General features: G+C 61.5%; 54 protein-coding genes (2 of these 54 cut by a window edge). 21 read left to right on the top strand and 33 right to left on the bottom strand.

Annotated elements, in window-relative coordinates:
• The 3 genes from ACKJSM_RS13305 to ACKJSM_RS13295 form a co-directional block, all read right to left on the bottom strand.
• On the bottom strand, positions 1-360 hold the 5' end (the start) of the coding sequence (locus ACKJSM_RS13305; RefSeq protein ID WP_410237789.1) for a ligase-associated DNA damage response exonuclease. The gene continues 675 nt to the left of window position 1, outside the view; the window shows 360 of its 1,035 coding nt (coding positions 1-360); its start codon is at positions 358-360; the stop codon falls past the left edge of the window.
• A 140-nt stretch (positions 361-500) separates the two neighbouring features.
• Positions 501-2,951 (bottom strand): penicillin acylase family protein, encoded by a 2,451-nt coding sequence (locus ACKJSM_RS13300; RefSeq protein ID WP_410237788.1) that lies wholly within the window; start codon positions 2,949-2,951, stop codon positions 501-503.
• Positions 2,952-3,165: 214 nt separating this feature from the next.
• The gene (locus ACKJSM_RS13295; RefSeq protein WP_410237786.1) at positions 3,166-3,810 is read right to left on the bottom strand and encodes a glutathione binding-like protein; all 645 of its coding nucleotides are present in this window, start codon (positions 3,808-3,810) and stop codon (positions 3,166-3,168) included.
• Positions 3,811-3,957: 147 nt separating this feature from the next.
• Here ACKJSM_RS13295 and ACKJSM_RS13290 point away from each other — a divergent pair, with 147 nt between their 5' ends.
• On the top strand, positions 3,958-4,515 hold the full coding sequence (locus ACKJSM_RS13290) for a cysteine hydrolase family protein (protein ID WP_410237784.1): 558 nt from the start codon (positions 3,958-3,960) through the stop codon (positions 4,513-4,515).
• Between the two features lie 148 nt (positions 4,516-4,663).
• Here ACKJSM_RS13290 and ACKJSM_RS13285 read toward each other — a convergent pair whose 3' ends face one another.
• The 4 genes from ACKJSM_RS13285 to ACKJSM_RS13270 are packed head-to-tail and all read right to left on the bottom strand — an operon-like array spanning position 4,664 to position 6,371.
• The gene (locus tag ACKJSM_RS13285) at positions 4,664-4,870 is read right to left on the bottom strand and encodes an SEC-C metal-binding domain-containing protein (protein WP_007955014.1); all 207 of its coding nucleotides are present in this window, start codon (positions 4,868-4,870) and stop codon (positions 4,664-4,666) included.
• A 5-nt stretch (positions 4,871-4,875) separates the two neighbouring features.
• The gene (locus ACKJSM_RS13280; protein WP_410237782.1) at positions 4,876-5,361 is read right to left on the bottom strand and encodes an LEA type 2 family protein; all 486 of its coding nucleotides are present in this window, start codon (positions 5,359-5,361) and stop codon (positions 4,876-4,878) included.
• 25 nt (positions 5,362-5,386) lie between these two features.
• Positions 5,387-5,869, bottom strand: a complete 483-nt coding sequence (locus ACKJSM_RS13275; RefSeq protein ID WP_236178414.1) for a YchJ family protein — start codon at positions 5,867-5,869, stop codon at positions 5,387-5,389.
• A gap of 4 nt (positions 5,870-5,873) precedes the next feature.
• Complete coding sequence (locus tag ACKJSM_RS13270; RefSeq protein ID WP_011332778.1) at positions 5,874-6,371, bottom strand: DUF6231 family protein; 498 nt, start codon at positions 6,369-6,371, stop codon at positions 5,874-5,876.
• Positions 6,372-6,570: 199 nt separating this feature from the next.
• Between ACKJSM_RS13270 and ACKJSM_RS13265 the strand changes: the two genes are divergently transcribed.
• From ACKJSM_RS13265 to ACKJSM_RS13250, 4 genes are all read left to right on the top strand, one after another.
• Complete coding sequence (locus ACKJSM_RS13265; RefSeq protein WP_236178415.1) at positions 6,571-7,266, top strand: OmpA family protein; 696 nt, start codon at positions 6,571-6,573, stop codon at positions 7,264-7,266.
• An 89-nt stretch (positions 7,267-7,355) separates the two neighbouring features.
• Positions 7,356-8,078: an OmpA family protein gene (locus ACKJSM_RS13260; protein ID WP_410237780.1), complete on the top strand. Its 723-nt coding sequence runs from the start codon at positions 7,356-7,358 to the stop codon at positions 8,076-8,078.
• A gap of 162 nt (positions 8,079-8,240) precedes the next feature.
• Positions 8,241-8,519, top strand: a complete 279-nt coding sequence (locus ACKJSM_RS13255; RefSeq protein ID WP_410237778.1) for a DUF1145 domain-containing protein — start codon at positions 8,241-8,243, stop codon at positions 8,517-8,519.
• Entirely contained in the window at positions 8,512-9,270 is a 759-nt protein-coding gene (locus ACKJSM_RS13250; protein ID WP_410237776.1) for a collagen-like protein, read from the top strand. The genes ACKJSM_RS13255 and ACKJSM_RS13250 overlap by 8 nt, the downstream gene beginning before the upstream one ends.
• A gap of 71 nt (positions 9,271-9,341) precedes the next feature.
• Here the strand turns inward: ACKJSM_RS13250 and ACKJSM_RS13245 are convergent, their stop codons facing one another.
• A complete protein-coding gene (locus tag ACKJSM_RS13245; RefSeq protein WP_410237775.1) occupies positions 9,342-9,806 on the bottom strand; it encodes a CopD family protein in 465 nt (154 codons plus the stop codon).
• A gap of 99 nt (positions 9,807-9,905) precedes the next feature.
• Here ACKJSM_RS13245 and dinG point away from each other — a divergent pair, with 99 nt between their 5' ends.
• The 5 genes from dinG (at position 9,906) to pdxH (ending at position 17,768) form a co-directional block, all read left to right on the top strand.
• The gene (gene dinG / locus ACKJSM_RS13240; protein WP_236181083.1) at positions 9,906-12,050 is read left to right on the top strand and encodes an ATP-dependent DNA helicase DinG; all 2,145 of its coding nucleotides are present in this window, start codon (positions 9,906-9,908) and stop codon (positions 12,048-12,050) included.
• A 95-nt stretch (positions 12,051-12,145) separates the two neighbouring features.
• A complete protein-coding gene (locus ACKJSM_RS13235) occupies positions 12,146-14,626 on the top strand; it encodes a beta-galactosidase (protein WP_410237774.1) in 2,481 nt (826 codons plus the stop codon).
• Between the two features lie 107 nt (positions 14,627-14,733).
• Positions 14,734-15,879, top strand: coding sequence for a serine hydrolase domain-containing protein (locus ACKJSM_RS13230; RefSeq protein WP_410237772.1), 1,146 nt, complete (start codon positions 14,734-14,736; stop codon positions 15,877-15,879).
• A gap of 113 nt (positions 15,880-15,992) precedes the next feature.
• On the top strand, positions 15,993-17,096 hold the full coding sequence (locus ACKJSM_RS13225) for an OmpA family protein (RefSeq protein WP_410237770.1): 1,104 nt from the start codon (positions 15,993-15,995) through the stop codon (positions 17,094-17,096).
• 24 nt (positions 17,097-17,120) lie between these two features.
• A complete protein-coding gene (gene pdxH / locus ACKJSM_RS13220) occupies positions 17,121-17,768 on the top strand; it encodes a pyridoxamine 5'-phosphate oxidase (RefSeq protein ID WP_236181079.1) in 648 nt (215 codons plus the stop codon).
• 5 nt (positions 17,769-17,773) lie between these two features.
• Here the strand turns inward: pdxH and ACKJSM_RS13215 are convergent, their stop codons facing one another.
• A complete protein-coding gene (locus ACKJSM_RS13215) occupies positions 17,774-18,010 on the bottom strand; it encodes a hypothetical protein (protein WP_236181078.1) in 237 nt (78 codons plus the stop codon).
• Positions 18,011-18,176: 166 nt separating this feature from the next.
• On the opposite strand from ACKJSM_RS13215, the gene ACKJSM_RS13210 reads away from it, so the two are divergent.
• Positions 18,177-18,641, top strand: coding sequence for a glycine zipper 2TM domain-containing protein (locus ACKJSM_RS13210; protein ID WP_007969461.1), 465 nt, complete (start codon positions 18,177-18,179; stop codon positions 18,639-18,641).
• 63 nt (positions 18,642-18,704) lie between these two features.
• On the opposite strand, the gene ACKJSM_RS13205 is transcribed toward ACKJSM_RS13210, so the two are convergent.
• The 3 genes from ACKJSM_RS13205 to nhaA form a co-directional block, all read right to left on the bottom strand.
• Positions 18,705-18,959, bottom strand: a complete 255-nt coding sequence (locus ACKJSM_RS13205) for a colicin E3-like toxin immunity protein (RefSeq protein WP_410237768.1) — start codon at positions 18,957-18,959, stop codon at positions 18,705-18,707.
• Between the two features lie 7 nt (positions 18,960-18,966).
• Complete coding sequence (locus ACKJSM_RS13200; protein WP_410237766.1) at positions 18,967-20,187, bottom strand: S-type pyocin domain-containing protein; 1,221 nt, start codon at positions 20,185-20,187, stop codon at positions 18,967-18,969.
• Positions 20,188-20,306: 119 nt separating this feature from the next.
• A complete protein-coding gene (nhaA, locus tag ACKJSM_RS13195) occupies positions 20,307-21,491 on the bottom strand; it encodes a Na+/H+ antiporter NhaA (RefSeq protein WP_236181076.1) in 1,185 nt (394 codons plus the stop codon).
• Positions 21,492-21,738: 247 nt separating this feature from the next.
• Here nhaA and ACKJSM_RS13190 point away from each other — a divergent pair, with 247 nt between their 5' ends.
• Entirely contained in the window at positions 21,739-22,833 is a 1,095-nt protein-coding gene (locus ACKJSM_RS13190; protein ID WP_410237764.1) for a PLP-dependent cysteine synthase family protein, read from the top strand.
• Between the two features lie 66 nt (positions 22,834-22,899).
• Here the strand turns inward: ACKJSM_RS13190 and ACKJSM_RS13185 are convergent, their stop codons facing one another.
• The 3 genes from ACKJSM_RS13185 to ACKJSM_RS13175 form a co-directional block, all read right to left on the bottom strand.
• Complete coding sequence (locus ACKJSM_RS13185) at positions 22,900-24,513, bottom strand: NAD(P)/FAD-dependent oxidoreductase (RefSeq protein ID WP_236181074.1); 1,614 nt, start codon at positions 24,511-24,513, stop codon at positions 22,900-22,902.
• A 95-nt stretch (positions 24,514-24,608) separates the two neighbouring features.
• Complete coding sequence (locus ACKJSM_RS13180; protein ID WP_236181073.1) at positions 24,609-25,262, bottom strand: COG3650 family protein; 654 nt, start codon at positions 25,260-25,262, stop codon at positions 24,609-24,611.
• A gap of 59 nt (positions 25,263-25,321) precedes the next feature.
• On the bottom strand, positions 25,322-25,921 hold the full coding sequence (locus ACKJSM_RS13175) for a short chain dehydrogenase (protein ID WP_410237762.1): 600 nt from the start codon (positions 25,919-25,921) through the stop codon (positions 25,322-25,324).
• Between the two features lie 103 nt (positions 25,922-26,024).
• On the opposite strand from ACKJSM_RS13175, the gene ACKJSM_RS13170 reads away from it, so the two are divergent.
• A complete protein-coding gene (locus ACKJSM_RS13170) occupies positions 26,025-26,933 on the top strand; it encodes a LysR family transcriptional regulator (RefSeq protein WP_410237760.1) in 909 nt (302 codons plus the stop codon).
• On the opposite strand, the gene ACKJSM_RS13165 is transcribed toward ACKJSM_RS13170, so the two are convergent.
• The 9 genes from ACKJSM_RS13165 to ACKJSM_RS13125 all read right to left on the bottom strand — a co-directional run bounded on the left by ACKJSM_RS13165 (position 26,882) and on the right by ACKJSM_RS13125 (position 34,527).
• On the bottom strand, positions 26,882-27,397 hold the full coding sequence (locus ACKJSM_RS13165) for a DoxX family protein (protein ID WP_410237758.1): 516 nt from the start codon (positions 27,395-27,397) through the stop codon (positions 26,882-26,884). The genes ACKJSM_RS13170 and ACKJSM_RS13165 overlap by 52 nt on opposite strands.
• The gene (locus ACKJSM_RS13160; protein ID WP_410237756.1) at positions 27,394-28,152 is read right to left on the bottom strand and encodes a DUF2063 domain-containing protein; all 759 of its coding nucleotides are present in this window, start codon (positions 28,150-28,152) and stop codon (positions 27,394-27,396) included. The genes ACKJSM_RS13165 and ACKJSM_RS13160 overlap by 4 nt, the downstream gene beginning before the upstream one ends.
• Positions 28,149-29,036, bottom strand: coding sequence for a DUF692 domain-containing protein (locus tag ACKJSM_RS13155; protein ID WP_410237754.1), 888 nt, complete (start codon positions 29,034-29,036; stop codon positions 28,149-28,151). The genes ACKJSM_RS13160 and ACKJSM_RS13155 overlap by 4 nt, the downstream gene beginning before the upstream one ends.
• Positions 29,037-29,061: 25 nt before the next feature.
• A complete protein-coding gene (locus tag ACKJSM_RS13150; protein WP_011332799.1) occupies positions 29,062-29,367 on the bottom strand; it encodes a DUF2282 domain-containing protein in 306 nt (101 codons plus the stop codon).
• A gap of 158 nt (positions 29,368-29,525) precedes the next feature.
• Positions 29,526-30,227: an ABC transporter ATP-binding protein gene (locus ACKJSM_RS13145; protein WP_003222380.1), complete on the bottom strand. Its 702-nt coding sequence runs from the start codon at positions 30,225-30,227 to the stop codon at positions 29,526-29,528.
• Entirely contained in the window at positions 30,228-30,995 is a 768-nt protein-coding gene (livG, locus tag ACKJSM_RS13140) for a high-affinity branched-chain amino acid ABC transporter ATP-binding protein LivG (RefSeq protein ID WP_236181064.1), read from the bottom strand.
• Positions 30,992-32,248, bottom strand: coding sequence for a high-affinity branched-chain amino acid ABC transporter permease LivM (locus ACKJSM_RS13135; RefSeq protein ID WP_410237752.1), 1,257 nt, complete (start codon positions 32,246-32,248; stop codon positions 30,992-30,994). Before ACKJSM_RS13135 ends, livG begins: the two co-directional genes overlap by 4 nt.
• Positions 32,245-33,168 carry a high-affinity branched-chain amino acid ABC transporter permease LivH gene (gene livH / locus ACKJSM_RS13130; protein WP_007959165.1) on the bottom strand — a complete coding sequence of 308 codons (924 nt, stop codon included), beginning with the start codon at positions 33,166-33,168 and terminating at the stop codon, positions 32,245-32,247. Before livH ends, ACKJSM_RS13135 begins: the two co-directional genes overlap by 4 nt.
• Before the next feature lie 231 nt (positions 33,169-33,399).
• Positions 33,400-34,527: a branched-chain amino acid ABC transporter substrate-binding protein gene (locus ACKJSM_RS13125; RefSeq protein ID WP_236181062.1), complete on the bottom strand. Its 1,128-nt coding sequence runs from the start codon at positions 34,525-34,527 to the stop codon at positions 33,400-33,402.
• A 353-nt stretch (positions 34,528-34,880) separates the two neighbouring features.
• Here ACKJSM_RS13125 and ACKJSM_RS13120 point away from each other — a divergent pair, with 353 nt between their 5' ends.
• On the top strand, positions 34,881-35,186 hold the full coding sequence (locus ACKJSM_RS13120) for a DUF2288 domain-containing protein (protein ID WP_236181055.1): 306 nt from the start codon (positions 34,881-34,883) through the stop codon (positions 35,184-35,186).
• A gap of 249 nt (positions 35,187-35,435) precedes the next feature.
• Here the strand turns inward: ACKJSM_RS13120 and ACKJSM_RS13115 are convergent, their stop codons facing one another.
• The gene (locus tag ACKJSM_RS13115) at positions 35,436-37,637 is read right to left on the bottom strand and encodes a hypothetical protein (protein ID WP_074691419.1); all 2,202 of its coding nucleotides are present in this window, start codon (positions 37,635-37,637) and stop codon (positions 35,436-35,438) included.
• A gap of 197 nt (positions 37,638-37,834) precedes the next feature.
• On the opposite strand from ACKJSM_RS13115, the gene ACKJSM_RS13110 reads away from it, so the two are divergent.
• Positions 37,835-38,731, top strand: coding sequence for an NAD(P)-dependent oxidoreductase (locus ACKJSM_RS13110; RefSeq protein WP_410237750.1), 897 nt, complete (start codon positions 37,835-37,837; stop codon positions 38,729-38,731).
• Here the strand turns inward: ACKJSM_RS13110 and ACKJSM_RS13105 are convergent.
• Entirely contained in the window at positions 38,622-40,904 is a 2,283-nt protein-coding gene (locus ACKJSM_RS13105; protein WP_410237749.1) for a putative bifunctional diguanylate cyclase/phosphodiesterase, read from the bottom strand. The genes ACKJSM_RS13110 and ACKJSM_RS13105 overlap by 110 nt on opposite strands.
• Positions 40,905-41,067: 163 nt before the next feature.
• Entirely contained in the window at positions 41,068-41,421 is a 354-nt protein-coding gene (locus ACKJSM_RS13100) for a YkgJ family cysteine cluster protein (protein ID WP_410237747.1), read from the bottom strand.
• A 302-nt stretch (positions 41,422-41,723) separates the two neighbouring features.
• On the opposite strand from ACKJSM_RS13100, the gene ACKJSM_RS13095 reads away from it, so the two are divergent.
• Positions 41,724-43,073, top strand: coding sequence for a spinster family MFS transporter (locus tag ACKJSM_RS13095; protein ID WP_410237745.1), 1,350 nt, complete (start codon positions 41,724-41,726; stop codon positions 43,071-43,073).
• Between the two features lie 120 nt (positions 43,074-43,193).
• On the opposite strand, the gene rapA is transcribed toward ACKJSM_RS13095, so the two are convergent.
• Positions 43,194-46,040 (bottom strand): RNA polymerase-associated protein RapA, encoded by a 2,847-nt coding sequence (gene rapA, locus ACKJSM_RS13090; RefSeq protein WP_410237743.1) that lies wholly within the window; start codon positions 46,038-46,040, stop codon positions 43,194-43,196.
• A 243-nt stretch (positions 46,041-46,283) separates the two neighbouring features.
• Between rapA and ACKJSM_RS13085 the strand changes: the two genes are divergently transcribed.
• The gene (locus tag ACKJSM_RS13085; protein ID WP_236181044.1) at positions 46,284-46,625 is read left to right on the top strand and encodes an aspartate-semialdehyde dehydrogenase; all 342 of its coding nucleotides are present in this window, start codon (positions 46,284-46,286) and stop codon (positions 46,623-46,625) included.
• Here ACKJSM_RS13085 and ACKJSM_RS13080 read toward each other — a convergent pair.
• The 3 genes from ACKJSM_RS13080 to ACKJSM_RS13070 form a co-directional block, all read right to left on the bottom strand.
• Positions 46,595-47,806 (bottom strand): aminotransferase class V-fold PLP-dependent enzyme, encoded by a 1,212-nt coding sequence (locus ACKJSM_RS13080; RefSeq protein ID WP_410237741.1) that lies wholly within the window; start codon positions 47,804-47,806, stop codon positions 46,595-46,597. The genes ACKJSM_RS13085 and ACKJSM_RS13080 overlap by 31 nt on opposite strands.
• Positions 47,803-48,273: a RidA family protein gene (locus ACKJSM_RS13075; protein WP_410237739.1), complete on the bottom strand. Its 471-nt coding sequence runs from the start codon at positions 48,271-48,273 to the stop codon at positions 47,803-47,805. The genes ACKJSM_RS13080 and ACKJSM_RS13075 overlap by 4 nt, the downstream gene beginning before the upstream one ends.
• An 88-nt stretch (positions 48,274-48,361) precedes the next feature.
• Positions 48,362-49,228, bottom strand: a complete 867-nt coding sequence (locus ACKJSM_RS13070) for a LysR substrate-binding domain-containing protein (RefSeq protein ID WP_410237737.1) — start codon at positions 49,226-49,228, stop codon at positions 48,362-48,364.
• Between the two features lie 185 nt (positions 49,229-49,413).
• Here ACKJSM_RS13070 and ACKJSM_RS13065 point away from each other — a divergent pair, with 185 nt between their 5' ends.
• Both ACKJSM_RS13065 and ccoM read left to right on the top strand, forming a co-directional pair.
• Positions 49,414-49,575, top strand: a complete 162-nt coding sequence (locus ACKJSM_RS13065; RefSeq protein WP_216740947.1) for a hypothetical protein — start codon at positions 49,414-49,416, stop codon at positions 49,573-49,575.
• Positions 49,576-49,720: 145 nt separating this feature from the next.
• Positions 49,721-49,837: a cytochrome c oxidase subunit CcoM gene (gene ccoM, locus ACKJSM_RS13060; RefSeq protein WP_007959205.1), complete on the top strand. Its 117-nt coding sequence runs from the start codon at positions 49,721-49,723 to the stop codon at positions 49,835-49,837.
• Positions 49,838-50,404: 567 nt separating this feature from the next.
• Here the strand turns inward: ccoM and ACKJSM_RS13055 are convergent.
• Together ACKJSM_RS13055 and ACKJSM_RS13050 are read right to left on the bottom strand one after the other, a co-directional pair.
• Positions 50,405-51,880 (bottom strand): inorganic phosphate transporter, encoded by a 1,476-nt coding sequence (locus tag ACKJSM_RS13055; protein WP_236181036.1) that lies wholly within the window; start codon positions 51,878-51,880, stop codon positions 50,405-50,407.
• A 375-nt stretch (positions 51,881-52,255) separates the two neighbouring features.
• Positions 52,256-52,456, bottom strand: a complete 201-nt coding sequence (locus ACKJSM_RS13050; RefSeq protein ID WP_236181088.1) for a hypothetical protein — start codon at positions 52,454-52,456, stop codon at positions 52,256-52,258.
• A gap of 641 nt (positions 52,457-53,097) precedes the next feature.
• Here ACKJSM_RS13050 and pcaR point away from each other — a divergent pair.
• Positions 53,098-53,940, top strand: a complete 843-nt coding sequence (pcaR, locus tag ACKJSM_RS13045) for a pca regulon transcriptional regulator PcaR (protein ID WP_007917109.1) — start codon at positions 53,098-53,100, stop codon at positions 53,938-53,940.
• Between the two features lie 295 nt (positions 53,941-54,235).
• Positions 54,236-54,809: the beginning of an MFS transporter gene (locus ACKJSM_RS13040; RefSeq protein ID WP_236181034.1), read on the top strand. The gene runs 773 nt beyond the window's last position; 574 of the gene's 1,347 nt are visible here — the first part of the coding sequence; it begins with the start codon at positions 54,236-54,238; its stop codon lies beyond the right edge, outside the window.

Here is a 54,809-nt window from a genome sequence, read left to right as displayed (position 1 = left end):
CGCGCAGGTGCCATCGGGTTCGATCTTGTAGTCGCCGGAGGCGACCCAGACTTCGCCGCCGTACTCCAGCCGCACTTGGGCCGAGCCGAGCACATGACCGGCGGGATGAAAGCTCAGGGTGACGCCGTGGTGGGTCAGGCGCTGGCCGTAGTCGAGGGTTTGCAGGTTGATGTCCTGGCCCAGGCGCGCACGCAGAATCCCTTCGCCGGCGCTGGCGGCCAGGTAATGCTGATTGCCGCCACGGGCATGGTCGCCGTGGGCATGGGTGATCACCGAGCGCTCGACGGGCCGCCACGGGTCAATGTAGAAGTCCCCGGCAGGGCAGTAGAGGCCTTCGGGGCGGGCGATAACAAGGTCCATGGCGTTACCGGAATGGAGGGACTTGTTAGCTATGAGGTTGGCGCGAAGTCAGAAGTTCTATTGATTTTCTGAACTGTCGCATGATCGTTCCCACGCGGACGGTTCGACGCCTCGACGTGGGAACGATCAACTGGGGGGGATTACTTGCCGGGGGTAAGGGTCAGCCGCGTCTTGCCATACACCCGATCAAAGTTCTGCGGCTGCATCGGCAAGCCGATGTACTGGCCCTTGAGCCACGGATCGATGCTGTTCAGGTAGTTCGGGCTCACCGGATTCCCGGATTGCCCTGTACCGTTCTGGCCCATCAGCGGCTCGCTCTGACCGAAGTCGACGATGAAACGCATCGACGGCGCACGCGTGGTGCTGAAATCCTGGCCCCAGGCAAACGCCGCCGTATTCAGAGTGGTGTGGTCGCCGCCCGCCACGAACGGGCCGCGAACGGTCTGACCGCTGGCATTCTTCCACTCGTAGCGGTGCAGCTTGCCCCACTGCCAGGCCCGGCGGTCGCCGCCCAGTTGACTGTCGCCGGCACTGATCGCAGCCGCCAGGCTGCGGGCGAGGATCGCCGGTTTGTCTTCTTTTTGCGGGGTACGGGCGTCGTCCCAGAACGGACTGTCTTCGCGGCCCAGCAGGTGATCGGCCTGGGCGGCGTAGGACAGATCGCCATTGGCGATAAACGCTTTCCACGCCGGGCTGCTTTGCGGGCCGAGCTCGTCGAGGAAGATCTGCTTCATGCTTTCCTGCAGGAACAGCTCGTAGATCGCCGCGTCGGCGGACGTCGGGCTGAGCTTGCCGTCGAAGGCCATCAAGCGGGTGTAGGCTTCGCGTGCCTTGGCCCGTTCGGCGTCCGGCAGGGCTTCAATCGCCTGTTTCAGCGGCTGCGCCATGCCCGGGGCTTCGAACATTTTCTTCAGTTTGGCGGCGAAGGTGGTGGTCTGGTCGTACTGCATGGCGATCACGCTGCGACCGTCGTGCTTGCCGCTGCCGGCCAGTTCGGCCAGGCGCTCGCCACGTTCCGGCGCTGCCCAGGAATTGGACAGTTGCATGCCGTAGCCATGGGGAATGACTCGCTGGTTGGCGGTGCCGAGCCAGCCCTGGGCCGGATCCTGATCGTAGGGGTGCAGCATCGGGTCGGCGTAACCGTCCCAGTCGTAGCGACCTTCCCAGCCCGGCGACGGCAGCAAACCTTCACCTTCACGGCGGTTGGGGAAGCGACCGGTGACTTGCCAGCCAATGTTGCTGGCGTCGGCGAACACCAGGTTCAGCGCAATGGCGCGTATTTCCCGGCTGGCGTCCGAGGCGCGTTCCATGTTCTGGGCGCGGCTCAGATCGAAAAACGCATCGAGGGATTTGTCGTCGGTGAAGCTCGGCGTCTGCAAGGCCAGGCCGAAACCCATGCCCTGAGCGGCGGCCTGCGTACTGTTGAGCAGCGCGCCATGGCGGGTTTCATACACCGCTTCGCGAATCGGCCGCTGGCCTTTGATGAAGTAGGTCTCGTTGCGCACGCCCAGTGGCTGCCATTTGCCGTTGACCTCGTAGGACAACGTGCTGCCCTGACGACGGAGTTTTTCCAGGAACAGGTCCTGGTTGTCGCCGAGCACGCTGGTCAGGCTCCACGCCACCTTGCCGTTGAAACCGCCGAGCACCATCGGCAGACCGGCCACGGTCACGCCGGCAGCCTGGTATTTGGGTGCGCGAACCTGCACGAAACTCCACAGCGACGGCGCGGCCAGCGGGCCATGGCTGTCGCTGGCCAGCAGGCTCTTGCCGCTGCGGCTGCGTTGCGGGGCGATGGCCCAGTTGTTCGACGACTGAGTGCCCAGCAGGTTGATGGCGGCCAGTTGTTCGCTGGCATTGCTCAGTTCCGTCAGCCCCGGAATCTGCCCGTTGAGCTTGATGCCCTGCAGCTTGTCGGCCTCGGCCACCGGCAGGTTTTCGTCGGGGGCGGAAGGGGTCAGCCAGGCGAGCTTGTCGGTGGTGACAGTCTGCGCCAGCACCAGCGAGGCGATTTCTTCCGGCAGGTTGGCCGACTGGCTGAAGTTCAGCAGGCAGAAGATCAGCGCCGAATCTTCCGGTTTCCAGTATTCAGGCTTGTAGCCGCTGGAAGCCAGATCCCCCGGCAGTTTGTCGGCGTAGCGGAACAGGTAGGCGTTGACGCCCCGGGCATAGACTTCGAAGAAGCGCTTGAGCCGTGGCGACGAAGCCTTGTACAGCTCACCGGCGCTTTTCTTCAGGTTGACGGCGCGCATGTAGCGGTCGGCGTCGAGCATCGACGCGCCGGACATTTCCGCCAGACGGCCCTGAGCCAGCAGGCGCAGGGTGACCATCTGATTGATGCGGTCGCTGGCGTGCACGTAGCCAAGGGCGAACAGTGCGTCGTGGAAGCTGTTGCTTTCGATCAGCGGCATGCCCATGGCATTGCGGCGTACCGAAACGTTCTGCGCCAGGCCCTTGAGCGGCTGTACACCGGAGGTCGGCGGGAGGGTGTCCTGGGCGTTCCAGGTCTGACAACCGGCCAGGCTCAGAACACCGGTCACTGCTGCGGCAACGCCGAACCGGGGAAGAAAATGTGAAAGGGCTGGCGAGGCCATGGCAAAGCTCCTGCGGGGGTGTAGAGGCTGGGGGGCGCAATAAAGCCGCTACGTTAGTGAGCAGGAGGGGGCCGCGCAAGCGGGGCAAGCGGTTATTTCTTCCCGCTCACGCAGATCGTTCCCACGCTTTGCGTGGCAATGCAGCCCGGGCCGCTCTGCGGCCCATTTCCACGCGGACGGTTCGACGCCTCTGCATGGGAACGATCAAGGCCGGTCAGGACTTCGGCGGATTGATCTTCTGCACCAGCGCGTAGGCCTTCACGGTCGCCGGGCGATCCTTGATGTGGTTGAACCAGCGCTGCACATTCGGGAAGTCTTCCAGATTCTGGCTCTGCCATTTGTGCGAGACGATCCACGGGTAGATCGCCATGTCGGCGATGCTGTATTCGCTGCCGGCGACGAACTCGTTGTTGGCCAGTTGCTTGTCCAGCACTCCGTACAGACGCGCGGTTTCATCGATGTAGCGCTTGATCGCGTAGGGGATTTTTTCCGGGGCGAACTGGCTGAAGTGATGGTTCTGCCCGGCCATCGGCCCGAGCCCGCCCATTTGCCAGAACAGCCATTGCAGCGCCACCTGGCGGCCACGCAGGTCCTTGGGCAGGAACTTGCCGGTCTTTTCCGCGAGGTACAGCAAGATTGCGCCGGACTCGAACAGCGACAAGGGCTCGCCGCCGTCGGCCGGCTCATGATCGACGATCGCCGGGATGCGGTTGTTCGGGGCGATGTTCAGAAAGTGCGGCTGGAATTGCTCGCCCTGGCTGATGTTGATCGGGTGTACGTCATAGCGCAGGCCCGCCTCTTCGAGGAACAGGGAAATCTTGTGGCCGTTGGGCGTGGTCCAGTAATACAGGTCGATCATGGAAAGCTCCAAATCAGGAAAATGGCTTACGTGCGGACAGCAAACGCCGGCTTCAGGTTGTCCTGTGTGCGTTCGATAGCTTGCTTCGTCACAGGAGGTGATGCTCAAGTACGGGAAATTCAATGACCCCGCGTGAGAAAAATCGCCATGGAGCTCAAGGCCAACGCTGCACTGATCGTCATCGACCAGCAAAAAGGCATTCTGGAACCGCGTCTGGGGCGGCGGAACAATCCGTCGGCTGAAGAGCGGATCCTTGAGCTGCTGAGCTTTTGGCGGCGCAGTGGGCGGCCGGTGATCCACGTGCAGCACCTGTCGCGCTCACCCGATTCGGTGTTCTGGCCGGAGCAGGAAGGGGTGGAGTTTCAGGACAGGTTTTTGCCGCAGGACGGCGAGTGGCTGATCCAGAAACAGGTGCCGGATGCCTTTTGTGCCACAGGGCTTGAGGCGAAGTTGCGTGAGGCGGGGATCGAGCAGTTGATCATTGTCGGCGTGGCGACGAACAACTCGGTGGAGTCCACGGCGCGCACGGCGGGCAATCTGGGGTTTGAGGCGTGGGTAGCGGAGGATGCGTGCTTTACCTTCGACAAGGCCGACTATTTTGGCACGTTGCGTTCGGCGCAAGAGGTGCATGCCATGTCGCTGGGGAATCTGCACGGGGAGTATGCGACGGTGGTCGGCACCGGGCACATTCTGGCGGCAGGCTGAAAAGCTTCCGGTGAATGGGCCGGTCCCTTCGCGAGCAAGCCCGCTCCCACATTCGACCGTATTCCGTTTGACGGAATGCAATCAAATCTGGGAGCGGGCTTGCTCGCGAAGGCGGTGTCTCAGGCGAAGAAAATAATTGCCCGAAACATCAAGCGCCGTGGCACTTTTTGAATTTCTTGCCGTTGCCGCATGGGCAAGGGTCGTTGCGGCCAACGTCTTTCAGGGCATTGCGCACCGGCTCCTGGTGGGCGTGGCCGCAGTTCGGGCCGTGGACATGGCCATGGTCGTGATCATGGTGGTGATGGTCATGATCGTGGTTGCAGTCAGGGCCATGGACATGAGGTTGCTGGGTCATCGGGGTCACTCCGTAATCAAATCGGCGGGGATTATCACGCCATTGCGCGCCAGGTGCACGTAATGAGCGATGAATAAACCGGTTTCCATCTCGCCCTCGAGTCGATAGGGAATCTGCTGGTTCGGGTTTTTCAGCATTTTCACCACCTCTTTGACCTTCGGCCACAGGTTGGTACGGATTGGCACCTTGTAAAACGCACTGCTCTTTGGCTTCACGGTGATCCAGTGTTCGTGCTCGCCTTCGGCCAGCAGCAGGTCGGCGAGATGTATGCGGTATTCCAGGCCGCGCACGGTCAGGTCACTGTCATTGGGGTTGTCGATGCGAAAGTGCAGGATGAATTTCTGTTCCAGCAGCTTGGCGCGCACCACTTCGACGTTCACCAGGTGCACGGCGGGGTCGCGGGCGTCGTCGCTGAACCATGACGCACAACCGCCGAGCCCGAGAAACATGAGCAATGAGAAGAACCGAAATATGCGCCAATGACCGAGCATCGATTAACTCCCTTTGCTGCCCAGTCTAGCTTCCGCTGCCGAAATACCCCGCACAGCATTTCTTGAACTTCTGGCCGCTGGCGCACGGGCAGGCGTCGTTGCGGCCCAGCTTCAGTTGCACGGTCGGGTCGATGAAGTACCAGCGTCCGCTGTTCTGCACGAATGACGAGCGCTCGCGGTGGCTGTGTTCGCCCTGACCGTCATGCCAGCGTGCGGTGAAGGTGACGAACGCGTGTTCCGGCTGGCCACCGAGCACTTCCGAACTTTCCACGTCCAGGCCGAGCCAGGTGCTCTGGGCGCTCCAGTCGCTGATCGACTGGCGATCCAGCCCCGCTTGCTGGGCGGGCAGGGTGGTGGCCACCAGATAATCGATCAGGCCCAGCACATAGGCGCTGTAGCGCGAGCGCATCAGGGCTTCGGCGCACGGGGCCGGGTGGCCGGCGTGATAGTGACCGCAGCAGGCATCCAGCAGGTTGCCGCTGCCGCAGGGGCAAATGGCTGTACTCATGGCATTACCACCAGTATTTCCCGAAGTTTTCCGGATTGGCCCAGAATCGCGAGTTGAGCCAGTCGGGGACTTGTTTGTAGTCAAGCAGATCGTAGGTGAAGAGGGTCAGCACCTGTTCGTCGCGGGCGAAGCGTTCGCTGGCTTGCAGGGCCAGAGAGTAAAAGTCGGTTTCCTGCCAGCCGCTGGCCGGCAGATCCGCCAGCACCGCGATGCGGCTGGCGTTGAGGTTGCGGATCCCGCCCAACAGATTCAGGCCGTCACGCTTGGGCAAATGTTCCAGGCAATCGACCACCAGCGCCAGGTCGAAACGGCGCGCCGCCAATTCTGCCGGCAACGCACCGGGCGCGGCGTGCGCAACGCAGGTGTCCGGGTGCGCTTCTTTAAAGGCAGCCAGCGCCGGGAACTCGCTGGCGCCGATCAGCAGCAGACGTGCCGGGGCGTAGCGGTCGAGCAGGGCGGCCAATGCCTGCTGCGGCGTGCGGGAAGAAATGGCGACGTTCATCGAAGCTCCTCAATCAGAGCGCCAAGACTAGCCTGCCCGGACGCCAAGGCCTAGCTCTCTGTCCTGCGGGTTTGCGGCAAATTCTTCGAAATCCCGTGAACAGGTGCACAAACGGCAATGGCCTATTGCTGGCGGAGATTAAAACTCCGGTCTTTACTCCCTGAATCGGTTCTAAGCCGATCCCTCAGGAGAAAACTAGATGAGCATAGTTCGGACAGCATTACCCTTGGTTCTGCTAACCAGTGTGTTGACTGGTTGTGCAGGTTTGCAGAAAACCGACTGGCCGACCTGTGCGGCAGTCGGAGGTGTCGTCGGTGCGGGGCTCGGTGCGACCGAAAGCTCCGCATGGGCGGGGTATGGCGCGTTACTCGTCGGCGGTACGGCAGCGGCCTATTGCTGGGTTCACGGTGATGGCGACGAAGACGGCGATGGTGTGCCGGACAGTCGCGACAAGTGCCCGGGCACGCCTAAAGGCGTACAGGTCGATGCCGACGGCTGCCCTCCACCAGCCCCTGCACCAGTGGTCGAAGAAGCTGTAGTGGTCAAGGAAGAAACCATTGTCATCCGCGATGTTCACTTCCAGTTCGACAAGGCCACGCTGACCCCGGCCGACAAAATGGTCCTGGATAAAGTCGCTTCGCGCCTGAAACAGGAATCCAGTACCGCGCAATTGACCGTGACCGGCCACACCGACAGCGTCGGCAGCGATGCCTATAACCAGAAACTGTCGGATCGCCGTGCGCACTCGGTGGTCAAGTACCTGGTCGAAAGCGGCGTACCGCAAAGCAGCTTCGTGTCGGTGACCGGTGCCGGTGAAAGCCAGCCGGTGGCAGACAACAAAACGGCTGACGGTCGCGCGCTGAACCGTCGTACCGAAATCAAAATCAACCGCTAGCCCCCTCGCATCCGCGGCTTGTGCAGTCGCGGATGCGGGTCTTTACTCCTGTGTAACCGGTATGGGCCGGTGACACAGGAGCTTTAACGATGAGTGTTCTTACAAGGTCCGTCTTGCCGGTTCTGCTGCTGGGCAGCCTGTTGACCGGTTGCGCCACCCACAGCGATGGCACCGCTCCCCTCAATCAACGTACCTGGCCGATCTGCAGCCTTATTGGCGGACTGGTCGGCGGCGGTCTCGGCGCGCTCGAAAGCAGCGGTTGGGCCGGCGGTGGCGCTGCGCTGGGGATCCTCACCGGCGGATTGATCTGTTACGCCCAGGATGGCGATGAAGACGACGACGGCGTGTTCGATCGCCGCGACCGTTGCCCCGATACCCCGGCCAACACCCCGGTCGACCACCGTGGCTGTCCGCTGCCGCAATACCCGGTCACCGAGAAACCCGCCGAACCGGCCCCGCAAACCGAAGTCATCACCCTCAATGATGCCGGCAACGTGCTGTTCGATTTCGACAAGTCCGATCTGAAACCGGCTGCGAAAAGCCAGCTGGACACGCTGATGGACAAACTGCGCAATGCCGACGTGGTCAGCATCAAGGTCATCGGCCACACCGACAGCAAGGGTTCGGACGCCTACAACCAGGCGCTTTCTGAGCGTCGCGCCAGCAGCGTGGCGGAATATTTGCTGAGCCAGGGCCTGGCGCCGAACAAACTCACCAGTGAAGGGCGCGGCGAGAGCGAGCCGGTCGCCGATAACGACACGGACGAGGGGCGTGCGCAGAACCGTCGGGTGGAACTGCACATCAATCGTTAGGATGCGTCTGTAGTCCTCAGGCTAGAGCTGTCGGTCGATGATCATCGTCGAACCGGCAGCCATCCGGCAGTGGTCCGGTTTTTTTCATTTTTCCCTCTGGCTTATCCCCAGCAGAAGCCGTTACTGTGCGCCCAAAGAATAATTCGCAACACGGGGGAGCGTATGAAGGTGTTCTGTGGGCTGGGGCGATTGTTGACCCTGCTGTTCTGTTGCGTGGTGCTGGCCAATCAGCTGGTGCCGTTTGTTCATCCGCTGCACCTGCTGGTCAATCTGGCCGGTGGCCTGCTGCTGGCGATCCACGTCCTCGAAGTGCTGCTGTGCAATCACAGCCTCAAGGGGCGTCAGCACCCTTGGCGTGACCGTGGCCGCATCCTGCTGTTCGGCGTATTCCACCTGCAAACCATCCCGGCCCCGGCCGCTCCGGAGGCTTCCCATGCGTAAACTCTGCCTGCTCGCTGCATTCATCAGTCCTCTGGCCTGCGCCCAGGTGGTCAGCGTCGAAACCAACTCCCTGATGCGTTTGCCGAACACCGCCAGCACTTTGCAGCTGGAAAAACTGGTGGTCGCCGATTACGGCACCTTGCTGATTCCCTCGAACGTGACCGAGCTCAATGTCGGCGAACTGCAGCTGGGCCACGAAGCGCGCATTGCCATCGTGCCAAGCGAACAGGCGCTGGATATGAAAGTCATCCGCGCCGAACTCGCCGAAGGCAGCCAGATCACCGCCCGTGGCGCACCGGGCACGTACGAAAAAGCCGCCCGCGCCGGGCGCAATCTGAATCTGCAATTCAAGGCGTTGAATGCGCCGAAGCTGGTGGTCGATGCCCGTGGCGGCACCGGTGCGCCGGGTTTTTTCGGGCTCGATGGCGCCAACGGCCAGGAGCCGGGTTGCACCTGGGGTCAGGCAGGGCACGGTTTTGATGGCAGCAACGGTAGCGATGGTCAGCCGGGAGCACCGGGCGCACTGGTGCGTCTTGAAGTGCCGCGCGAATTTCCGGCCGAACTGATCAAGGTCGAAGTTGCTGGCGGTGCCGGTGGCCCGGCCGGTCCAGGCGGCAAGCCGGGGGCGGGTGGCAAGTCCAAGGGCTGCCTGGTCTATCGCGCCGACGGCGGCAAGAGCGGCAAGCCGGGGGCTGACGGGCAGCCGGGGCCTGCGGGGGCGGCGGGGTCTGTCACCGTACAGCGCCTGTAATCGATTGCTCCCACCTTCTACGTTGATCGTTCCCACGCGGAGCGTGGGAACGATCAGGTAAAACGCGCTTGTCAGAACGACGGGCGGGCAGCCGCCACGGCTACCAGCACCACTCCGACCAGCAGATTGAACCCCACCACCTTGCGAATCCGCCCCAGCACCGCCGCACCGGCCGGCCAGTCCTTGGCCTGCACCGCCGCGCGCAGTTCGGGCAGCATCAAGGCCTGAATCCGGATGAACAGCGCGGTCATCACCACATACAACCCCATCATCACCTGCACATAACGCGGCGCGTTGTCGAAGGCGATGTGTTGCAGATGCAGCATGCCCACTCCGGTCACCGGCAGCAGAATCACCGCCCCCCACACCCAACGAAAAAAACCTTGAAACACTTCCACCCAGAGCGTCAGGCGCCCGGGACCGTCCAGGGCCTTCATCGCTGCAGGGCGCAGCACCATCCAGGCGAAAAACATACCGCCGACCCACACCAGCGCGGCCAGTACATGGATGGGGTAAACGAGGCTAAAAGGTGTCATTGGGGTACTCCGATCTGCGCAGGATTGATTCGCGGGGTATGATAGCCCCCCATCCGAACCACTGAAAATTTATCCAGCGTTTTTTGCGCCCGACACTCAATGATCAGCACTGAACTCAAAACCACGATCCAGGGCGCCTACTCGCGTTTTCTAGAGGCCAAGAGCCTCAAGCCGCGTTACGGCCAACGCCTGATGATCGCTGAAGTCGCCAAGGTCCTCGGGGATATCGACACCGACGAAGAAGGCCGGCGCAGTGGCGACCCCGCGATCGTCGCGGTGGAAGCCGGCACCGGTACCGGCAAGACCGTGGCCTACAGCCTGGCGGCGATTCCGACGGCCAAACTGGCCGGCAAACGCCTGGTGATCGCCACCGCCACCGTCGCCCTGCAAGAGCAGATCGTCTACAAGGATTTGCCCGACCTGATGCGCAACAGCGGGCTGAACTTCAGCTTCGCCCTGGCCAAGGGCCGTGGTCGCTACATGTGCCTGTCCAAGCTCGACATGCTGCTGCAGGAAGGCCACGCGCAGACTGCCACGGCCCAGCTGTTCGAAGAAGAAGGTTTCAAGATCGAGGTCGATGAGGCCAGCCAGAAGCTGTTCACCAGCATGATCGAGAAGCTCGCCGGCAATAAATGGGACGGCGACCGCGACAGCTGGCCCAACGCGCTGGAAGACGCCGACTGGGCGCGCCTGACCACCGATCACAGCCAGTGCACCAACCGTCATTGTCCGAACTTCGGCCAGTGCGCCTTCTACAAGGCTCGCGAAGGCATGGGCAAGGTCGATGTGATCGTCACCAACCACGACATGGTGCTGGCCGACCTGGCACTGGGCGGCGGGGCGGTTCTGCCGGATCCGCGCGACACCATTTATGTGTTCGACGAAGGCCACCACCTGCCGGACAAGGCCATCGGCCACTTCGCCCATTACACGCGCCTGCGTTCCACCGCCGACTGGCTGGAAACCACCGCCAAGAACCTCACCAAACTGCTGGCCCAGCATCCGCTGCCGGGCGACCTCGGCAAGCTGATCGAGCAGGTGCCGGAGCTGGCGCGGGAGATCAAGACCCAGCAGCAGTTCATGTTCACCGCCTGCGAACAGATCGCCGACTTCAAGCCCGGCGAAGACGTCGAAGGCCGCGAGCGTCCGCGTCACCGCTTCATCGGCGGGGTGATTCCCGAGCACATGCGTGAGATGGGCATCGAGCTGAAAAAAGGCTTCGCCCGCCTCAACGACCTGTTCACCCGTCTGACGGATTTACTCAAGGAAGGCATGGACGGCGAGGTCAACATCGGCATCGCCAGCAATCAGGCCGAAGAGTGGTATCCGCTGTTCGGCAGCCTGTTGTCCCGTGCCTCCGGCAACTGGGAATTGTGGACTGCGTTCACCGCCGAAGACCCGGAAGAGAGCCCGCCGATGGCCCGCTGGCTGACCCTGGCCGAAAGCGGTTCGCTGTTCGACATCGAGGTCAACGCCAGCCCGATCCTCGCCGCCGAAACCCTGCGCCGCAGCCTGTGGAACGTGGCCTACGGCTGTCTGGTGACTTCGGCGACCTTGACTGCACTCGGCACGTTCGACCGTTTCCGCATGCGCGCCGGTTTGCCGAAAAAAGCCGTCACCGCCGTGGTGCCGAGCCCGTTCCATCACGCCGATGCCGGTGTGTTGCGGGTGCCGGACCTGAAGGCCGACCCGCGAGATGCCGCCGCCCACACCGCCGCGATCATCCGCGATCTGCCGGAACTGGTCGAAGGCTCGCGCGGCAGTCTGGTGCTGTTCTCGTCGCGCAAACAGATGCAGGACGTTTTTGACGGCCTCGACCGTGACTGGCGCAAGCAAGTGTTCATTCAAGGCAACCTGTCGAAACAGGAAACCCTGAACAAGCACAAGGCGCGGGTCGATGGCGGCGATTCCAGCGTGCTGTTCGGCCTCGCCAGTTTCGCGGAGGGCGTGGACTTGCCCGGCGCCTACTGCGAACACGTAGTGATCGCCAAGATCCCGTTCTCGGTACCGGACGACCCGGTCGAAGCCGCACTGTCGGAATGGATCGAAGCCCGGGGCGGCAATCCGTTCATGGAAATCTCGGTGCCCGACGCCTCGCTGAAGCTGGTCCAGGCGTGCGGCCGTCTACTGCGCACCGAAGAAGACCGCGGCACCATCACCTTGCTGGATCGGCGGCTGGTGACCCAGCGCTACGGCAAGGCGATCCTCAATGCGTTGCCTCCTTTCCGTCGTGAAATATCCTGAGACATCGGTGGGCCGTTTCGCCCGCCGCGTTGTCTATCTCTCTGTCATTGCTTTTCCATTGGCCCTTGCGGGTCGTTAGGGAGAATTCCGTTCTCATGATTCGTCGTTCGTTGCCTGCCGTTTTTGCCCTGGTTTTCGCTGCACCTTTATTCGCAGCACCTGCCGGCCAGCAGACCCTGTTCAACTTTGTCCGCCCCGCCGATGTGGTGAAAGTGGCGACCGAAAACGCCGATTTGCCACAAGCCAACGCCGAGCAGACCCCCGAGGGTGAAGTGCTGCGCCGGGTGACGTTCAACCCGACGGCCCGCCCGACTTTGCGTCTGTCCCCGCAGACTGGCGCCTGGGACTGGTCGCAGTCCGGCATGATGAGCCTGCGCATCCAGAGCGCGATGAACTGGGCGGTGACCGTCTACGTGCAAATCCAGAGCAACGATGGCAAGACCCTGGTCAGCCGCGTTGACCTGCCGGCCGGTCCGGCGCAGACCCTACTGGTGCCGTTGACCCCGACTTCGCCACTGAGTCAGGGCATGAAGGCCGGGCCGGTGATGCCGATGACGATCGACGGGCAGCGCGTCCTGCTGGCGAGCAGCAGCGGTGAGCTGGATCGCAGCCAGGTGGTATCGGTCAGTCTGTCGATGGATCAACCGAAAGCCGCGCAAAGTCTGTTGCTCGAGCGTTTTGGCGTGCAGGACGAGGGCGAATTGATCAAATCCGCCTATGGCCATCTGGTGGATGCCTATGGCCAGTCGACCCGCGGCAAGTGGCCGGAGAAAGTCGCCAATGACGAACAACTGAAATCCGCCGCCGCCAAAGAACAGCAACAACTGAACACCTGGCTGGCCGAGCGCGAAAAGTCCTCGCTGGACAAGTTCGGTGGCTGGAGCAAAGGCCCGGCGTTCAAGGCCAGTGGTTTCTTCCGTACCGAAAAGCGTGACGGCCGCTGGTATCTGGTGACGCCCGAGGGCCATCCGTTCTATTCCCTGGGCGTGAACACCGTCAGCCCCGAGGTCAACCAGACCTACGTGGCCGGCCGTGAATGGATGTTCGAATCCCTGCCAAAACCCGAAGAGCCGCTGGCCAGCCATTTTGGCGAGGGTGACAACCGTGGCGGCAACGGCGCGGATCAGGGCCGTGGCTACAACTTCGGGCGTTGGTACGACTTCTATGGCGCCAACCTTCAGCGCCTGTATGGCGAGCCATGCACCCCGGACAGCGGCAACAAGGCCGGTGTCGCCGAAGCCGCCAAGGCTGGCGCCGCAGAAGAGGCGGCAACCAACGCCCGTGCACCGGTAGCCGCCTCCGAACAGCCGAAAGCCGGGGTCGCCGAGTCGGCAGCCACCAGCGGGCAAAGCGCTGCGACACCGTGCAAAAACACCGTCGACGAACAAAAGTGGGCCACTCACACGCTTGATCGTCTGCAAGCCTGGGGTTTCAACACCGTCGGTAACTGGAGCGCCCCCGTCCTCGGTGACGCCGAGCGCCTGCCGTACACCTTGCCGCTGTCGATCGTCGGCGATTACACCAGCATCAGCACCGGTACCGACTGGTGGGGCGGCATGCCTGACCCGTTCGATCCACGTTTCGCCATGGCCACCGAACGCGCCGTGGCGATTGCTGCCCGCGATCATCGCGATGATCCATGGCTGATCGGCTACTTCGCCGACAACGAACTGGCCTGGGCCGGCCCCGGCGATGATCCGAAATCCCGTTACGCGCTGGCCTACGGCACCTTGAAAATGACCACCGACGTCCCGGCCAAACGCGCGTTTCTCAAGCAGTTGCGCGACAAGTACCGCAATCAGGCGGGGCTGTCGAAGGCCTGGGGGATTGATCTGCCCGCCTGGGAATTGATGGAAGATCCTGGGTTCGAGGCGCCGCTGCCAAATCCGGAGCATCCGCAAATCGAGGCTGACTTCAAACACTTCCAGAAGGTCTTCGCCGACACCTACTTCAAGACCATTTCCGACTCGCTGAAATGGCATGCGCCGAACCAGTTGCTGCTCGGTGGCCGTTTCGCCACCAGCACCCCGGAAGCCGTGGCGTCCTGCGCCCAGTATTGCGACGTGCTGAGCTTCAACATGTACACCCTGCAACCGCAGGACGGTTATGACTTCGCCGCGCTGCGCAGCCTCGACAAACCGGTGCTGATCACCGAATTCAACTTCGGCTCCACCGACCGTGGTCCGTTCTGGGGCGGCGTGACCCCGTTGAGCAAGGAAGAAGACCGCGGCCCGGCCTACGCCAACTTTCTCAAGCAGGCGCTGAGCGAACCGTCGATTGTCGGCGTGCATTGGTTCCAGTATCTGGATCAACCGGTGACCGGGCGCCTGCTCGATGGCGAGAATGGTCACTTCGGCCTGGTCGGTGTCACCGATTTGCCATTCCAGGGTTTTGTCGAGGCCGTGCGCAAGAGCAACCTGGCGACCGTCGATCAGTTGAGTAAAGAGGCGCAGAAGGCGGCTGCCGCAGCGGACAAGACCGGCCACGAAGCTGAAGGCGGCCGTAAGGCTGATGCCGGCAAAGGCCCGGGGCAGGGCGCAGGCCACACCGGCGGGCATTCCGGCAACGGTCACTGATCATGACTGAAACCTGAAGACCGCCCGGCCCGCAGCGGTTCCCAAAACCCTCACGGGCTGGAACAATGCGGGCCACTTTGTAGAGCGTTTTCACGGGGGAGTTGCGGGTGCAGATTCAGGGACATTACGAGCTTCAATTCGAAGCGGTGCGCGAAGCCTTCGCCGCACTGTTCGACGATCCTCAGGAGCGCGGCGCCGCGTTGTGCATCCGGGTCGGCGGAGAAACCGTCCTTGACCTCTGGTCCGGCACCGCCGACAAGGACGGCGCCGAGGCCTGGCACAGCGACACCATCGCCAATCTGTTCTCCTGCACCAAGACCTTCACCGCCGTCACCGCGCTGCAACTGGTGGCCGAAGGCAAATTGCAGCTCGATGTGCCGGTCGCCCGTTACTGGCCGGAATTCGCCGCTGCGGGTAAAGAGTCCGTCACCCTGCGCCAACTGCTTTGCCATCAGGCCGGCCTGCCGGCCCTGCGCGAATTGCTGGCGCCTGAAGCGCTGTATGACTGGCAAACCATGGTCGATGCCCTTGCAGCCGAAGCTCCGTGGTGGACGCCGGGCACCGGTCACGGCTATGCCGCGATCACCTACGGCTGGCTGATCGGCGAATTGCTGCGGCGCGCCGACGGTCGTGGGCCGGGGGAATCCATTGTGGCGCGGGTCGCCAAGCCGCTGGGGCTGGATTTTCATGTCGGTCTGGCCGACGAAGAATTCCATCGCGTGGCGCACATTGCCCGTGGCAAGGGCAACACCGGCGATGCCGCCGCCCAGCGCCTGCTGCAAGTGACCATGCGCGAGCCGACGGCCATGACCACCCGGGCCTTCACCAATCCGCCGTCGGTGCTCACCAGCACCAACAAACCGGAATGGCGGCGCATGCAGCAACCGGCGGCCAACGGCCACGGCAATGCGCGCAGTCTGGCCGGGTTCTACGCCGGTCTGCTCGACGGCAGCCTGCTGGAAAGCGAAATGCTTGATGAGCTGACCCGCGAACACAGCCTCGGCGAGGACAAGACCTTGCTGACCCGTACCCGTTTCGGTCTTGGTTGCATGCTCGATCAACCCGACGTGCCGAACGCCACCTACGGCCTCGGCCCGCGTGCATTCGGCCATCCGGGTGCAGGCGGTTCCATCGGTTTTGCTGATCCGGAGCATGATGTGGCCTTCGGATTTGTGACAAATACCCTTGGGCCGTACGTCTTGATGGATCCGCGCGCGCAGAAGCTGGCACGGGTGCTTGCCACTTGTCTGTAAAGCCTCGCCCAGGGTTCCAGGGCCGGAACCTCATGGCGTTTTTTGTTTCAAAGCGTCTGTTTATCCGGGCGAAAGTCCTCTGATTGTTCACTACTTCTTTTTGTGGGTTTCCAATGTCGTCCAAACAAACTCTCGCCCTGGCCCTGTGTTTCGCAATCACCGGTTGTGCACAGACTCCGAAGACCGACGCCGATGGCGGCAGCTGGTGGCCGTTCGGCTCTTCCGACAAAGTCGCAGCCAAGGAGTCGGCTCCGGCGCCTGCTCCGTTGAAACCGGCCGCTGCGGCCCCTGTGGCCAAGGCCGAGAGCAGCAGTCCCTGGTACTGGCCGTTTGGCTCGGACGACTCGGCTGACAAGGCTGAAGTAAAAGCTGAAGTCAAGACCGAGGCCAAACCGGTCGAAGTCGCCAAGGCCGAGGCCGCCAAGGGCGGCAAATGGTGGTGGCCGTTCGGCGGCAAGGAGCAGGACACGGCCAAAGTCGTGCCGATGCCCGATCCGAAAGTGACTCAGGCGTGGCTGGATGACTACGAACCGCGCCTGCGCACCGCGATCAAGGACAGCAACCTGCAACTCGAGCGCCTTGAAAACGTGCTGGTCGTGACCGCGCCGGTGGAAGGCTCGTTCAACCCGGATCGTCCGGCCATGTTGCTGCCGGTGACCCTCGGTCCGTTCACCCGCGTCGCGAAAATCCTCGAAGCCGATCCGAAAACCGCCGTTCTGGTGCTCGGTCACAGCGATACCAGCGGTGCCGCTCCGGCCAACGTTAAGTTGAGCCAGGAACGCGCCCAGGCTGTGGCGGCCATCTTCCGTCTGAGCGGTCTGCAACGTGATCGGTTGATGCTGCGCGGTATGGGTTCCGAAGCACCGCGTGCAGCCAACGACAGCGTTGAGGGCCGTGCCCTGAACCGCCGTGTCGAACTGCTGGTGACCCCGCAGAACACCATGGTCGCGCTGCTGAGCAAATACAACATGCCCGCACCCAAGCCAGTGACTCTGGTCGCGGCCCAGGACGTCAAGCCTGCTGCCAAACCGGTGACCCCGGCGCCGGCTGCGAAGAAAGCTGCCGTACCCGCCACCAAGAAGGCCCCGGCCAAGAAAGCCGCTGCCAAGGCTCCAGCGAAGAAGGCCCCGGCCAAGGCTCCGGCGAAAAAGACCGCGCCCGCCAAAGCCGCTGCAACCGACAAGAAAGTCGCTGCGACCGATACCACCAAAAAGTGATCCGCTAACGAAAAGGAATGCGCCGTGACCCAGTCTCTGGCAGATATGCGTCGTGATTACACCCGGGATGGCCTGACCGAGGCGCAAGCCCCGGCCGAGCCCTTCGCGTTGTTTCACCAGTGGTTCGCCGAAGCGGTGAAAACCGAACAGGCGCCGGTGGAAGCCAACGCGATGACCCTGGCCACGGTGGATGCGGACGGCCGTCCGCATTGCCGCATTCTGCTGCTCAAGGGCCTGGACGAGCAGGGCTTCACCTTCTTCACCAACTACGAAAGTGCCAAGGGCCAGCATCTGGCGGCGAACCCGTTTGCTGCCATGACATTCTTCTGGCCGACCCTTGAGCGCCAGGTGCGCATCGAAGGTCGGGTGGTGAAGGTCACGCCTGAAGAGTCGGATGCGTACTATCAGGTGCGACCGCTGGGCAGCCGACTCGGCGCCTGGGCTTCACCGCAGAGCCGGGTGATCAACGGCCGGGGTGAACTGGAAGATTTGCTCAAGGCGACCGAACAGCGCTTCACCGACACTCAGCCACACTGCCCGGAGCACTGGGGCGGCTACCGCTTGCTCCCCGAGCGCATCGAGTTCTGGCAGGGCCGCGCGAGCCGTCTGCACGATCGCCTCAACTACCGTGTGCAGGGCGCCGGCTGGATTCTTGAACGTCTGGCACCTTAAGCAGTCTACCGAGCGGGATAGCCTGCCGCAGCGGCTTCGAGCCATTTCGGCAGGTCCCGGCGCTTGATCTTTTGCGAATGAGCCTGCTTCAGCCGTTCGAGCATGAAGGCACGTTTGTCTTCATCCTTGCCCGCCAGTGACAAGGCAAGGTCGCGATCCATCCAGCGTTTGATCCGTACATACAGCCACCCGTGGAAGTACAGACCGGCGGCAGTGGTGACGACAATGATGAAGTAATCCATGGAAATCCTTGGGTCGACGGCGCAGGAAACGGAATTTGGCGCTACTGTTGGGTGAGTTCGCGGGCGCCTGTACCGGGCCTGAATGAAAGCAATTTTATCCGGGCGACGCCGTGACAGGCGTCAAGCTGCGGAGTTTAATGAATACCTGTCCTTTGGAGTTGATGCTATGCGTAAGTCTGTTCTGCTGGTTGCTTCCTTTTCCACGATGGCGATGTTGCTGACCGGCTGCCAGTCGAGCCTGACCGGTGACTCCTACTCCCGTGACGAAGCGCGTCGCGTGCAGACGATTCGCATGGGCACGATCGAATCCCTGCGTCCGGTGAAAATCGAAGGCACCAAGACCCCGATCGGCGGCGCTGCCGGTGCAGTGGTTGGCGGTGTCGGCGGCAGTGCCATCGGCGGCGGCAAAGGCAGCATTGTGGCAGCCGTTATCGGTGCCGTGGCCGGCGGCCTGATCGGTTCGGCCACTGAAGAAGGTCTGACCCGTACCCAGGGTGTTGAAATCACCGTGCGTGAAGACGACGGCAGCATGCGTGCCTATGTGCAGCAAGTGCAGGAGAATGAAGTGTTCCGCGTGGGTGAGCGGGTACGGATTTCCACCGTTGGCGGCACCAGCCGCGTTTCGCACTAAGCGCAAACAAGCGGTAAAAGAAAACCCCGATCAGGTGACTGGTCGGGGTTTTTTGTTTGGTGTTCACCAGTGATCGCGGTAGACGAATGCGATTTGGTAGTCATAAGAAGATGAATCAATGACGTGCTTAAAGTGCGGTTGGAGAATACTCACCCAGTGCGAGAGCAAATCGAATCCGCCGTTGTTTATATTATTTTCAATTGGCATGCCGAGTGATTCGATTACAGAGCCGTCGTCACCGAAGTCTTTCGTTAATTCCTCTCCTACGCCCAGTTCGGTTTCCTTGTCATACCATTCGAGTCTGGCTTTCAATCCCATAAATCCCTCACAAATACTTTTTGATGCTTCGCTTTTTCCCTTTAGGGGGGGCTAGTTGCTTGCCGGTTCTATGGTCGTAAGAACCCAAATGATTACCGTCACTCGCTCGATAGACCTCAAGCTCGCCGTGAAGAAAGTCCCATTCATATATCGTCCTCCCTTTTGCATCTATCCAGCGATCCCGGAGGCCACCCGAGTACGGGGTTTTCTTTTTCGCTCTCCTCAATCCTGGAAATGCGGTGATTTCGTCTGTCTCAGGGGCTGGGTGGTAGGTGTGACCAGCCTGGGCTGTCCCATGGCCGCGTACATTTAGAACAATATAAAGCGGCTTAACCCCAGAATCCGCCGGAAACACCAATATGAAATCCCGATACTCCGGTGGATGAACCGGATTCACCAGAATCCCGTCCGCCGCTTTCGTCGGTGGGTACACCCAGATATGCGGTGCCTGCGGAGCAGCCTCCAGTGCCGGAATACCGAGGATGTCGGCCCCGTCTACAGCTGGCGTCCAAACCAGCTCAACACCTTCGCCAAGGTCTGCAATAAACCGGCTACCGCGTGCAGCGAACTGCACCACATCAACCATCTCCCAATCGCGATTCTTGCCGGTGTAGAAGCCGTAACCCTTGAGGCTCCCGTCGGCCTGCTGTTCAACGCGCAAGCGCACGCGGGTTCGGGCCTGTTTGAGGGCGAGCAACTGGTCTTCGGTGTAGAGCGCGCTGTCGCCCAGGTTCGAGGGCATGAACATCGCCACTAAACCGAGCAGTGGGGTCGCGACAGCAGCAGAGGCCATCGCGGGCAATGCCTTGAACGCCTCACCGGCAAGGGCAAAAGTGCCCAGCCCCGCAGGAATGGCCGTGCCGCTGATTTTCTTGAGCTCAACCCCGCCGCTGTCATCGACCTGACGGCCACCGAGCAAAATCAGCTCGCCGTAGTCCTTCAGGCTGTCAGTCGGCACCATCCCCGACGGATTTGAGTAATCGATGATCGCGTCCGGCAGCTTGCAAGACTTGGCGAACACACAGCCCGCGCGCACCGGCTCAGGCTTGTTCGCCGCCACCTCGCGGCTGCGCTCGAAGGCGTCCTGCCTCGCCAGCATGGCGTTGTACTTGTCTTGTCGGTCTTGCTGATCGGCCAGTTCGGTGGCCGTCATATAGCGGTAGGTAACGTGATGCCCGTCGCCTGCCGGTGGGTTGGGAACCCGGGGAATGTCCTTTTGAACAGCCACTGATTGTCCTTTCGTTCATGCATCGGCAGCCCCTCGCAAGGGGCTGCACGACGTTAATGAAGCAGGAAAATCGTGGCTGTAGGATGCGTCTCTAAAGACGTGAGGATTGTTCGCTACAGCTATCGCAGCGCGGTGTTCTTTCTACTTGCCGCCAATGTCACCGCATAACCGATCAATGCCGCAAACACCGAGCCGGTGAGAATGCCCATCCGGTCCATCCCGGCGTATTCGCTGGAGCCCGGCACAAAGGCGAGGGAGCCGACAAACAGGCTCATGGTGAAGCCGATCCCGCAGAGAATCGCCACGCCCAGCACCTGACCCCAGTTGGCGCCCTGGGGCAGGGCGGCGATGCCGATTTTTACGGCGAGCCAGGTCAGGCCGAACACGCCGAGGGTCTTGCCCAGCAGCAGGCCGACGGCGATGCCCATCGGGACGTGGTGGGTGAAGCTTTCGGCGGTCACGCCGGTCAACGACAGGCCGGCGTTGGCGAAGGCGAACAGCGGCAGAATGCCGTAGGCGACCCACGGGTGCAGCGCGTGTTCGAGGGCCAACAGCGGCGAAGGCTCGGCGTTTTTCGTGCGCAGCGGGATGCAGAACGCCAGGGTCACGCCGGCCAGCGTCGCGTGGACACCGCTTTTGAGTACGCAGACCCAGAGGATCAAACCGATGATCATGTACGGCCCGAGCTTGACCACGCCGAGCCGGTTCATCGCCACCAGCGCTGCGATGCACGCGGCCGCCAGGCCCAGCGACAGGGTCGAGAGTTCGCCGGAGTAGAAGATGGCGATGATCACGATGGCACCGAGGTCGTCGATGATCGCCAGGGTCATCAAAAACAGCTTCAGCGACACCGGCACCCGCTTGCCGAGCAAGGCCAAGACACCGAGGGCGAAGGCAATGTCGGTGGCGGTCGGAATCGCCCAGCCGTCGAGGGCGGCCGGGTTGTCGCGGTTGAGGAACCAGTAGATCAGTGCCGGCACCAGCATGCCGCCGATCGCCGCCGCACCGGGCAGGACAATCTGCGACGGTTTCGACAACTGGCCGTCGAGCACTTCGCGCTTCACTTCCAGGCCGATCAGCAGGAAGAACAGCGCCATCAGGCCGTCGTTGATCCACAACAGCAAGGGTTTGGCGATCTTCAACGCGCCGATCTGCGCCACCACAGGGGTGTCGAGCAGGCCGCTGTACAACCACGACAGCGGCGAGTTGTTGATGATTAGAGCCAGAATGGCCGCGGCGATCAGTAACAGACCGCTGGCAGCTTCCAACTGAAAGAAACGCGTGAAAGTGCTACGCAGAGGCAAGGTCGCTCTCCATCGATAAAGTCAAAAGGTGGGACACCCTAACCCGTACCGTTAGTTGTTAAAACAAAAGTTATATTCTTTTTTGTTATATATGGTTACAAGAGCGCCAGGCCGACATGCAGCAGAGCCTAGCAGTTGCCCAAGGGATTGAAGCTCAGCTGTATCTGTTGGTGCTGCAGGTTTTTTCCTAAGCTTGGGGGCTGAGCCTTTGAAGGCACTTCTGCCCGATTCACGAGAACAAACAGTCATGAGCGACAACCGACAGTGGGCCCGCGAAGCCATCCGGATCATCGAAGCGGACTTCCAGCGCAGCGCCGACACCCACCTGATCCCCTTGCCGCTGCCGGGTTTTCCGGGCATCGAGTTGTATTTCAAGGATGAATCCAGCCACCCGACCGGCAGCCTCAAACATCGGCTGGCCCGTTCGCTGTTTCTCTACGCCTTGTGTAATGGCTGGCTCAAACCCGGCGCACCGGTGATCGAGGCGTCCAGCGGTTCGACGGCGATTTCCGAAGCGTATTTCGCGCGGATGCTCGGCCTGCCGTTCATTGCGGTGATGCCGGCGACCACCTCCAGGGAAAAGATTGCGCAGATTGCGTTTTACGGTGGCCAGAGTCATCTGGTGGACGATCCCACGCAGATCTACGCCGAATCCGAACGCCTGGCCCGGGAACACGACGGTCACTTCATCGACCAGTTCACCTATGCCGAACGCGCCACCGACTGGCGGGCGAACAACAACATCGCCGAGTCGATCTTTCAGCAGATGCGTTACGAGCAGCACCCATGCCCGGCCTGGCTGATTTCCAGCCCCGGCACCGGCGGCACCACCGCGACTCTCGGTCGTTACGTGCGTTATCGCCAGCACTGCACCCGCGTGCTGTGCGCCGATGCCGAACGTTCGGTGTTCTTCGACTACTACCAGACCGGCGACGCCAGCCTGCGTCTGGACCACGGTTCGCGCATCGAAGGCATCGGCCGGCCACGGGTGGAAGCGTCGTTCCTGCCCAAGGTGATCGATGCGATGGTCAAGGTGCCGGATGCGTTGTCGCTGGCGGCCATGCATTACCTGGCGCAGCGGTTGGGGCGGCATGTGGGCGGGTCGAGCGGGACTAACCTGATCGGCGCGCTGATGACGGCGCAGCAGATGAAAGCCGCGGGGGAGTCGGGCTCGATCGTGGCGATTCTGTGCGATGGCGGCGAGCGTTACGCGGACACCTATTACGATCAGGCGTGGCTCAAGGCGCAGGGCTATGAGCTGGATGGATTGATGACGGCCGTGGCCGCGAGTGCCGAGCAGGGTCAGGCGCTGCCGGCCTCGGTTCTGCGCGCCAATATCTGACGCCGAAAACGACTGAGGGAGCGAATTCGCTCCCTCAGTCTTTTACAGTGTTTCAGGTCGTGCAGATCAGTCTTTCAGACCGAGAATGTCACGCGCCACGGCTTCCGCGATACGAATCCCGTCAACACCCGCCGACAGGATCCCGCCCGCATACCCCGCGCCTTCACCGGCCGGGAACAGACCTTTGACGTTCATGCTCTGCAGCGCCTCGTTACGCGTGATGCGCAGCGGCGACGAGGTGCGGGTCTCGATACCGGTCAGCACTGCATCATGCAGCGAATAACCGCGAATCTGCTTCTCGAACGCCGGCAGTGCTTCGCGAATCGCTTCGATGGCGAAATCCGGCAGGGCCAGGGCCAGATCGCCCAGTGCCACGCCCGGTTTGTACGAGGGTTCGACTTCACCCAGCTCGGTCGACGGCGTGCCATTGATGAAGTCGCCGACCAGTTGCGCCGGCGCCTTGTAGTCGCTGCCGCCGAGGATGAAGGCGTGGGATTCCAGACGCTCCTGCAACTCGATCCCCGCCAACGGGCCGCCCGGATAGTCGACTTCCGGAGTGATGCCGACGACGATGCCGGAGTTGGCGTTGCGTTCGTTACGCGAGTACTGGCTCATGCCGTTGGTGACCACGCGGTTCGGCTCGGAGGTCGCCGCCACCACGGTACCGCCCGGGCACATGCAGAAGCTGTAGACCGAACGGCCGTTCCTGGCGTGGTGCACCAGCTTGTAGTCGGCGGCGCCCAATTTGGGGTGGCCGGCGTATTTGCCAAGGCGTGCGCGGTCGATCAGCGATTGCGGGTGCTCGATGCGGAAACCCACCGAGAACGGCTTGGCTTCCATGAACACGCCACGGCTGTGGAGCATGCGGAACGTATCGCGGGCACTGTGGCCCAGCGCCAGGATCACGTGTCTGGAGTGCAGGATTTCGCCGCTGGCCAGCTCGACGCCGACCAGTTGGCCGTCTTCGATCAGCACGTCGGTGACGCGCTCCTGGAAGCGTACTTCACCGCCCAGAGCGCGGATCTCTTCACGCATGGTCTCGACCATGCCGGTCAGACGGAACGTGCCGATATGCGGCTTGCTGACGTAAAGGATTTCTTCCGGCGCACCGGCCTTGACGAACTCGTGCAGGACTTTACGGCCGAGGAACTTCGGATCCTTGATCTGGCTGTACAGCTTGCCGTCAGAGAACGTGCCCGCGCCGCCTTCGCCGAACTGCACGTTGGACTCGGGGTTGAGCACGCTTTTGCGCCACAGGCCCCAGGTGTCCTTGGTGCGCTGGCGCACTTCGGTGCCGCGTTCGAGGATGATCGGCTTGAAGCCCATCTGCGCCAGCAACAGGCCGGCAAAGATACCGCACGGGCCGAAACCGACCACGATCGGGCGCTGGCTCAGGTCGCTTGGCGCCTGGCCGACGAATTTGTAGCTGACATCCGGCGCCACGTTGACGTTACGGTCGTCGGTGAACTTGCCCAGCACCTTGGCCTCGTCGCGCACTTCGAGGTCAATGGTGTAGATGAAGCACAGTTCGGAGGACTTTTTGCGCGCATCGTAGCTGCGCTTGAACAAGGTGAAATCGAGCAGGTCATCGCTGGCAATGCCCAGGCGTTGCACGATGGCAGCGCGCAGGTCTTCGTCGGGATGGTCGATCGGCAGCTTGAGTTCGGTGATTCGTAACATGACAGGATCCGGTTCGCGGGGCGCACAACTGCGCCAGGGCGTTTGAAGGCGGCGATTATAAGCCGCATCGGCCGGATCCCGTGAGGGTAAAACGATCAGTCGTTACGCGAACCGCCGAAATACCCACAACCACGCTGCACCTGGCCGTCGATGCGCAACTCGGCGCTCATGTGCTGCACGCTGCCGGTGCTGCTGTCGACGCAGCGCTGCGGCGCCACCCACAGCTCGATGCGCTGGTTGTTGGCTTCGCTGCTGAGGTTGAAGCGGCCATCGCCCAGTTGTTCTTCGACGTAGGGGACGGCGAGCGGCGGCTGGCCTTCGCGGTCGATGACCAGGCCCTTGCCGCTGACCTTGACGTTCCATTCCGGACCATGGCCGGCGGCGCGCAGGATCAACTGCTTGAAGTTGGGATCGTCGCAGGCTGTGCCGGAGCGTTCGACACGATAGAGCCGGGTCAGGTCGAGGCGGTCGCCGGCGATCTTCCCGCGCACGTCGGCGAACAGCTTGCCCTGCTCATCGGCAAGGGTGGCGGCCTCCTGCAGGACGCTGGTGCCGCCGATATCGTTGACCACGTACTGGCGCTGCTCGCCACAGGCCTGGAACACCAGTTTGCCGTCGGCAGCGGTCAGTTGCCCCTGCATTCGCGTCTGGCCGACGTGGGAGGCGCTTTCCCGCGCGCCATCGAACAACTGGCACGCGGCAAACAACGGGAGCAGGGCAACAACGATCAGGGAACGGGCAACACGCATCTTTGGCTCTCCAGACAAGTGCCGCCACGTTACGCAGGCTGACCGTTCATCACAAGGGTTTAGCCCACGTGAAACGTCTGACCTGTCTGCAAGCCTTCGACACTCTTGGCGTAGGCCAGTGCCACATCCGCCGCAGGAACCGGCTTGTAGCCACGAAAGTACGGGGCGTAGCTGCCCATGGCCTCCACCAGCACGGTCGGGCTGATCGAATTCACGCGCAGACCGCGTGGCAGTTCAATGGCGGCGGCACGCACGAAGCTGTCGAGTGCGCCGTTGACCAGTGCAGCCGATGCACCGCTGCGGATCGGGTCGTGGCTGAGCACGCCGGTGGTGAAGGTGAACGAGGCGCCGTCGTTGGCGAATTCACGGCCGATCAGCAGTAGATTGACCTGGCCCATCAACTTGTCTTTCAGCCCAAGGGCGAAGCTGTCTTCGGTCATGTCACCCAGCGGGGCGAAGGTGACGTTGCCGGCGGCGCAGACCAGGGCGTCGAACTTGCCGGTCTGTTCGAACAGCTTGCGGATCGATGCGCTGTCGCTGATATCCACCTGGAAATCGCCGCTGCTGCGACCGATACGAATGACTTCATGACGCTGCGACAGCTCTTTGTCCACCGCCGAACCGATGGTGCCGCCGGCGCCGATCAACAGAATTTTCATCGTGATTGCCTCAAGTGATTGAACGAGGTTGCAGTCTAGAGTGGTTTTTTCCGCTGATAAGCGCGCTAATGGGCAACCTTTGGTTTTCAAATGGAAACAATCCATGAGCGAGATGGATGATCTGGCGGCGTTCGCGGTGTTGATCGAGGCCGGCAGTTTTACCTTGGCGGCGCAGCAACTGGGGTGCAGCAAGGGACAGTTGTCCAAGCGCATCAGTCAGCTGGAGGCGCGGTTTTCTGTGGTGTTGCTGCAACGCACCACGCGCCGGCTGAGCCTGACGGCGGCCGGTGCGGCGCTGTTACCGCAGGCTCAGGCGCTTGTCGTCCAGGTCGAAAAAGCGCGTCAGGCATTGGCGCGATTGAAGGACGACATGGCAGGTCCCGTGCGTATGACGGTTCCGGTGTCGCTGGGGGAAACCTTCTTCGACGGACTGCTGCTGGATTTTTCCCGGAAATACCCCGAAGTGCAGATCGAACTGGAGCTGAACAACAACTACCGCGACCTGTCCCGCGACGGCTTCGATCTGGCGATCCGCACCGAGGTCGCCAATGACGAGCGACTGGTGGCCAGACCGCTGCTGGCCTGGCAGGAAATGACCTGCGCCAGCCCTGTGTATCTGCAACGTTTTGGCGAACCGCTGACGCCGCAGGCACTGGCCGAACATCGCTGCCTGCTCAACAGTCATTACAGCGGTCGCGAGGAGTGGCTCTATCACCAGCAGCACGAACTGCTGCGGGTAAGGGTGTCGGGGCCGTTCGCCAGCAATCACTACAACCTGTTGAAGAAAGCCGCACTGGCCGGCGCCGGGATCGCTCGCCTGCCGTCCTATCTGCTGCAGGCGGAATTGGCTGATGGCCGATTGCGCTGGCTCCTTCGCGATTTTCAGACCCGACGCATGCCGATGTACCTGGTGCACTCGTATCAGGGCGGGCTACCGAAACGCACTCAGGTACTGGCGGATTATTTGATCGGCTGGTTCAAACTCAGCGGCGAAGCGCTGGACCGGTTGTAGTGCCGGGCGATCAGGTGATCGATCGACACTTTGCCCGGTCCGGTCGCCATCAGGTACAGCAACACCGCCATCCAGGTGCCGTGGGTCGGGTAGGCATCCGGATACACGAACAGTTGAATGGTCAGGGTCATGCCCAGCAATGCCAGCGCCGAAAAGCGTGTGGCGAAGCCGATCAGGATCAGGATCGGGAAGAAATGCTCGGCAAACGCCGCCAGATGCGCAGCGATTTCCGGTGACAGCAGCGGTACTTGGTATTCGCTCTTGAAGAGCGGAATCGTCGAGTCGGCCAGACGCGGCCAGCCGAACTCGAAGGTGCCATCGATCAGGTCGACGGCCAGCCCTTCGACCTTGGTCTGCCCGGACTTCCAGAATACCGCTGCGATGGAAAAACGCGCGATGAAGGCGATCAGGCTGTGAGGGATTTTTTCCAGCAGCGCGATGGCGCGAGTAACGAAACTGTTCATGACGACACCTTCGGGTGGAAATTGATGATGACTTGGCGGCTGATCAGCAGGGCGAGGGTCTGACTGAGGTCAAAGGCCTCGGCGGATTCCAGCGCCCGGGTCAGTGACAGGCCGGCCTTGAGCTGGCGAATGAACTGGCTGGCGCCGCGCTCCACGGCGAACACCTCGACCTCCAGCCCATTGCGCAGGATCAACGCGTGTTGAGCGTGATGAAGATCGACTCCGGCCAGCGTGGCGTCGTGCTGATGCACGGCCCAGATATCCACCACGGCGAAGTTTGAATCGAGCAGATACAGCGAAGGATGCAGACCGATGTGCAGTTCGTTCAGTGCATCGGCATCTGCGAATACGGCAGCGATCCGCTCCTGACTCAGAGGCAACGCATCGGCAGCGTGGTAGGCCTGCGTGCGCGAGCGTTCCAGCCTCGCGACGTCGGCCAGATAGGGAACGCTCGCGACAGGTTCGAATCCGCTGATGAAGTCCGCCAGCTCACGGCCGTAGTCGCTCATCAACGGACTGAGTGGCGGATGGCTTTGCACGAAAACTCCGGCCATGGCCCGGAAGAATTCGTCACCCACCAACTGCATCACCACGGGATAGCTGTCGGCTAAAGCGTTGATCAACGAACCCTGCACGTTATTGCGGTACACCGCGAAACGGCTGGCCGGATCGGCGCCGTTGGCGCTGCACAAACCGTCGGGGCAGGGCAGGTCGATATCGAGCAATGCGGCGCTGAACGCGGCTTGCGTGCTCATGGCCGACCTCCCGCGCACAGCAACAGTTCATCGGCTTGTTGCGCTTCTGCCAACAGCACGCTGAAGGCCGGCACCTGATTGTCCCGTTCGATCAATGTCGCCACCGGGCCGGTGCGTTCCAGCGCTTGCCGGTACAGCGACCAGACCGCTTGATCGATTGGCGCGCCGTGATCGTCGATCAACAGACGATCACCGAGGCTGTCGGAATCTTCAGCAAAACCCGCCAGATGAATCTCGCCCACCGCGTGCAGCGGCAGTGCGTCGAGGTAAGCCTGGGGATCGCGCTGATGATTGATGCACGAGACGTAGATATTGTTCACGTCCAGCAACAGACCGCAGCCAGTGCGCCGGATGACTTCACGGATGAAATCCGCTTCGTCGATGGTCGAGCGCTGGAACGCCAGATAGGTTGCCGGGTTCTCCAGCAGCATCGGACGCTTGAGGGTGTTCTGTACCTGGTCGATGTGGTCGCAGACGCGGTTCAGCGTCGGCGTGTCGTACGCCAGAGGCAGCAAATCATTGAGGAACACCGGGCCGTGGCTCGACCAGGCCAGGTGTTCGGAAAAGGAGTGGGGTTGATAGCGCTCGATCAGCGCCGCCAGACGTTTGAGGTGCTGAATATCCAGCGGGCCCTCGGCACCGATGGACAGCCCGACGCCGTGCAGCGACAGCGGATACGCCTCGCGAATCAAACCCAGAAAGTGATGAAACGGGCCGCCGGCCACCATGTAGTTTTCGGCGTGGACTTCAAAGAAACCGATGTCCGGTCGTGAATCGAGCACTTCCCTGAAGTGCTCGCTCTTGAGCCCCAGCCCGGCACGGGACGGGAGCCCGCAAAGGGCTGCCCGAGTGCGGCGCAAGGCATGGTCGCAGGATGTGATCATGATCGACACTCGGGCGGCTCCCGGATCAGGACTTGGCTTTGAACGCTTCGAGCTGACCGAAACCGGTCGGCGAGGTTTTGCTTTCGGTGGTGGTGCAGGTGCCTTTCGGAACCAGTTTCCAGGCGTTGGCCTGATGATCCATTTTCGCGGTGCCGGCACAGGTGGTGCCCGCGCCTGCGGCGCAATCGTTCTTGCCTTTCATGGCCACGCCGAAGCATTTTTCCATGTTGTCGTCAGCAGCGTGGGCGGTGGAGACGGCAGCGATGCTCAGAGCAGAACCGAGGGCCAGAACCAGGGCAGTGGCGGACAGGGTGCGGGTGGTAGCAGTCATGATGTTTCTCCGGTTTGAACTTGGGTTTGAACAAGCGATTGCGCTTGCTTGCCCCACTAGAGAAACGACTTGGCGATGCGTTACAGCGATCGGTAAAAGTTTTTTTGCCGGGCACAAAAAAAACGGCCCGAAGGCCGTTTTCTGTTTCAAGCGATCAATCAACCGCCGAGGTACGCCTCGCGCACTTTCGGGTCGGTCAGCAGTGCTTCGCCGGTGCCTTGCATCACCACCCGGCCATTCTCCAGAACGTACGCACGGTCGGCGATTTTCAGCGCCTGGTTGGCGTTCTGTTCGACCAGGAACACCGTCACACCGTCCTTGCGCAGCTGTTCGATGATGTCGAAGATCTGCTGGATGATGATCGGTGCCAGGCCCAGCGACGGCTCGTCGAGCAGCAGCAGTTTCGGCTTGCTCATCAGCGCCCGGCCGATGGCGAGCATTTGCTGTTCGCCGCCGGACATGGTGCCGCCGCGTTGGTTGAAGCGTTCTTTCAGGCGTGGGAAAAGGCCGAGCACCTTGTCCATCTGTTCCTGATAGTCGCCCTTGTCGGTGAAGAACCCGCCCATGGACAGGTTTTCCTCGACGGTCAGGCGGGCAAACACCCGACGACCTTCCGGCACCACGGCGATGCTCTTGCGCATGATCTGCGACGAGTCCTGGCCGACCAGTTCCTCACCCATGTAGCGGATGCTGCCGCTGTGCGCCTGCGGCGAACCGCACAGCGTCATCAGCAGGGTGGACTTGCCGGCACCGTTGGCGCCGATCAGGGTCACGATCTCGCCCTGGCGGACTTCGACGTTGACGCTGTGCAGGGCCTGGATCTTGCCGTAGAAGGTGGAAACGTTTTCGAACTGCAGCATTTACGCTTCCCCCAGGTAGGCTTTGATCACTTCAGGATTGTCGCGGATCTGCTCCGGCGTGCCGTCGGCCAGGGGCGTGCCCTGGTTGATCACGACGATGTGGTCGGAAATGCTCATGACCAGTTTCATGTCGTGTTCGATCAGCAGCACCGTCACGTTGTGCTCTTCACGCAGCACGCTGATCAGCGCCTTGAGGTCTTCGGTTTCCTTCGGGTTCAGGCCGGCGGCCGGTTCGTCGAGCATGAGGATCCGCGGACGGGTCATCATGCAGCGGGCGATTTCCAGACGACGCTGCTGACCGTAGGCCAGCGTGCCGGCAGGACGGTTGGCGAACTCTTTGAGGTTGACCTTTTCCAGCCAGTACTCGGCGAACTCCATGGCCTCGCGCTCGCTCTTGCGAAACGCCGGGGTCTTGAACAGGCCGGACAGGAAGTTGGTGTTCAGGTGACGGTGCTGGGCGATCAACAGGTTCTCGATCGCCGTCATGTCCTTGAACAACCGCACGTTCTGGAAGGTGCGCACCACGCCCTTGAGGGCGATCTTGTGGCCCGGCAGGCCTTGGATCGGCTCGCCGTCCAGCAGGATGCTGCCACCCGATGGCTGGTAGAAACCGGTCAGGCAGTTGAAGACGGTGGTCTTGCCCGCGCCGTTCGGCCCGATCAGTGCCACCACCTGTTTTTCCTTCACGGTCAGGGCCACGCCGTTGACCGCCAGCAGGCCGCCGAAGCGCATGCTCAGATTTTCGACTTTCAGGATCTCGCGGCTCATTTGCGCAGCTCCATGTGAGGACGTTGCATGGGCAGCAGACCTTGAGGTCGCCAGATCATCATCAGCACCATCAGGGCACCGAACATCAACATGCGGTACTCACTGAACTCACGCATCATTTCCGGCAGCAGGATCATTACCACGGCCGCGAGAATCACGCCCAGCTGCGAGCCCATGCCACCCAGTACCACGATGGCGAGGATGATCGCCGACTCGATGAAGGTGAACGATTCCGGCGTCACCAGACCCTGACGGGCGGCGAAGAAGCTGCCGGCGAAACCGGCGAAGCTCGCGCCCAGGGTGAACGCCGACAGCTTGATCACGGTCGGGTTGAGACCCAGTGCGCGGCAGGCGATTTCATCTTCACGCAGCGCTTCCCACGCACGGCCGATCGGCATGCGCAGCAGGCGGTTGATGATGAACAGCGCAGCCAGCGCCAGCAGCAGGGCAACCAGGTAGAGGAAGATCACCTTGTTGATCGAGTTGTATGGCAGGCCGAAATACTCGTGGAAGGTTTGCAGGCCTTCCGCAGCCTTGCGTTCGAAGGTCAGACCGAAGAACGTCGGTTTCTCGATGTTGCTGATGCCGTTCGGGCCGCCGGTGATGTCGGTCAGGTTACGCAGGAACAGACGGATGATTTCCCCGAAGCCGAGGGTCACGATCGCCAGGTAGTCGCCGCGCAGACGCAACACCGGGAAGCCGAGCAGAAAGCCGAATGTGGCGGCCATCAGGCCGGCAATCGGCAGGCAGATCCAGAAGCTCAGGCCGTAGTAGTGCGACAGCAGCGCGTAGCTGTAGGCACCGACGGCGTAGAAGCCGACGTAACCCAGGTCGAGCAGACCGGCCAGACCGACCACGATGTTCAGGCCCAGGCCGAGCATCACGTAGATCAGGATCAGCGTCGCGATGTCCACCGCGCCACGGGAGCCGAAGAACGGCCACACCAGCGCACCGATGATCAGCGCGATGATGAAGTAGCGCTGGGTGGTCGGCAGGGTCAGGAAGTTGCTGGCCTTGGCCGGGATCAGCGGCATGCCCGGCGAGGAACGCCACGCCTTGCTGATCTGCTGGTTGAACAGCACTCGCAGGAACATCAGCACCGAGCAGATGGCGATGGTCGCCAGAATGGCCGGGCTGGTGTTGTGCACTTCCAGGTTGGTGCCGACGATGGTCAGTTTCAGACCCAGTACCGGATAGGCCACGGCCCAGACCAGCAAGGCGCTGAACAGCGCCTGTTTAAGATTCCTAGTCATACTTTCTCAACCTCCGGACGGCCCAGAATGCCGGTCGGACGGAACAACAGCACCAGAACCAACAAGCCGAAAGCCACGACGTCCTTGTACTGGTCGCCGAAGATATCGGCGCCAAAGGCTTCCGCCACCCCGAGCACCAGCCCGCCGAGCATGGCGCCGGGGATGCTGCCGATCCCGCCCAGTACCGCGGCGGTGAAGGCCTTGAGGCCGACGAGGAAACCGGCGTTCGGGTTGATCACGCCGTATTGCATGCTCAGCAGCACGGCCGCGACGGCCGCCAGCGCAGCACCGATGACGAAGGTCAGGGCGATGATGTTGTTGGTGTTGATGCCCAGCAGGTTGGCCATCTTGATGTCTTCGGCGCAGGCGCGGCAGGCGCGGCCCAGGCGAGAGCGGGAGATGAACAGCGTGAGGCCGAGCATGGCGATCAGGGTGACCACGAACACCACGATTTGCATGTAGGAAATCAGCACTTCATGTGCGCCACCTGGGCCGAAGGCGAAATTGCCCGGAATCAGGTTGGGGATTGCTTTGTCCTTGGAGTCTTGCGCCAGCAGAACCGTGTTCTGCAGGAAGATCGACATACCGATCGCGGAAATCAGCGGGATCAGACGGTTGCTGCCGCGCAACGGGCGGTAGGCAATGCGTTCGATGCTGTAACCGTAGGAGCTGGTGACGACGATGCTGGCGATGAACGCCACGGTCATCAACAGCGGGACGCTTTCGAGTCCCATCATGGTCAGCCCGGCGATGGCGATGAACGCCACGTAGGAACCGATCATGTACACCTCGCCGTGGGCGAAGTTGATCATTCCAATGATGCCGTAGACCATCGTGTAGCCGATGGCAATCAGGGCATACATGCTGCCAACGTTCAAGCCGTTAACCAGCTGTTGGAAGAAGTGATAGATGTCAGGCATTACAGCGCTCCTAAAAACCTGATACGCATTTCACTGGTGGAGTCATTTTCCCGCCCGGTCCCGTGGATCTTTATCCACTTCGAATCCGGGTTTTGCCAGCGAACCGCTGATGACGGTTTTGAGATTTTCAGGTGGGGAGACTGGCGGATCACGCCAGCGCGGCCCAATACATTCGTAAAACAAAGCCCACGGCACGCCGTGGGCTTTATTGGCAGTCAGTCAGGCAGCGCCTTACTGAGGCGACGCTTCAGTTTTTGGGCCGTTGGCGTGCCATGTGTAAACCACGAACTTGAAGTCCTTCAGGTCGCCCTTGTCGTCGAAGCTCAGGTCGCCGGTCGGGGTCTTGAAGGTGCCTTTGTGGATGGCTTCAGCCACTTTGGCAGTATCTTCGGACTTGGCAGCCTTGATACCTTCGGCAATCACTTCAACGGCCGAGTAGGACGGGAACACGAACGGGCCGCTCGGGTCTTCTTTCTTGGCCTTGAATGCATCGGCCAGGGCCACGTTGGCCGGATCCTGGTCGAAGGATTTCGGCAGGGTCACCAACAGGCCTTCGGCCGCGTCCTTGGCGATCTGGGTGATCGAGTCGTTACCCACGCCTTCCGGACCCATGAACTTGGCTTTCAGGCCTTTTTCCTGGGCTTGACGCAGGATCAGACCCAGCTCCGGGTGGTAGCCGCCGTAGTAGACGAAGTCGACGTTGGCTTGCTTGAGCTTGGCGATGATTGCGGAGAAGTCCTTGTCGCCGGCGTTGACGCCTTCGAACACGGCAACCTTGGTGCCTTTCTTCTCGAGAGTGGATTTGACGGCAGTGGCGATGCCTTCACCGTACTGCTGCTTGTCGTGCAGCACGCCGACGATTTTCGGCTTCACGTGATCGGCGATGTAGTTACCGGCGGCAGGGCCCTGGGCGCTGTCCAGACCGATGGTGCGGAAGACCATTTTGTAACCACGGTTGGTGATGTCCGGGCTGGTGGCAGCCGGAGTGATCATGATCACGCCTTCGTCTTCGTAGATGTCCGAAGCAGGCTGGGTGGAGCTGGAGCACAGGTGACCGACCACGAACTTGACGCCGTCGTTGACGACCTTGTTCGCAACCGCTACCGCTTGTTTAGGATCGCAAGCGTCATCGTATTCGACGGCTTCGAGCTTCTTGCCGTCGACGCCGCCTTTGGCGTTGATCTGTTCGATGGCCATTTTCGCGCCACTGAACTGCATGTCGCCGTACTGGGCTACTGGACCGGTTTTAGGGCCGGCGATACCGATCTTGATGGTGTCAGCTGCGAACGAATGGCTGGCAACCCCGGCCAGAACCATAGCGGCAAACAGTTTGGAAATCTGCTTAGTAGCCTTAGTCATAGTGCTCCACTCTTACTGTTGTATTTTTTTAGAGTCCTGACGCCGTAGCAGCAGAACCGGGACAGATATCTAAGGCGATACCCTCCGGAAATGCCCCCGGCAACTGTACCGGTACAGTGTAGAGCGCCGGTTGTTGGCCTGGGAAGCTGGCGCCAAGGGGCAAAACCTGAGGGTGTCGCTTAAGTGAAAGAAAAAGACAGAATTGCGGCGGGACGTTCAGAGGGCTTATGCCCCAATCATCAGCATTCCTTGGCGTTCCTGCTCTTTTCGTTCGGTACGGCCTTTTGCAACCGGGTTTTTCTGCCGGACCACCGACGTTATCATTCGCGCCGATTTCTATTCCGGACAGTCCCATGAATCAAGAACCTAGCACCCTCTATGCCAAGCTGCTTGGTGAAACCGCATCTATTACCTGGAAAGAGCTGGAGCGCTTCTACGCCCAGGGTGCCCTATTGTGGGTCGACCCCAGCCTGGATTTGATCGCGGTCGCCGAGGCCGTGGCGTCGGATCAGGGCGAGAAAGTCGCTGCCTGGCTGGCCGAAGACAAGGTCGCCAAGCTGTCTGAAACGCGGGCGCTGGATATTTTCGAGCGCGACCCCGAGATGTGGGCGGTGGTGGTCCGGCCGTGGATCCTGGTCCAGGAAAGGGCGTCGGCCTGAAGGGTTGCACCTTGTTGGTGCGAGTGATGAGCGGCATAAAGTGTGTAGCGCAGTAGCGTGATGGCCGATTGCCGTAGAGAAATGCCACAAGCGTGGGTGGCATAACGGTGACGTAAACGTAACGGGCACAGTTTAGTAAGCCGCCTAACGGCTGCTTAATTGTTTCGGGATGTTGGAAAGGCTGAAATCTTCAGTGAATGCCAGGCCCCATCGCTGGCTTGCCAGCGATGGGGGCGACGCGGTCTTTGATCAGACCGAATAAGACTTGCCGGTGTGGTTATTGAGGGAAATGACCTTGGTCTTGCCGATCCGGTGACGGTAGATCTCGCGCAGGTACTTGATCGACTTCTTCACGCAATCGCGCGACAGGCGAATGTCATTGATCGAGACAAACTTCTCTTTGTCGTTGATCAACTCGCGGTATTTCTTCTCGTACATCGGCTTGATCGCGTACCAGTTGGTGTCGAGGATCTTCGCCGGGTTTTCGAATTCGTTGAGCAGGTCGTCGATGCGATCCTCGTCGAACTCTTCCTGAATGATGAAATCGAGGATCGAGTTGTCCAGGGTTTCGTCGAAACGGTACGGTGTCTTGGCGAAGCAACGCTTGATGAACGCCACGATCAGCGTCAGGAAGTCGTCCGACAGGCACGGGCTCTTGGCGATCAGGGTGGTCAGCGACAGGTTGGCCGAGGCGCCGATCACCAGCGCGTAACGCTTGAGCGTGGTGTTGGGGAACAGGCTGTTGAGGTGGGTCTTCAACCGGTTCAGGTCCATGTACGACAGTTTGTAGTCTTTGGGCAGCGAAACGATCGAGACCACCGACGAGCAGTTCTTGAAGAAATGCAGGTCATGCAGCGCGGCGGCGTCGTAGCCCGAGTTCTTGTACTGCTCCAGCGACGCGCGATAGCGCTTGGACTCGATCGGCAGCAGGCTGATGCCTTCGATGGCCTGGGTCACCTTGTTGAAGTGCGGCAGGTCGATCGAGCGGAAGAACAGGTCGTCGATGTTCAGGCGCTGCGGCTCTTTGTCGAACACCTTGAATTTGTCGCTGCTTGGCGGCGGGGTTTCCGGCACCACGGATTCGGCGTAGGCAATCGCCACCGGGCCGGCCAGACTCATGAACAGGTCGTTGGCGTCCAGGCGAATGGTCTCACCGATGTCGATGCCGGCACGACGGAAATAGTTCTGGTCATAGTCGGTCGTAACCGCCTGGGCCGTCAGAATGTTGAAGATCTGCTGCGAGATGTACTGGTTGGCATGCTTCTCCATCGCATTGACATCAATGTTCTGGATGTTGCCGTCATCGCTCTCTTCGGCGTAACGCATGATGTCGTTGGAGATCAGCATCATCGCGTTCCACGGGCGGATACGGCCCATGACGCTGGCTTCGCTACTGTCTTCGTTGGCGAAGTTGTAGGAGAAATCCCATTCTTCCGACAGGTATTTGCACAGCAGGCGACCGGCGTTGATGTGCAGCGCCTCGGACATTTCGCTGCGGTGGTCGGAGATGTTCGGCAGCACGCAGATGCCGCTGGTGAAAATCGGCTCGAACACGAACGAATGACCGCTCTTGCCGTCATGCTCGTCCATCGGCTTGGTGTCGAACGTCTTGTTCATGTACGAGTGCTGCTGGGCCAGGCCGAATTCCGAGGCCATGCCCGAACCGGTACCGCCGCCGGCACTGAAGATCGAGAAATACAGGCGCGACTGGTTGGCCTTGATGCCGCAGCTGTCGATCAGGTACGAGTGGATCATTTTCCAGTCAGGGCTGGAGAAACGCTGGGTGTCCTTGTTGAGGATGATCTTCGCCAGGTACTGGCCGAGGATCGGCGCGTTACCGGCGCCACCGGCGTGGACTTCGGACAAGTCCATGATCTTCATCTTGCTGTAGTCGCGCAGAAAACCGCTTTTTTCGCCCTTGCGCGAGAAGCGGATACGCCCGGCGATGTCCTTGTCCAGGTCGCCGAGCATCACCAGCGGTTCCACCAGGAACACCGGTTTGCTGCCCTTGTTCGGGCCGATCCGCAGGTTGGTCTTGATCCACTGGGCCGGGCTGTAGCCCTTGTCGGCCAGGCGACGATCGCTCGAAGGGCGATCTTCGTTGTTGAATTCGTTGAGGTAGAACTTGCGCGCGTTGTACACCAGCTCCGCCACGTCGAGGGCGATGTTGGAACCGCAGCGACCGAGTCCGATCAGGCACACCGACGGGAATTCCTGATCGTTGTGCTGTTCGTTGTCGCCTTCCAGGTGCGGCGGGCGCGGGAACACCAGGTCACGCAAACCGTCGAGGTTGTCGAGGATGCGGTCAGTGTTGGTTTCGGTGAAGTACAGGTATTGCTGGGTGCCCAGCGGGCGCGAGGGTGGCAATGGCTTCATCGGGGCAGGGCTGTTTGCCGCAGGGCTCAGAGTCAGATCGGATACCGCAGTGGCCGGATTGTTTTTAGAAGTCATTGTGCGCCATCTACCTGGACTGGTTGGTTCGACGACCGCTGTCGTCGAACCTCTCGGAATGGGAATCTCGCGTCTTTTTTCTGCGCGTGTTTGGCCCGCGTGTCAGGGGTATGGCCTGAGTGCCGCGCGGGGGAATCCTTTCCTGATTGATGATGGATCGGCCATTATTCGGCGATCTTTAATCAAAAGGAGGCTAAATGATGTCAACGCGACCTTCGTTGGGTTATGCCGGAATCGGCCTGATGGGCCTGCCGATGGGCCGCCGACTTCTGGCTGCCGGTTATCCGTTGGCCGTGTGGAACCGCAACCCGGCCAAGTGCGCGCCGCTGGTCGAGGCCGGCGCCCGGCAGGTGGCGACTCCCGCCGAACTCTGTGAGCAGGCCGATGTGGTGATGCTGTGCCTGGCCGACACGGCGGTGGTGCGCGAAGTGGTGTTCGGCCCGGCCGGCGTGGCCGAGGGGGCGAAGCCCGGTCAGTTGCTGGTGGATTTTTCCAGCCTTGAACCGACGGCCACCCGTGAAATGGCAGCCGAGCTGGCCGGCAGGACGGGTATGAGCTGGCTTGATTCGCCGGTGTCCGGCGGGGTGGTCGGCGCCGAGGCCGGCAGTCTGGCGATCATGGTGGGCGGTGATGCAGCGGATCTTGATCGCGTACGACCGGTACTGCTCGAACTCGGGCAGCGCGTCACGCACATGGGCGGCATCGGCGCCGGTCAGGTGACCAAGGCCTGCAATCAGATGATCGTCGCCTGCAACGCCCTGGTGATCGCCGAAGTGGTGGCGCTGGCCGAACAGGCCGGGGTTGATGCCAGCCTGATCGCCGAGGCGCTGGCCGGTGGTTTTGCCGATTCGAAACCGTTGCAGATTCTCGCCCCGCAAATGGCCGAAAGCCGTTTCGAGCCGGTGAAGTGGCACGTGCGCACGCTGCTGAAAGATCTGGATACCGCAGTGAAGTTTTCCCGGGAAACCGGTTCGGCCACGCCGATCAGCGGATTGGCCGCACAACTGATGCGCCTGCATGGGGCGCAGGGCTTTTTGCAGAAGGATCCAGCGACACTGGTGCAAATGTACCGCGGGCCAGACTCAGCGGATTGAGCGTATGCGCGTGTTTGCGCTGGTTGATTTCCTCCAGCACCGGGCGCAGTTCGGCCAGTGGCACCGGGCGACTGAGCAGGTAACCCTGAATGAAGTCGCAGCCCGAGCGCTCGAGAAAATCGTATTGCTCCAGGCTTTCGACGCCTTCGGTGACCACCTGCAAGTGCAGGGTGTGCGCCATGACGATGATCGCCTGGACGATCTCCATGTCGGCGGTGGCCTTGGGAATATCGAGGATGAACGAGCGGTCGACCTTCAGGGTATTGAGCGGCAGGCGCTTGAGGTAGGCCAGCGACGAATAGCCGGTGCCGAAGTCATCGATCGACAGTGACACGCCGAGGGCGCGGATCTGCCGCAGCAGCACCAGCGTGTTGGCGATGTTGCCCATCAAGGCGTTTTCGGTGACTTCCAGTTCCAGCCGTTCCGGGGCAACACCGGCGCTGCGCAGGGCGTGCTCGATTTCATTGGCCAGTTCTTCCCGGGCCAGATTCAGCGGCGAGCAGTTCCAGGCAATCTTCAAGTCTTCGCAACCATGGCGCGACAGCTCGCCGAGGTCTTCACAGGCCTTGCGCAATACCCAGTTGTCGAGTTCGGCGATCAGGCCATTGTTTTCGGCGATGGCAATGAAGCGATCCGGAGTGAGCAGGCCGTGCACCGGGTGCTGCCAGCGGATCAGCGCTTCGAGCTTGGTGACCTTGCCGGTCTTGAGTTCGAAGATCGGCTGGTAATACAGCAGCAGGCCGTTCTCTTCACGCAGGGCGTGGCGCAGCTCTTCCTCCAGTTGCAGTTCGAGGCTGGCGCGGTTTTTCAGGTTGGCATCGAAAAAATGCACCCCGTTGCGCCCGGCGCCTTTGGATTGGTACAGCGCCAGATCCGCGTGCTTGAGCAGTTCATCGCAGGTGGAGCCGTCTTCAGGAAACAGGCTGATGCCGATGCTGGTGGTCATCACCATGCGCCGTCCGGCGAGTTCGATCGGCTCTTTCATCTTGAGCATGATGCGCTGGGCAAGATTGCGCGCTTCCTCGCGGTCGCGCAGGCCGATCAGGATGCAGAACTCGTCGCCGCCGAACCTCGCGACCACATCTTCGTGGCTGCGCACGGAGCCCTTGATGTGCTGCGCGATGACTTTGAGCAGGGCGTCGCCGGCATCATGGCCGAGGCTGTCATTGATGCGCTTGAAGTGGTCGATGTCGAGAAACATGACCGCGAGCATGCCGCCTTCACTGGTTTTCTGGCTGAGTTTTTCGGCGAAGATCTGATTGAAGCCGCGCCGGTTGATCAGGTTGGTCAGGGCGTCGTAATTGGCCACGTGCTGCAGCGACATGCGCGCCTGATCGAGCTGACTGAGCAGGGCGTTGACCCGGCGCAGATCGTGTTCCTTGTTCTGCAGCTTCTTGTCGGCCAGCGCGGCGATGATGGCACTGCCGAGGATCAGCAAGGTGATCAGTGCCACGCTCAGCCCCAACTGCAATTGACTGGTCTGCGCGGCCAGGGTCGGCAGTTCTCCCTCAGGCAGCACCAGTTGCAGCGCCGCCATGCCGGTGAAGTGCATGCTGAGGATGCCGGCGCCGAGTATCAGCGCGGCCAGGTACTTGAGCATCTGAATGTTCAGGCCACTGCCTTCGCGCAAGTTGCCGGCGACCCATAACGCCGCGAAGCTGGCGCCGATGGCGATCACGATCGACGACAGGAACAGGGTTGGCTCGTAGTAGGGCGTAGCGGCGGATTCCATGGCGGCCATGCCGACATAATGCATGCCGGCGATGCCCAGGCCGATGACGATGGCGGTCTTGACGTATTGCAGCAGGCTCGGTTGGGGCGTGCTCAGGGTGTGCATTGCCAGCCAGGACGCCAGTAACGCGATCAGCAGGGAAAACAGGGTGACGGGCAGGTCGTACTGGATGTCGATCGGCGCCTGGAACGCCAGCATGCTGATGAAGTGCATGGCCCAGATACCGCCGGCCAGGCAGGTTGCACCGATCCAGCGCCACAGGCGTTGCGAACCGGGCTCTTCAGCGTGGACGACCCGTTCGGCCATGTCGAGGGTGGCAAAACTCGCGGCGCAGGCAACCAGATAGGCCACCAGCACCAGCAGGGAATTGTGTGTGCAATTGAGGATGACCTGCCCGCTCTCCGGCTGCTCGGCGACAAACTGCAAACCAAGCCACTCCATAGCATGCCCCGTCTCTGAGTGCGTCCCTACTGCGTCATCAACGCAGGCGAATGTTTGCAGTATAGAGGCGGTTTTTGCCGTGCAAGCGGTAGTGGCACATTGGCGCTAATGATTTCGGCATGAGCGTCATAGCGTTTGGCGCTAAGCGTTGAAATGCCTGAACTCAGGCGACTTCGTTCCAGTGCGGTTGCAGCGGCGGCAGGCCGAAGCGGGCTCGGGCCTTGTCGCAGTCGGTGTTCTGTTCGCCGTTTTCCCACGACGCTTCGAACTCGCGGCAGGCGCTGGAGCGCTTGTCGTAGATCGTGCAACTCACGGCTGTTCCGACTTCGCCTTCCAGCGCGGTGCAGCGCGGCGCCTTGCGGTCGGTACCGATCATCGCGACCCGGCTGGGCGTGATCTGGATGACCAGTTCATCAGGGACGGTCCCGCCGGAGGATGCGCATTCACCCCAGAAAAATGACACACGAAAATGGGAACAGCAGGCACCGCAATTCAGACACGGACTGACATCGGACATAGGGGGGGCATCAAAGGGATTGATCGGCAGGATCCGGACGGATCCGGCGGCCATTCTAGGCTTTGCCACGGCGTTGGGAAGGGGGGCGTGAAAGTATTTTTTCATTGCCGGATTTTTCCGCAAAACCCCCGGTTTTCGGGGGATTCGAAGCATTTCAAGGGCTTACGTTTCGTTACACGGCCATGGCCCGTCATCAGGCTGACGAATGATCACAGACAGCCCCGACGAGCGTGACTAGATTGCAGGTTCCGGGCTCGGATGCGTTGGCAGTGAAGCCCTCATAACAATAAAGAGACGGACCCATGCAGAACTCGACCCAAGCGGCGAATGCCTGGCGCATTCTGTTCCTGCTGTTCCTCGCCAACCTGTTCAATTTCTTTGACCGCACCATCCCGGCGATCATCATCGAACCGATCCGCATGGAGTGGCATCTCAGCGACTTCCAGTTGGGGATCGTCGGTACCGCGTTCACCCTGGTCTACGCGATTGCCGGATTACCACTGGGCCGCATGGCCGACACCGGTTCGCGCAGCAAACTGATGGGCTGGGGCCTGGCGACCTGGAGCGCGCTGACGGCGGTCAACGGTCTGGTCGGCAGTTTCTGGAGTTTCCTGCTGGTGCGCATGGGCATCGGCATTGGTGAAGCCAGTTACGCGCCCGCCGCCAACTCGCTGATCGGCGACCTGTTCCCGGCCCATCGCCGGGCTCGGGCCATGGGCATTTTCATGCTCGGCCTGCCGTTGGGGCTGCTGCTCGCCTTCTTCACTATCGGCTGGATGGTCAAGGCGTTCGACAGCTGGCGCGCGCCATTCTTCATCGCCGCCGTGCCGGGGTTGGTGCTGGCGGTGTTCATGTTCTTCATCAAGGAACCCAAGCGCGGCGCGGCGGAAACCGTGCAGGTGTCGCAAGAGAAAGTCGACAGGCCGATCCGCCGGGTGCTCGCCGTGCCGACCTTCCTGTGGCTGGTGATGGCCGGGCTGTGCTTCAACTTCGCGACCTATGCCTGCAACTCCTTTCTGGTGCCGATGCTGCAGCGTTATTTCCTGATGCCGTTGCAGGGAGCGGCAGTGGCGACCGGGGTGATCGTCGGGGTGACCGGGTTGATCGGCCTGACCCTCGGCGGCTGGATCGCCGACAAGATTCACCAGCGGGTGGCCAACGGGCGACTGCTGTTTGCCGGGTTCAGCCTGATCATCTCGACCCTGTGCACGGCGTGGGCGCTGCATGCCGGGCGCATCGAAATCGGGTTATTCGTCGCGGTGTTCAGCGTGGGCTGGCTGTTCGCCTACAACTTCTATACCTGCGTTTATACGGCGATTCAGGACGTGGTCGAGCCACGCCTGCGGGCCACGGCGATGGCGCTGTTCTTTGCCGGGTTGTATTTGCTGGGTGGCGGTCTGGGGCCGGTGGTGGTGGGCGGTTTGTCCGATCACTTCGCCAAATCGGCAATGGTCTCGGCGGGCGCCGAGCAGATGACCGAAGCGTTCAAGGCCGTCGGCCTGCATGATGCGATGTACCTGATCCCGGTGGCGCTGTTCCTGACCATGGTGTTCCTGTTCCTCGCGGCACGCTGTTTTGTGCGGGATGCGAAGCGGATGAAGGAAGGGCTGGTGGCGGTGGTTGAGCCGCAGAGTCAGGCCGTTACCGCTTGATGACCTGCATCGCCTGATCGTTCCCACGCGGAGCGTGGGAACGATCAGCGAGGGGGGGCAGACAAAAAAAGGCCCGCATCGCTGCGGGCCTTTTCATTTGTGGCGATGGAGCAGGACGATTTAACCCGCCACCAGCACCCGGATCGCTTCCAGTCGCAGCGCGGCCTTGTCGAGCATCGCCAGACCTTGTTCACGCTGCTTGCGCAGGGCGTCCAGTTCGCTGTCGCGCACGGTCGGGTTGACGGCCTGCAACGCGGTCAGGCGTGCCAGTTCTTCGTCGGTGTCGGCTGCCAGACGGCGGCGGGCCTCGGCCACGCGCTCGGCGTGGCGCGGGGTGACTTTGTCTTCACCGGCGTTGATCCGTGGCGTCAGCTGATCGCGCTGGGCCTGGATGAACTTGTTGGCGCTGGCGCGCGGCACGCTTTCCAGTTGATCGTTCAGGGTTTCGAACGCCACCCGCGACGACAGGTCGTTGCCGTTGGCGTCGAGCAGGCAGCGCAGGGCGGCCGGCGGCAGGTAACGGCCCAGTTGCAGCGAACGCGGGGCAACCACTTCGCTGACGTAGAGCAGTTCCAGCAGCACGGTGCCTGGCTTGAGCGCCTTGTTCTTGATCAGCGCGACGGCGGTGTTGCCCATCGAACCGGACAGCACCAGATCCATACCGCCCTGCACCATCGGGTGTTCCCAGGTGATGAACTGCATGTCTTCGCGCGACAGCGCCTGGTTGCGGTCGTAGGTGATGGTCACGCCTTCGTCGTCGCCCAGCGGGAAACTGGCGTCGAGCATCTTCTCGCTCGGCTTGAGGATCAGGGCGTTTTCCGAATGGTCTTCGCTGTCGATGCCGAACGCGTCGAACAGGGTTTCCATGTAGATCGGCAGGGCGAACTGGTCGTCCTGCTCGAGGATGGCCTCGACCAGCGCTTCACCTTCGCCGGCGCCGCCGGAGTTGAGTTCCAGCAGGCGGTCACGGCCGGTGTGCAGCTCGGCTTCCAGACGCTCGCGCTCGGTGCGCGCCTCGTCAATCAGCGCTTGCCACTCGCCGTCGTCGGCTTCTTCGAGCAGCGGCAGCAGGCGCGGGCCGAACTGATGCTGCAAGGCGTTGCCGGTCGGGCAGGTGTTGAGGAACGCGTTCAGTGCTTCGTGGTACCACTGGAACAGTCGCTCCTGCGGGCTGGTTTCCAGGTACGGCACGTGCAGTTCGATGATGTGCTTCTGGCCGATCCGGTCCAGACGACCGATCCGCTGCTCCAGCAGGTCCGGGTGCGACGGCAGATCGAACAGCACCAGATGGTGGGCGAACTGGAAGTTGCGACCCTCACTGCCGATTTCCGAGCAGATCAGCACCTGCGCACCGAACTCTTCATCGGCGAAGTAGGCGGCAGCGCGGTCACGCTCGAGGATGTTCATGCCTTCGTGGAACACCGTGGCCGGGATCCCGGAGCGCACGCGCAGGGCGTCTTCCAGGTCCATCGCGGTTTCGGCGTGGGCACAGATCACCAGCACTTTGGTGCGCTTGAGCATTTTCAGTTGGTCGATCAGCCACTCGACGCGCGGGTCGAATTTCCACCAGCGTTCTTCTTCGCTGGCGTCCGGCTGGGCCTGGAAGCTGACTTCCGGGTACAGCTCGGCGTGTTCGCCCAGCGGCAGTTCGAGGTATTCGTCCGGGCATGGCAGCGGGTACGGGTGCAGTTTGCGCTCCGGGAAACCCTGCACGGCGGCGCGGGTATTACGGAACAGCACGCGGCCGGTGCCGTGGCGGTCGAGCAGTTCACGCACGAGGCGGGCACTGGCTTCGGTATCGCCATCGTTGACGGCGGTGAGCAGGGCTTCACCTTCGTTGCCGAGGAAACCGTGGATGGTCTGGTGCGCGGCCGGCGACAGGCGACCCTTGTCCAGCAGTTCCTGAACGGCTTCGGCCACCGGGCGGTAGTTTTCGCTCTCGGCGCGGAAGGCGGCCAGGTCGTGGAAACGGTTCGGATCGAGCAGACGCAGGCGGGCGAAGTGGCTGTCCTGGCCGAGTTGTTCCGGGGTGGCGGTGAGCAGCAGCACGCCGGGAATGACTTCGGCCAGCTGTTCAACCAGCGAGTATTCCGGGCTGACTTTATCTTCGTGCCATACCAGGTGGTGGGCTTCGTCGACCACCATCAGGTCCCAACCGGCAGCGAACAGGGCGTCCTGCGCCTTCTCATCGTCAACCAGCCACTCCAGCGCCACCAGGGCCAGTTGGGTGTCTTCGAACGGGTTGGTCGCATCGCTTTCGATGAAGCGTTCTTCGTCGAACAGCGCGACCTGCAGGTTGAAGCGGCGGCGCATTTCCACCAGCCATTGGTGCTGGAGGTTTTCCGGCACCAGGATCAGCACGCGGCTGGCGCGGCCCGACAGCAACTGGCGATGGATCACCAGACCGGCTTCGATGGTCTTGCCCAGACCCACTTCGTCCGCGAGCAGAACGCGCGGCGCGATGCGGTCGGCGACTTCACGGGCAATGTGCAACTGGTGAGCAATCGGTTGTGCGCGCACGCCGCCCAGTCCCCAGAGCGCGGACTGCAACTGGCGGCTGGTGTGTTCCAGGGTGTGATAACGCAGGGAGAACCACGACAGCGGATCGATCTGGCCGGCGAACAGGCGGTCGCTGGCCAGACGGAACTGAATGAAGTTCGACAGCTGGGTTTCCGGCAGGGTGACCGCTTCGTTCTGCGCGTTGAGGCCGTGGTAGACCATCAGGCCGTCGACGTCGTCGACTTGCTGGACAGTCATCTTCCAGCCTTCGAAGTGAGTGATCGAGTCGCCCGGCGAGAACCGCACGCGGGTGAGGGGCGCATTCCGTAGCGCGTACTGGCGAGTCTCGCCAGTGGCCGGGTAAAGCACGGTCAACAAGCGGCCGTCCTGTGCCAGAACGGTGCCTAAACCAAGCTCTGCTTCGCTGTCACTGATCCAGCGTTGCCCCGGTTGATACTGCTGCGCCATGCTGCCTGACTCCCACCTTGAAAAAGCGGGCTATCTTAACGGAATGAGGGCCCGAGGCCAAAGGATAAGGAGCCTCTGTCCGGCTTTTAACCGCAATCGGCCAATTGCAGGGAAGATTAGGTCATGCATCGGTTTTACGGGATGTTGCGGCACCCCTGAGTGCCAAACCGGTCACAAGTTTGCGACCGATGGCTCAAGGCCCCCCTGGCGCCGCCGATAACCTGCTGACAGGAGACCCTTCATATGCTGCCACCGATGCTCCCCCTGAGCGCCGTGCCGATCACCTCCCAGCAGGATCCGATCCGCCAGCGACCGGATATTCCCCCTGTGGTGCCGGTGCAGGAAAGCTCCAACGAAAGCACCATCGACCTGCAAAAGCGCGACCCGGAAGAAGACGGCTATCTGCTGCGCGAAGAGCAGCGCCGGCAGCAGGAACGCGAGCGCCGTCGCCGCGAAGCCGACGACGACCCCGAGGCGCACCTCGCCGTGCCCGGCACCGAACTCAATGCCGACAACACCGTGCCGGTGGCGCCGTTGATGGAAGATCAACCGCGTCAGGGGCTTTGGGTCGACATCGAAATCTGAGGCCGGGCGGCCAGCTCTGTCAGGTTCTCCAATAGCACGTCGATTTCTTCTTGCGTGTTCAAGTAGCTCACCGCCACCCGCGCAATATTCGTCAGCCCACGCGCCTGCATGTCCAGCGGCGTGTAGGCCACACCGTTGGCGCCGATGTTGATTCGCCGTTCGGCCAATGCCTGCTTGAGCGCCACACTGTCCCAGCCTTCAAGCGTGAAGGCGATCAGCCCGGATTGTTGATTGGCCGCGCCGAGATCCCTCAGCGTCAGGCCGGGAATGGCTTTCAGGCGTTGACGCAATCGGTTGCTCAGGTGCTCGATGCGCTGGCGGATGGGAATCGCGCCGAGACGGTTGTATTCCTCCAGCGCGTTGGCCAGTCCGGCCAGCAGCGCCAGTGACACTTCACTGGTTTCAAAACGACGGGCATCGTCACGCAAGGTAAAGCGCTTGCCGTCCCACGGCGCCGACAAAACATCGCGCTGTACGGGGAGCAGCCGCTGCAGGAATTGCGGCCGGATGTACATCAACGCCGTGCCGCGCGGCCCGCGCAGGAATTTGCGTCCGGCGCCCTTGAGCACATCGCACTGCAAGTCTTGAACATCACAGGGCAACTGCCCCAGCGCCTGACCGGCGTCGATGAAATAGGGGATGCCATGCCGCCGCGCCACGCAGCCGATCTGCGCGGCAGGGTTGATCAGGCCACCGTTGGCCGGCAGCCAGGTCAGGGCGATCAGGCGCACCTGGCCGTCGATCATCTGCGCCAGGGCTTGCGGATCGACCGCACCGTGGGCATCGCAAGGAATCACTTCGAGCCGCGCGCCGGCCTTCACCGCTTCGGCCATGCACGCCAGATTGCCGGCCCATTCATGGCGCCCCACCAGAATCCGTTCGCCGGGCTGCCACGGCCCCAGCGCGTTGAACGCCTGGCTCCAGGCTGCCGAGCCACTGCTGGCAAAGGCGATGTCCTCGGGGTGGGCGTTGAGCAGGGCGGCGGCCGCGTGGCGCGCGCGTTCCTGTACCCGGTTGTCCGCCGCTTCCATCGGCCCGCCGAGCGCTTCGCGCTGCAACTGTTCGATCACCGCGTCGAGGGTGGCCTGGCTCGGCAGCGAGGCGCCGGCGTGGTTGAAGTGGATCACCTGAGCGCAACCGGGTGTGGCGGCGCGCAGACGCGAGAGGTCATCGATGTTCACGGCTTGAGCTCGAAGATCGCGTCGATTTCCACCGCAACACCGGCCGGCAGGCTCGATACGCCGACCGCGGTGCGCACATGTTGGCCCTTGTCGCCGAGGGCGTTGACCAGCAGGTTCGAGGCGCCATTAGCGACCACGCCCTGAGCCTTGAAGTCCGGTGTGGCGGCCACGAAAACCCCGAGACGCAGGATGCGCACCAGTTTCGACAGGTCGTCACCCAGCGCATGGCTGAGTTGGGCAAGTAGTCCAAGAGCGGCCAGTTCGGCGGCTTTAACCCCTTCTTCGTCGGAGATTGCTTCGCCCAGTCGCCCGATGAACGCGGGTTTGCCGTCGAGCAATGGAATCTGCCCGGAGATGAACAGCTGGTTCTGGCTGACCACATGGTTGACGTAATTGGCGATCGGCTGGCTCGGCTCGGGCAGGCGCAGGCCGAGTGGTTGAACGCGTTGGCTGAGGGAATCGGTCATGGGAAGTCCTCCTGAGTGAGGGCTTCAGCATGTTGGTGCGAGCAACGGGCGACAAACGGATAGATTTAATCCGACGCATCGAAATAACTCATGCGTTCGCGGTGTCCTCCAGCCACTGGCAGAAACGCTGCGCCGCTGGCGTGGGTGGGCGTTGCGAGGTGACCAGCCAATACCCGATCTCGCCAAGCATCGGCGGCGTGTCGAAGGCCGGCACCAGCGCGCCGTCCTTGATCCGCCGTTCGATCAATCGCTGACGGCCCATGGCAATGCCCTGTCCGGCAACCGCGGCTTCGACGACGATGTTGTAGTCGTGCAGCATGACGCTGGGCACATGAGCCAGATCGATGCCGCTGTGTTGCTGCCAGTCGATCCATTCGAACGGCTGGTGCGACTTGGCCATCAGCAACGGCCCGTTGCTCACGCCCTTGGCCTTGAAGGCCGGGCTGCACACCGGCGTCAGGGTTTCGCCCATGAATCGGCGTGCCTGGACTTTCGGCCAGCCGCCCTTGCCATAGCGGATCGCCAGATCCACCTCGCCGGCGTCGACATCGGCCAGTTGCACGGCGGGCAGCAGTTCGACATGGATATTCGGATAGTTTGCGTTGAAATCCGCCAGACGCGGTGCCAGCCACAAGGTGGCGAAGGAGGCGAGCAGACCGATGCGCAGGGTGGTGGGGCGCTCGCCGCGCAGGTCGTGGGTGGCGGCGGCAATCGCGGCGAGGGCCGGTTCGATCTGTCGGTAGTAATGTTCGCCGGCCGGGGTCAGGTCGATGGCACGGGTACGGCGCACGAACAGGCGCTGATCGAGGCATTCTTCGAGTTTGTGCACCTGATGGCTGATCGCGCTTTGGGTCACCGACAACTCATCGGCAGCCTTGATGAAACTCAAATGGCGGGCCACGGCCTCAAAGGCGCGCAAGGCCAACAGCGGTGGCAGATCCTGATGCAGGGGCACGGCGCAGATCCTTGGGGTTCAGGGCGAGGCGCCGATTGTGCAAGCAAACCCGGTGGGCGGTACATGAAATGTTATCGAGCGTTCAGGCGAGTGGCTGGTCAGCGCCCGCGCCAGGCCGCATTATTGGCGCAGTCCTGTCGGTGATCCGGCAGTTGTGATTCAGTCCAAGCGATGCACCGAACGCCATGAGCCAAGACGACAAGCTGATTGACCTCAACACCGAACGCGCCAAGCGGGTTCATGACCTCAACGAAAAGCGCCTGAATGAAGTCCGCCAGGCTTTCGAGCAGGCCATGCCGCTGGGCAAAACGAAGAAAAAGCCGAAAAACAAACCGAAAAAGCGTTGATCTCCCCTGCATCCGTTGATGCAGGTCAGTTATTTCCCCTCCTTTGCTCCGCACGTTGACCGGCATTGATCCCGGTCAATTCCTGCGCCTGCCTGATTGGTTAACTTAGCTCCATCGCAGCAGAGCAGGGGCCAGGAGGCCAGTCATGTTTTTCGATAACGTGGTGTTTGCCGGGGTCCTGACTGTGGGCCTGATGGTTCTGTTTTTTGCAGGGTTTGGATTTTTTATCTGGAAGGATGCGAACAAGCGCAAGAAGCCTTGATTCTTCCGGGTTTGATGAGCACGCAAGGCATTTTGGGCAACTTCGGTTGCCCTTTTTTTTGTCTTCTTGGCGGCCTTTGGGCCGACCATGCTTTGGGTTGTTTGGGGTGAATATCCGTTTCTGCGGGTGTTGCCGCTGACGGTTTCGCCCTTACGGCGAGTCCCTTTGGCAAACGCCCCAAAGGAACCAAAGGTCTGGGCCCCGGCGTTCGGCACCTCGCTTTGGCTCGGCGTTCCTTCGTTCCGGGATTCATCCGGGGGCATCGCCTACGGTTTGCTTCGCTGCACCTCCTCTCGATGTGTTTGGCTCCGCCAAACGGTCGCTGCGCTCCCACCCCCGGATAAATCCCTCCACTCAGCCTGCCGATGGGGCCGGCACGTCAAGAGCGGTACTCGAGCTAACGCTCATCGTGTTGAGTGGTGAGGAGCGGAAAGCGGACTGCTTTTGCTTTGATCGTTCCCACGCTCCGCGTGGGAATGCAGCCCGGGACGCTCTGCGTTCCATATCTGGAAGCAACAAAAAAGGCGTGATCCTTTCGAATCACGCCTTCTTCACTACTTCAATCTATCAGCTACCCAGCGCCTTCGACGCCAGCCAGAACAGGCCGGCCGACAGGGCCACGGTGGCTGGCAGGGTCAGGACCCAGGCCAGCAGGATGGTTTTCACCGTGCCGCCTTGCAGGCCGCTTTTGTTGGCGACCATGGTGCCGGCCACGCCCGAGGAGAGGACGTGGGTGGTGGACACCGGGAGGCTGAAGATGTTGGCCATGCCGATCAGGCTGGCGGTGGTGATCTGGGCCGACATGCCTTGCGAGTAGGTCATGCCCTGCTTGCCGATCTTCTCGCCGATGGTCAGTACCACGCGTTTCCAGCCGACCATGGTGCCCAGGCCCAGGGCCAGGGCGACCGCCAGAATCACCCAGAACGGGGCGTATTCGGTGGTGGTGGTCAGGTCTTTGCGCAGCTTGTCCAGGTCGGCCTTCTCACGCGGTGCCAGGCCTGGCAGTTTGCTGACTTTCTTCGCGGTGTCGTCCAGGCAGAGCAGGTAGCGACGCACTTCGATGCGGCTTTCTGCGGACAGCGAATGGTAGTCGGCTACGCCTTTAAGGGTGTCGAGCAGGGCGGCGATGGTCGGTTCGGTCTGTTGCGGGTTGCAACGGAATTTCTCCGGCAGGTCGCCGTCCACGCTTTTGCCCAGGGCCAGGAACTCGCCCAAGGTGTCGGCGTTGCGCTTGTAGAACTGGCTCAGGTGCAGCGTCGCGTCGCGTGTGCGTTCGATCTGGTAGGTGGTGCTGTTCAAGTCGAGTACGAACTGCGCAGGCACGATGCCGATCAGTACCAGCATGATCAGGCCGATACCTTTCTGGCCGTCGTTGGAGCCGTGCACGAAGCTCACGGCCATGGCCGAGATCACCAGAACCAGACGGTTCCAGAACGGTGGGTGCTTCTTGTCGTCGATCTTGCGGCGCTGTTCCGGTGTCTTGTGCATCTTCGACAGCGGGCGCCACCATTTCAGGCCGATCAGCACCAGCGCGGCGATCAGGAAACCGGCCATCGGCGAGAACACCAGCGAGGCGCCGATATCGATCGCTTTCTGCCAGTTGACCCCGTCGGCCAGTGGAATTTCGTTGATCAGGGCGTTGGCCAGGCCGACACCGAGGATCGAACCGATCAGCGTGTGCGAACTGGAGGCCGGGATACCGAAGTACCAGGTGCCCAGGTTCCAGGCGATCGCGGCGGCGAGCAGCGAGAACACCATTGCCAGGCCATGGCCGGTGTTCACGTTGATCAACAGTTCTACCGGCAGCAGATGCACGATGGCATACGCCACGCCAACGCCGCCCAGCAGCACGCCGAGGAAGTTGAACACGCCCGAGAAGAACACCGCCAGGTGAGGCGGCATCGCTTTGGTGTAGATAACAGTGGCTACCGCGTTAGCGGTGTCATGAAATCCATTGATGAACTCGAAGGCGAGGACAAATGTCAGGGCGAGCAGGAGGCTCACAAGCACCCAGGCATCCAGTCCGCTGAATAAATCGATCATGAAGGTTTTCTGACCCGGTCATAAGGGGGCGCGATTATGCCAGAAAAGACTGGAAATCGATCCCCTACCTGCTCATCGGTAACATTCTTCAACGAATTAATTTGTATCAGGGGGCATTACCCAAGCTTTTTACAGGGTTTTTCAACCCATTGATTACATTAATAAAAATGCGAATCGCCGGCGTGCTGGCCGGTTGCCGGGAGGGGACAGAAGCTTGTATGAAATATCTTGGAAACGCGTCTGACATGCTCCAAACCTGTGCAATACAGGGGAGTCGGCCGCTGCCCGCGGGTAGCGGGCGCGCAAGGCATCGTCAGTCCACCGTGCTTGTAACCCGGTGAATACGCTTACCCTCGAAAGATGCAAGGGACGACTTCAAGGCTCTTCGGCTTTGAGTTCCTCTTGCATTTTTTTCAGCTCTTGCTGAAACACCTGATCCTGAACGGTAGGGCGTTTGCGCCAGGCTTTGCGTTCTGGTTCGGGCTGGGCGGCGTAGGTGGTGACTTCCCCGCCGTAAACTTCCTTGTAACGTTGTTCCTGGCGCTCAAGTTCCGCGCGCAGTTCGTCTTTCGTCACAGTGCTACCTGTATGAGTTGAGATAAATGTCTGGTGAACGCACTGCAACGAATTATTTAACCGGTTCGCCAACAAGCGCTTGCCCTTGCAGGCAGCGCGGTTGTCGGGAAGACGGTCAGGACTTCCATTTTGCAGGCGGCTACGGCACCAGATTAAAACTGACGCAGCATCAGTTTCCTGTTTCAGCGAGCGCGCTGGCGGTGCATGAGTAATGCGCATCAGGCGCTGGCCGGGGCTGGCGGCGATGGACATCGCGCCAGCGGGTGGCACCGTCGGCATATAAAAGCGCGGTGTCACTGAGGTGCATTATAGCGGCCGAATCGGGATTGACTATCTTTGCCAAGTTAAAAACGGTTCCGGATGTGTGAGTGTTTTGTGACGTGCAACTTTCATCAATAGTTGCATCGCTGTTGCGCAGCGATTGGTTTCTGGCGCCATTTAGCCGAACAACTAAGGTGCTCAACCGCACAGGCGTTTCAAGTTCAAATTCGCGCTGCGAAGCCCGGCCGGGCAGGAGAGGACGATTGCGATTATCGGTCGATGGTTCGATAATCGCCCGGTGTTGGCGGTCTGTCGCTTGTGTATCCGCCGGCGAGCCGCTTGTATAGCCGTTGATCCGAACAAGAAAAAAAGGACCCGACATGAACGATCAAATGCGCAATTCCTTCACTTCGGTAGCGCCGCCGATCGTCGCTTCGCCGGCCAAGCGTATCCAGGCCCTGACCGGCGATCCGGATTTCATGACCTCCCTGGCCCGCGGCCTGGCGGTGGTGCAGGCATTTCAGGAGCGCAAGCGCCACCTGACCATCGCCCAGATCAGCCATCGCACGGAAATTCCTCGCGCCGCCGTGCGCCGTTGCCTGCACACCTTGATCAAACTCGGCTACGCCACCACTGACGGGCGCACTTACTCGTTATTGCCAAAGGTGCTGACCCTCGGTCACGCCTATCTGTCGTCGACGCCGCTGGCGGTCTCGGCCCAGCCGTACCTCGACCGCATGAGCGAGCAATTGCACGAGGCCTGCAACATGGCCACGCTCGAAGGTGACGACATTCTCTACATCGCCCGTTCGGCCACCACTCAGCGTCTGATTTCGGTGGACCTGTCGGTGGGCGGGCGGTTGCCGGCGTATTGCACGTCGATGGGGCGAATCCTGCTGGCCGCACTGGACGACACCTCGCTGCGCGAATACCTCGACCACGCCGAACTGGTGGCCAAGACCAGCCGCACGATTCACACCCCCGACGCCTTGCTCGAATGTCTGCAGGAAGTCCGGCAGCAGGGCTGGTGCATCGTCGATCAGGAACTGGAGCAGGGCCTGCGTTCGATTGCCGTGCCGGTGTACGACGCTTCCGGTCAGGTGGTGGCAGCGCTCAACGTCAGCACCCACGCCGGTCGCGTCAGTCGCACCGAACTTGAGCAGCGCTTTCTCCCCGGCCTGTTGAGCGCCAGCCGCGACCTCAGTGCGCAGTTGTTCGCTTGATGAACCTGTTCGATAAACGCACAGAGTTGCGTTTATCGAATTGACGCTAAAACCCCTGGATCATTAATGTCGCGGCAGCGTCATCCGGCGCGAATGTGAATGAGCCCGCCGGATTGTCGACTCCCATAATAATGACAAGAGGCAACTTCCCATGCGCACGTTCCCCGACTGTCGCCACCCCCGTTCCTGTTGCCGGTATTAGCGCAACGCCTGATTTCTTCCTTATATAGATGTGACCGTGCCACTCTCTGGCCGGCCGCCGTTCGACTGCGTTTTCTTGCGTGGAATAAAAATAATGAACCAGCCTCAGTCTGCTGTGGGTCACTGCCTCGACGTGCAGTCCTTCATCAACGCCCAACCGATCTCGCGCTATCAGTGGCGCGTCGTGATCCTGTGTTTCCTGATTGTGTTCCTCGATGGCCTCGACACCGCGGCCATGGGCTTTATTGCGCCAGCGCTTTCCCAGGACTGGGGCATCGACCGCGCCAGCCTCGGCCCGGTGATGAGTGCCGCGCTGATCGGCATGGTCTTCGGTGCGCTGGGTTCCGGTCCGCTGGCTGACCGCTTCGGGCGAAAAGTCGTACTGGTGGGCGCGGTTTTTCTGTTCGGTGCTTTCAGCCTGGCCTCGGCCTATGCCACCAACGTCGATCAATTGCTGGTGCTGCGCTTCCTCACCGGTCTGGGACTGGGCGCCGGTATGCCGAACGCCACCACGCTGCTGTCGGAATACACACCGGAGCGTAAAAAGTCGTTGCTGGTGACCAGCATGTTCTGCGGTTTCAACCTCGGCATGGCCGGCGGCGGATTCATTTCGGCCAAGCTGATTCCAGCGTTCGGCTGGCACAGCTTGTTGCTGATCGGCGGGATTC

It is taken from the genome of Pseudomonas sp. PHC1 (assembly GCF_046487845.1).
Classification (GTDB): domain Bacteria; phylum Pseudomonadota; class Gammaproteobacteria; order Pseudomonadales; family Pseudomonadaceae; genus Aquipseudomonas; species Aquipseudomonas sputi.
Note: the sequence above shows the minus strand (reverse complement) of the source record. Positions and strands in the feature narration are given on the sequence as shown.

What these genes read in the sequence shown, in the direction of transcription:
- ACKJSM_RS13300 (WP_410237788.1), bottom strand. Translation starts at nt 2,951, where the DNA reads ATGGCCTCGCCAGCCCTTTCACATTTTCTTCCCCGGTTCGGCGTTGCC.
- ACKJSM_RS13295 (WP_410237786.1), bottom strand. Translation starts at nt 3,810, where the DNA reads ATGATCGACCTGTATTACTGGACCACGCCCAACGGCCACAAGATTTCC.
- ACKJSM_RS13290 (WP_410237784.1), top strand. Translation starts at nt 3,958, where the DNA reads ATGGAGCTCAAGGCCAACGCTGCACTGATCGTCATCGACCAGCAAAAA.
- ACKJSM_RS13285 (WP_007955014.1), bottom strand. Translation starts at nt 4,870, where the DNA reads ATGACCCAGCAACCTCATGTCCATGGCCCTGACTGCAACCACGATCAT.
- ACKJSM_RS13280 (WP_410237782.1), bottom strand. Translation starts at nt 5,361, where the DNA reads ATGCTCGGTCATTGGCGCATATTTCGGTTCTTCTCATTGCTCATGTTT.
- ACKJSM_RS13275 (WP_236178414.1), bottom strand. Translation starts at nt 5,869, where the DNA reads ATGAGTACAGCCATTTGCCCCTGCGGCAGCGGCAACCTGCTGGATGCC.
- ACKJSM_RS13270 (WP_011332778.1), bottom strand. Translation starts at nt 6,371, where the DNA reads ATGAACGTCGCCATTTCTTCCCGCACGCCGCAGCAGGCATTGGCCGCC.
- ACKJSM_RS13265 (WP_236178415.1), top strand. Translation starts at nt 6,571, where the DNA reads ATGAGCATAGTTCGGACAGCATTACCCTTGGTTCTGCTAACCAGTGTG.
- ACKJSM_RS13260 (WP_410237780.1), top strand. Translation starts at nt 7,356, where the DNA reads ATGAGTGTTCTTACAAGGTCCGTCTTGCCGGTTCTGCTGCTGGGCAGC.
- ACKJSM_RS13255 (WP_410237778.1), top strand. Translation starts at nt 8,241, where the DNA reads ATGAAGGTGTTCTGTGGGCTGGGGCGATTGTTGACCCTGCTGTTCTGT.
- ACKJSM_RS13250 (WP_410237776.1), top strand. Translation starts at nt 8,512, where the DNA reads ATGCGTAAACTCTGCCTGCTCGCTGCATTCATCAGTCCTCTGGCCTGC.
- ACKJSM_RS13245 (WP_410237775.1), bottom strand. Translation starts at nt 9,806, where the DNA reads ATGACACCTTTTAGCCTCGTTTACCCCATCCATGTACTGGCCGCGCTG.
- dinG (WP_236181083.1), top strand. Translation starts at nt 9,906, where the DNA reads ATGATCAGCACTGAACTCAAAACCACGATCCAGGGCGCCTACTCGCGT.
- ACKJSM_RS13235 (WP_410237774.1), top strand. Translation starts at nt 12,146, where the DNA reads ATGATTCGTCGTTCGTTGCCTGCCGTTTTTGCCCTGGTTTTCGCTGCA.
- ACKJSM_RS13225 (WP_410237770.1), top strand. Translation starts at nt 15,993, where the DNA reads ATGTCGTCCAAACAAACTCTCGCCCTGGCCCTGTGTTTCGCAATCACC.
- ACKJSM_RS13215 (WP_236181078.1), bottom strand. Translation starts at nt 18,010, where the DNA reads ATGGATTACTTCATCATTGTCGTCACCACTGCCGCCGGTCTGTACTTC.
- ACKJSM_RS13210 (WP_007969461.1), top strand. Translation starts at nt 18,177, where the DNA reads ATGCGTAAGTCTGTTCTGCTGGTTGCTTCCTTTTCCACGATGGCGATG.
- ACKJSM_RS13205 (WP_410237768.1), bottom strand. Translation starts at nt 18,959, where the DNA reads ATGGGATTGAAAGCCAGACTCGAATGGTATGACAAGGAAACCGAACTG.
- ACKJSM_RS13190 (WP_410237764.1), top strand. Translation starts at nt 21,739, where the DNA reads ATGAGCGACAACCGACAGTGGGCCCGCGAAGCCATCCGGATCATCGAA.
- ACKJSM_RS13185 (WP_236181074.1), bottom strand. Translation starts at nt 24,513, where the DNA reads ATGTTACGAATCACCGAACTCAAGCTGCCGATCGACCATCCCGACGAA.
- ACKJSM_RS13180 (WP_236181073.1), bottom strand. Translation starts at nt 25,262, where the DNA reads ATGCGTGTTGCCCGTTCCCTGATCGTTGTTGCCCTGCTCCCGTTGTTT.
- ACKJSM_RS13175 (WP_410237762.1), bottom strand. Translation starts at nt 25,921, where the DNA reads ATGAAAATTCTGTTGATCGGCGCCGGCGGCACCATCGGTTCGGCGGTG.
- ACKJSM_RS13170 (WP_410237760.1), top strand. Translation starts at nt 26,025, where the DNA reads ATGAGCGAGATGGATGATCTGGCGGCGTTCGCGGTGTTGATCGAGGCC.
- ACKJSM_RS13165 (WP_410237758.1), bottom strand. Translation starts at nt 27,397, where the DNA reads ATGAACAGTTTCGTTACTCGCGCCATCGCGCTGCTGGAAAAAATCCCT.
- ACKJSM_RS13160 (WP_410237756.1), bottom strand. Translation starts at nt 28,152, where the DNA reads ATGAGCACGCAAGCCGCGTTCAGCGCCGCATTGCTCGATATCGACCTG.
- ACKJSM_RS13155 (WP_410237754.1), bottom strand. Translation starts at nt 29,036, where the DNA reads ATGATCACATCCTGCGACCATGCCTTGCGCCGCACTCGGGCAGCCCTT.
- ACKJSM_RS13150 (WP_011332799.1), bottom strand. Translation starts at nt 29,367, where the DNA reads ATGACTGCTACCACCCGCACCCTGTCCGCCACTGCCCTGGTTCTGGCC.
- ACKJSM_RS13145 (WP_003222380.1), bottom strand. Translation starts at nt 30,227, where the DNA reads ATGCTGCAGTTCGAAAACGTTTCCACCTTCTACGGCAAGATCCAGGCC.
- livG (WP_236181064.1), bottom strand. Translation starts at nt 30,995, where the DNA reads ATGAGCCGCGAGATCCTGAAAGTCGAAAATCTGAGCATGCGCTTCGGC.
- ACKJSM_RS13135 (WP_410237752.1), bottom strand. Translation starts at nt 32,248, where the DNA reads ATGACTAGGAATCTTAAACAGGCGCTGTTCAGCGCCTTGCTGGTCTGG.
- livH (WP_007959165.1), bottom strand. Translation starts at nt 33,168, where the DNA reads ATGCCTGACATCTATCACTTCTTCCAACAGCTGGTTAACGGCTTGAAC.
- ACKJSM_RS13125 (WP_236181062.1), bottom strand. Translation starts at nt 34,527, where the DNA reads ATGACTAAGGCTACTAAGCAGATTTCCAAACTGTTTGCCGCTATGGTT.
- ACKJSM_RS13120 (WP_236181055.1), top strand. Translation starts at nt 34,881, where the DNA reads ATGAATCAAGAACCTAGCACCCTCTATGCCAAGCTGCTTGGTGAAACC.
- ACKJSM_RS13115 (WP_074691419.1), bottom strand. Translation starts at nt 37,637, where the DNA reads ATGACTTCTAAAAACAATCCGGCCACTGCGGTATCCGATCTGACTCTG.
- ACKJSM_RS13110 (WP_410237750.1), top strand. Translation starts at nt 37,835, where the DNA reads ATGATGTCAACGCGACCTTCGTTGGGTTATGCCGGAATCGGCCTGATG.
- ACKJSM_RS13105 (WP_410237749.1), bottom strand. Translation starts at nt 40,904, where the DNA reads ATGGAGTGGCTTGGTTTGCAGTTTGTCGCCGAGCAGCCGGAGAGCGGG.
- ACKJSM_RS13100 (WP_410237747.1), bottom strand. Translation starts at nt 41,421, where the DNA reads ATGTCCGATGTCAGTCCGTGTCTGAATTGCGGTGCCTGCTGTTCCCAT.
- ACKJSM_RS13095 (WP_410237745.1), top strand. Translation starts at nt 41,724, where the DNA reads ATGCAGAACTCGACCCAAGCGGCGAATGCCTGGCGCATTCTGTTCCTG.
- rapA (WP_410237743.1), bottom strand. Translation starts at nt 46,040, where the DNA reads ATGGCGCAGCAGTATCAACCGGGGCAACGCTGGATCAGTGACAGCGAA.
- ACKJSM_RS13085 (WP_236181044.1), top strand. Translation starts at nt 46,284, where the DNA reads ATGCTGCCACCGATGCTCCCCCTGAGCGCCGTGCCGATCACCTCCCAG.
- ACKJSM_RS13075 (WP_410237739.1), bottom strand. Translation starts at nt 48,273, where the DNA reads ATGACCGATTCCCTCAGCCAACGCGTTCAACCACTCGGCCTGCGCCTG.
- ACKJSM_RS13065 (WP_216740947.1), top strand. Translation starts at nt 49,414, where the DNA reads ATGAGCCAAGACGACAAGCTGATTGACCTCAACACCGAACGCGCCAAG.
- ccoM (WP_007959205.1), top strand. Translation starts at nt 49,721, where the DNA reads ATGTTTTTCGATAACGTGGTGTTTGCCGGGGTCCTGACTGTGGGCCTG.
- ACKJSM_RS13055 (WP_236181036.1), bottom strand. Translation starts at nt 51,880, where the DNA reads ATGATCGATTTATTCAGCGGACTGGATGCCTGGGTGCTTGTGAGCCTC.
- pcaR (WP_007917109.1), top strand. Translation starts at nt 53,098, where the DNA reads ATGAACGATCAAATGCGCAATTCCTTCACTTCGGTAGCGCCGCCGATC.